This window comes from Phytomonospora endophytica (assembly GCF_014202425.1).
Classification (GTDB): Bacteria; Actinomycetota; Actinomycetes; order Mycobacteriales; family Micromonosporaceae; genus Phytomonospora; species Phytomonospora endophytica.
Window position 1 is genome coordinate 1 of record NZ_JACHGT010000001.1, and the last position, 41,062, is coordinate 41,062.

The 41,062-nt window shown below is 70.7% G+C and carries 42 protein-coding genes; 28 read left to right on the top strand and 14 right to left on the bottom strand.

Annotated elements, in window-relative coordinates:
* Positions 1–285 precede the first annotated feature (285 nt).
* From HNR73_RS00005 to prfA, 3 genes are all read left to right on the top strand, one after another.
* Entirely contained in the window at positions 286–3,639 is a 3,354-nt protein-coding gene (locus HNR73_RS00005) for a phosphodiester glycosidase family protein (RefSeq protein WP_184785098.1), read from the top strand.
* Positions 3,640–3,806: 167 nt separating this feature from the next.
* Complete coding sequence (rpmE, locus tag HNR73_RS00010) at positions 3,807–4,040, top strand: 50S ribosomal protein L31 (RefSeq protein ID WP_184785099.1); 234 nt, start codon at positions 3,807–3,809, stop codon at positions 4,038–4,040.
* Positions 4,041–4,130: 90 nt separating this feature from the next.
* A complete protein-coding gene (gene prfA / locus HNR73_RS00015) occupies positions 4,131–5,234 on the top strand; it encodes a peptide chain release factor 1 (protein ID WP_184785100.1) in 1,104 nt (367 codons plus the stop codon).
* 53 nt (positions 5,235–5,287) lie between these two features.
* On the opposite strand, the gene HNR73_RS00020 is transcribed toward prfA, so the two are convergent.
* Both HNR73_RS00020 and HNR73_RS40545 read right to left on the bottom strand, forming a co-directional pair.
* Entirely contained in the window at positions 5,288–5,671 is a 384-nt protein-coding gene (locus HNR73_RS00020) for a hypothetical protein (RefSeq protein ID WP_184785101.1), read from the bottom strand.
* 92 nt (positions 5,672–5,763) lie between these two features.
* A complete protein-coding gene (locus HNR73_RS40545) occupies positions 5,764–7,332 on the bottom strand; it encodes a GGDEF domain-containing protein (protein WP_184785102.1) in 1,569 nt (522 codons plus the stop codon).
* A gap of 268 nt (positions 7,333–7,600) precedes the next feature.
* Between HNR73_RS40545 and prmC the strand changes: the two genes are divergently transcribed.
* The 14 genes from prmC (at position 7,601) to HNR73_RS00095 (ending at position 18,726) form a co-directional block, all read left to right on the top strand.
* Positions 7,601–8,440, top strand: a complete 840-nt coding sequence (gene prmC / locus HNR73_RS00030; RefSeq protein ID WP_239122230.1) for a peptide chain release factor N(5)-glutamine methyltransferase — start codon at positions 7,601–7,603, stop codon at positions 8,438–8,440.
* A complete protein-coding gene (locus HNR73_RS00035) occupies positions 8,437–8,754 on the top strand; it encodes an RNHCP domain-containing protein (RefSeq protein WP_184785104.1) in 318 nt (105 codons plus the stop codon). Before prmC ends, HNR73_RS00035 begins: the two co-directional genes overlap by 4 nt.
* A 198-nt stretch (positions 8,755–8,952) precedes the next feature.
* Entirely contained in the window at positions 8,953–9,609 is a 657-nt protein-coding gene (locus HNR73_RS00040; protein ID WP_184785105.1) for an L-threonylcarbamoyladenylate synthase, read from the top strand.
* The gene (locus HNR73_RS00045; RefSeq protein ID WP_275414576.1) at positions 9,606–10,226 is read left to right on the top strand and encodes an arsenate reductase/protein-tyrosine-phosphatase family protein; all 621 of its coding nucleotides are present in this window, start codon (positions 9,606–9,608) and stop codon (positions 10,224–10,226) included. The genes HNR73_RS00040 and HNR73_RS00045 overlap by 4 nt, the downstream gene beginning before the upstream one ends.
* On the top strand, positions 10,223–10,633 hold the full coding sequence (locus HNR73_RS00050; protein WP_184785106.1) for a hypothetical protein: 411 nt from the start codon (positions 10,223–10,225) through the stop codon (positions 10,631–10,633). Before HNR73_RS00045 ends, HNR73_RS00050 begins: the two co-directional genes overlap by 4 nt.
* A gap of 147 nt (positions 10,634–10,780) precedes the next feature.
* On the top strand, positions 10,781–10,945 hold the full coding sequence (locus HNR73_RS00055) for a hypothetical protein (protein ID WP_184785760.1): 165 nt from the start codon (positions 10,781–10,783) through the stop codon (positions 10,943–10,945).
* Positions 10,946–10,964: 19 nt separating this feature from the next.
* A complete protein-coding gene (atpB, locus tag HNR73_RS00060; protein WP_184785107.1) occupies positions 10,965–11,753 on the top strand; it encodes a F0F1 ATP synthase subunit A in 789 nt (262 codons plus the stop codon).
* Positions 11,754–11,855: 102 nt separating this feature from the next.
* Positions 11,856–12,077 (top strand): ATP synthase F0 subunit C, encoded by a 222-nt coding sequence (gene atpE, locus HNR73_RS00065; protein ID WP_184785108.1) that lies wholly within the window; start codon positions 11,856–11,858, stop codon positions 12,075–12,077.
* Positions 12,078–12,115: 38 nt separating this feature from the next.
* Positions 12,116–12,652 carry a F0F1 ATP synthase subunit B gene (locus HNR73_RS00070; protein ID WP_184785109.1) on the top strand — a complete coding sequence of 179 codons (537 nt, stop codon included), beginning with the start codon at positions 12,116–12,118 and terminating at the stop codon, positions 12,650–12,652.
* Positions 12,652–13,476: a F0F1 ATP synthase subunit delta gene (locus HNR73_RS00075; RefSeq protein ID WP_221330621.1), complete on the top strand. Its 825-nt coding sequence runs from the start codon at positions 12,652–12,654 to the stop codon at positions 13,474–13,476. The genes HNR73_RS00070 and HNR73_RS00075 overlap by 1 nt, the downstream gene beginning before the upstream one ends.
* 70 nt (positions 13,477–13,546) lie before the next feature.
* Positions 13,547–15,187, top strand: a complete 1,641-nt coding sequence (gene atpA, locus HNR73_RS00080) for a F0F1 ATP synthase subunit alpha (protein ID WP_184785111.1) — start codon at positions 13,547–13,549, stop codon at positions 15,185–15,187.
* 3 nt (positions 15,188–15,190) lie between these two features.
* Positions 15,191–16,120, top strand: a complete 930-nt coding sequence (locus HNR73_RS00085; RefSeq protein ID WP_184785112.1) for a F0F1 ATP synthase subunit gamma — start codon at positions 15,191–15,193, stop codon at positions 16,118–16,120.
* Complete coding sequence (gene atpD, locus HNR73_RS00090; RefSeq protein ID WP_184785113.1) at positions 16,120–17,547, top strand: F0F1 ATP synthase subunit beta; 1,428 nt, start codon at positions 16,120–16,122, stop codon at positions 17,545–17,547. The genes HNR73_RS00085 and atpD overlap by 1 nt, the downstream gene beginning before the upstream one ends.
* A 129-nt stretch (positions 17,548–17,676) precedes the next feature.
* Complete coding sequence (locus tag HNR73_RS00095) at positions 17,677–18,726, top strand: S66 peptidase family protein (RefSeq protein WP_184785114.1); 1,050 nt, start codon at positions 17,677–17,679, stop codon at positions 18,724–18,726.
* A 64-nt stretch (positions 18,727–18,790) separates the two neighbouring features.
* On the opposite strand, the gene HNR73_RS00100 is transcribed toward HNR73_RS00095, so the two are convergent.
* On the bottom strand, positions 18,791–19,078 hold the full coding sequence (locus HNR73_RS00100) for a hypothetical protein (RefSeq protein WP_184785115.1): 288 nt from the start codon (positions 19,076–19,078) through the stop codon (positions 18,791–18,793).
* 251 nt (positions 19,079–19,329) lie between these two features.
* On the opposite strand from HNR73_RS00100, the gene HNR73_RS00105 reads away from it, so the two are divergent.
* The 6 genes from HNR73_RS00105 to HNR73_RS00130 all read left to right on the top strand — a co-directional run bounded on the left by HNR73_RS00105 (position 19,330) and on the right by HNR73_RS00130 (position 23,392).
* The gene (locus HNR73_RS00105) at positions 19,330–20,454 is read left to right on the top strand and encodes a S66 peptidase family protein (protein WP_203686562.1); all 1,125 of its coding nucleotides are present in this window, start codon (positions 19,330–19,332) and stop codon (positions 20,452–20,454) included.
* 26 nt (positions 20,455–20,480) lie between these two features.
* Positions 20,481–21,089: an HIT family protein gene (locus HNR73_RS00110; RefSeq protein WP_184785116.1), complete on the top strand. Its 609-nt coding sequence runs from the start codon at positions 20,481–20,483 to the stop codon at positions 21,087–21,089.
* Positions 21,090–21,124: 35 nt separating this feature from the next.
* Positions 21,125–21,412: a F0F1 ATP synthase subunit epsilon gene (locus HNR73_RS00115; RefSeq protein WP_184785117.1), complete on the top strand. Its 288-nt coding sequence runs from the start codon at positions 21,125–21,127 to the stop codon at positions 21,410–21,412.
* 21 nt (positions 21,413–21,433) lie between these two features.
* A complete protein-coding gene (locus HNR73_RS00120; protein WP_184785118.1) occupies positions 21,434–21,862 on the top strand; it encodes a DUF2550 domain-containing protein in 429 nt (142 codons plus the stop codon).
* 114 nt (positions 21,863–21,976) lie between these two features.
* The gene (locus HNR73_RS00125; protein ID WP_184785119.1) at positions 21,977–22,825 is read left to right on the top strand and encodes a siderophore-interacting protein; all 849 of its coding nucleotides are present in this window, start codon (positions 21,977–21,979) and stop codon (positions 22,823–22,825) included.
* Between the two features lie 3 nt (positions 22,826–22,828).
* Positions 22,829–23,392, top strand: a complete 564-nt coding sequence (locus tag HNR73_RS00130) for a suppressor of fused domain protein (protein ID WP_184785120.1) — start codon at positions 22,829–22,831, stop codon at positions 23,390–23,392.
* Position 23,393: 1 nt separating this feature from the next.
* Here HNR73_RS00130 and HNR73_RS00135 read toward each other — a convergent pair whose 3' ends face one another.
* Positions 23,394–25,601: a glycoside hydrolase family 95 protein gene (locus tag HNR73_RS00135; protein ID WP_203686563.1), complete on the bottom strand. Its 2,208-nt coding sequence runs from the start codon at positions 25,599–25,601 to the stop codon at positions 23,394–23,396.
* A gap of 47 nt (positions 25,602–25,648) precedes the next feature.
* Here HNR73_RS00135 and HNR73_RS00140 point away from each other — a divergent pair, with 47 nt between their 5' ends.
* Entirely contained in the window at positions 25,649–26,611 is a 963-nt protein-coding gene (locus tag HNR73_RS00140; protein ID WP_184785121.1) for an ATP-binding cassette domain-containing protein, read from the top strand.
* Positions 26,611–27,402 (top strand): ABC transporter permease, encoded by a 792-nt coding sequence (locus tag HNR73_RS00145; RefSeq protein WP_184785122.1) that lies wholly within the window; start codon positions 26,611–26,613, stop codon positions 27,400–27,402. The genes HNR73_RS00140 and HNR73_RS00145 overlap by 1 nt, the downstream gene beginning before the upstream one ends.
* 2 nt (positions 27,403–27,404) lie before the next feature.
* On the opposite strand, the gene HNR73_RS00150 is transcribed toward HNR73_RS00145, so the two are convergent.
* Positions 27,405–27,977, bottom strand: coding sequence for a cob(I)yrinic acid a,c-diamide adenosyltransferase (locus HNR73_RS00150; RefSeq protein ID WP_184785123.1), 573 nt, complete (start codon positions 27,975–27,977; stop codon positions 27,405–27,407).
* A gap of 70 nt (positions 27,978–28,047) precedes the next feature.
* Here HNR73_RS00150 and HNR73_RS00155 point away from each other — a divergent pair, with 70 nt between their 5' ends.
* On the top strand, positions 28,048–28,902 hold the full coding sequence (locus tag HNR73_RS00155; RefSeq protein WP_184785124.1) for a 3-hydroxyacyl-CoA dehydrogenase family protein: 855 nt from the start codon (positions 28,048–28,050) through the stop codon (positions 28,900–28,902).
* A gap of 60 nt (positions 28,903–28,962) precedes the next feature.
* On the opposite strand, the gene HNR73_RS00160 is transcribed toward HNR73_RS00155, so the two are convergent.
* From HNR73_RS00160 to HNR73_RS40550, 9 genes are all read right to left on the bottom strand, one after another.
* The gene (locus tag HNR73_RS00160) at positions 28,963–30,279 is read right to left on the bottom strand and encodes an MFS transporter (RefSeq protein WP_184785125.1); all 1,317 of its coding nucleotides are present in this window, start codon (positions 30,277–30,279) and stop codon (positions 28,963–28,965) included.
* Between the two features lie 151 nt (positions 30,280–30,430).
* A complete protein-coding gene (locus HNR73_RS00165; RefSeq protein WP_184785126.1) occupies positions 30,431–31,708 on the bottom strand; it encodes an MFS transporter in 1,278 nt (425 codons plus the stop codon).
* A gap of 206 nt (positions 31,709–31,914) precedes the next feature.
* A complete protein-coding gene (locus tag HNR73_RS00170; RefSeq protein WP_184785127.1) occupies positions 31,915–32,868 on the bottom strand; it encodes a lysophospholipid acyltransferase family protein in 954 nt (317 codons plus the stop codon).
* A 139-nt stretch (positions 32,869–33,007) separates the two neighbouring features.
* Positions 33,008–33,814 carry a GNAT family N-acetyltransferase gene (locus tag HNR73_RS00175; protein WP_184785128.1) on the bottom strand — a complete coding sequence of 269 codons (807 nt, stop codon included), beginning with the start codon at positions 33,812–33,814 and terminating at the stop codon, positions 33,008–33,010.
* A 146-nt stretch (positions 33,815–33,960) separates the two neighbouring features.
* Positions 33,961–34,716 carry a hypothetical protein gene (locus tag HNR73_RS00180; RefSeq protein ID WP_184785129.1) on the bottom strand — a complete coding sequence of 252 codons (756 nt, stop codon included), beginning with the start codon at positions 34,714–34,716 and terminating at the stop codon, positions 33,961–33,963.
* Entirely contained in the window at positions 34,700–37,414 is a 2,715-nt protein-coding gene (locus tag HNR73_RS00185) for an FtsK/SpoIIIE domain-containing protein (protein WP_184785130.1), read from the bottom strand. The genes HNR73_RS00180 and HNR73_RS00185 overlap by 17 nt, the downstream gene beginning before the upstream one ends.
* Positions 37,414–38,193 (bottom strand): hypothetical protein, encoded by a 780-nt coding sequence (locus HNR73_RS00190; protein ID WP_184785131.1) that lies wholly within the window; start codon positions 38,191–38,193, stop codon positions 37,414–37,416. Before HNR73_RS00190 ends, HNR73_RS00185 begins: the two co-directional genes overlap by 1 nt.
* Positions 38,194–38,197: 4 nt before the next feature.
* Positions 38,198–38,416: a hypothetical protein gene (locus tag HNR73_RS00195; RefSeq protein WP_239122231.1), complete on the bottom strand. Its 219-nt coding sequence runs from the start codon at positions 38,414–38,416 to the stop codon at positions 38,198–38,200.
* 187 nt (positions 38,417–38,603) lie between these two features.
* On the bottom strand, positions 38,604–39,050 hold the full coding sequence (locus HNR73_RS40550; RefSeq protein ID WP_184785133.1) for an Lrp/AsnC family transcriptional regulator: 447 nt from the start codon (positions 39,048–39,050) through the stop codon (positions 38,604–38,606).
* 92 nt (positions 39,051–39,142) lie between these two features.
* Here HNR73_RS40550 and HNR73_RS00205 point away from each other — a divergent pair, with 92 nt between their 5' ends.
* Together HNR73_RS00205 and HNR73_RS00210 are read left to right on the top strand one after the other, a co-directional pair.
* Entirely contained in the window at positions 39,143–39,970 is an 828-nt protein-coding gene (locus HNR73_RS00205) for an LLM class flavin-dependent oxidoreductase (protein WP_184785134.1), read from the top strand.
* Positions 39,967–40,383, top strand: coding sequence for a nucleoside deaminase (locus HNR73_RS00210; protein ID WP_203686565.1), 417 nt, complete (start codon positions 39,967–39,969; stop codon positions 40,381–40,383). Before HNR73_RS00205 ends, HNR73_RS00210 begins: the two co-directional genes overlap by 4 nt.
* Positions 40,384–41,062 lie beyond the last annotated feature (679 nt).

Below are 41,062 nucleotides of genomic sequence, written 5' to 3' on the forward strand. Positions count from 1 at the left end.
GCGGTGGCGGTGGCGGTGGCGGTGGCGGTGGCGGTGGCGGTGGCGGTGGCGGTGGCGGTGGCGGTGGCGGTGGCGGTGGCGGTGGCGGTGGCGGTGGCGGTGGCGGTGGCGGTGGCGGTGGCACGCCAGTCCCCACCCCACCTTCCCCCAAGATCACCCGAAGTTTTCCTACCGTCAACCCGATCCCCATGTAGAAAACCTTGCAACCACCCCCGCCCCAAGGTTGAATGCCTACAGTCCCACCACTCTGGCCGTTGCCGCCCCGACCCCACCCCCGGAGGGTTCGTGTCCACTCGCACGCGACCGCCCACATTGGCCGCCGCGCTCGTCCCCTTGCTCGTCGGCGGTCTTGTCGTCGGCGTGGCGCCGGCGGCGTCCGCCGATCCGGCCACCACCACCGCCACGACCACCGCCGCCACCCCCATCGAGACCTCGCGCAGCACCGACCGTCTCGCGCCCGGCGTCACGCACGACTCCTTCGACCGCTGGCAGGCCGACGGCTGGCTGCGCGCCGACTCCCTCACCGTCGACCTCACCTCGGGCGCGAAGGTCGAGTACCTGTCGGCCGATCCCGTCGCCAGTGTCCAGCCGATCTCGACGCAGGTGAAGGCGATCCCGAACGCCGTCGCCGCCGTCAACGGCGACTTCTTCGACATCAACGACACCGGCGCGTCCAACGGCGTCGGCATCTCCGACGGCGAGCTCGTCAAGTCGGCCAACGACGGCCGCGCCAACGCGATCAGTCTCGACCCCGCGGGTCTCGGCCGGATCCTCCAGATCGACTTCGACGGCACGGTGACCACTCCCGCCGGTACCGTCCTCGATCTGGCCGCCCTCAACGCCAACACCCTCGACGCCGACGAGATCGGCGAGTACACGCCGTTGTGGGGCGCGATGAGCCGCACGCGTGTCGTCGTCGGCGCGGCCCGGACGGCCGAGGTCGTCGTGACCGACGGCGTCGTCACCGCGGTCGGCGCGACGCCCGGCGAGGGCGCCATCCCGCCGGGCTCGGTCGTGCTCGTCGGCCGCGAGCAGGGCGCCGACGCGCTCCTCGCGCTGAAGGTCGGCGACCGGCTCGGCATCGAGTACGCGCCCAGGACCTCCGACGGTTCGGTCGCGCGCACGGCGATCGGCGGCAACCAGCTCCTCGTCGTCAACGGTGTCGTCCAGACCCACCCCGACGACGGTCAGGCCGCGCGTTCGGCGGTCGGCTTCTCCGCCGACGGCGCCACGATGTACGTGCTGACCGTCGACGGCAAGCAGGGCAACAGCGCCGGCATCACCGTCCCGCAGATGGCGCAGATGATGGCCGAACTCGGCGCGCACAACGCCATCAACATCGACGGTGGAGGTTCCTCGACGATGCTCGCCCGCAAGCCCGGCACCGACGACCTCGGGATCGTCAACAGCCCCTCCGACGGCAGTGAGCGCCCGGTCGCCAACGGCCTGGCCGTCACCGTGCCCGAGGGTTCGGGCAAGCTCGACGGCTACACCGTCGACACCGCCGCCGACCCGGCCCGCGCCCCCGGCGCCGCGCCCATCGCCGGTGGTACGCCGGACCGCGTCTTCCCCGGCCTGAGCCGCCAGTTGACGGCGGTCGGCCACGATGAGCGGTACGGCCCGGCGAAGGGCCGCCCGAGCTGGAGCACCGATGACCGCGGTGTCGGCTACGTCGACTCCAAGGGCGTCTTCCACGCCCGCGACAGCGGCGAGACGACCGTGACGGCCCGCTCGGGCCGCGACAAGGGCTGCCTCGACCTGGCCGTCCTCGGCGAGCTGACCCGCCTCGACGGCACCGTCGAGCGCGTCGGGCTGGCCAACGCCGACGCGACCGGCCGTTTCGGGGTCGTCGGCTTCGACGCCGGGGGCTACTCCGCGCCGATCGAGCCGCGCGACCTGGAACTGACCTACGACGAGTCGCTGCTGGACGTCACGCCCGACGCCGACGGCAATTTCACCGTGTCGGCGAAGGCCGGTGACGGCTCGACCCTGATCACCGTCTCCGTCGGCGGTTTCGAGACCGCGATCCCGGTGACGGTCGGCCTGACCGAGCAGTCGGCGGCCTCCTTCGACGACGCGGCCGCCTGGAAGTTCAGCGCGGCCCGCGCCACCGGTTCGGTCGCGCCCGCCGAGGGCCACACCGGACAGGGCCTGAAGATGAGCTATGACTTCAGCACCTCGACGGCGACCCGCGCGGCCTACGCCGACCCGCCGCAGATGATCGAGGTCCCCGGCCAGCCGCAGGCCTTCGGCATGTGGATCCACGGCAACGGCACGGGCGAGTGGCCGTCGCTGCACCTGGTCGACTCGCAGGGCACGAGCACGATCCTGCGGACCGACCTGATCACCTGGAAGGGCTGGAAGTACGTCGAGATGGCCGTCCCCGCCGGGGTCTCCTACCCGGTGAAGATCCGCCGCTTCTACGTCGCCGAGACCCGCCCGACCGCCTCGTACAAGAGCGAGGTGATCATCGACGACATCGTCGCCAAGGTGCCGCCGACGGTCGACGCGCCCGCCGAGGCCGTCCCGGTCGACCCGATCGTCACGTCCTCGGTCGACGGGAAGGAGTGGCGTTTCGCGGTCATGTCCGACGCGCAGTTCGTCGCCCGCGACCCCGACAGCGACATCGTCGCCTCGGCCCGCCGCACCCTCCGGGAGATCAAGGCCGCCGCGCCCGACTTCCTGATCATCAACGGCGACCTCGTCGACGAGGCGAGCCAGGCCGACCTCGATCTGGCCAAACGGATCCTCGACGAGGAGCTCGGCGGGACCCTGCCGTACTACTACGTGCCGGGAAACCACGAGGTCATGGGCGGTTCCATCGACCTGTGGAAGCAGAACTTCGGTGACCCGCAGCGGGTCTTCGACCACAAGGGCACGCGCTTCGTCACCCTCGACACCTCGCGCCTGGGCATCAAGGCCGGCGGTTTCGACCAGGTCGCGATGTTCCGCCGGGCCCTCGACGAGGCCGCCGCGGACCGCTCGATCAACTCCGTCGTGCTCGTCGAGCACGTCCCGCCGCGCGACCCCACCCCGCAGAAGGGCAGCCAGCTCGGTGACCGCAAGGAGGCCGCGACCGTCGAGGCGTGGCTGTCGGAGTTCGGCCGCACGACCGGCAAGGGCACCGGCTTCATCGGCTCCCACGTCGGCGTCTTCCACGCCGCGCACGTCGACGGCGTGCCCTACCTGATCAACGGCAACTCCGGCAAGGCCCCGGCCGCGCCCGCCGACCAGGGCGGCTTCGTCGGCTGGACCGAGTTCGGCGTCGACCCGGTCAGCCGCTGGGAGCAGTTCGAGCGCCGCTCGCAGCCCTACGGCGAGCCCTCCGACTGGCTGGAGGCACGGCTGCGGCCGCAGGTCGACGAGCTGACCCTCACCGCCCCCACGAGCGTCAAGGTGGGCACCAGCGCGACGATCACCGCGTCCTTCCTGCAGGGCGACCGCGCCGTTCCCGCCGCCTACCCGGTGAGCGTCGGGTGGTCGGGATCACGCGACCTGTGCGTCGGGAAGGGGCATCATTGCGTTGCCCGCTTCGACCCGGCGACCGGCACGTTCACCGCGCTCAAACGGGGTGTCGTCACCCTCACCGTCACGGTCAACGGAGTCACCAGGGAGGCGACGATCACGATCACCCGGTGACGTGCGGGAATTATCGTGCCGGGTAGGATGTTCCGGTTGCGTGCCGCTCCTGGAGACCGAAACCAGGGCGCCCCGATCCACTCGGGTAAAGCGGCCGCCACCTGCACCTACCGGTACCGGTTCACGCATCGCGATGCGACCCGGCGACCGAGATTGACGAGGATGACATGAAGGCCGAGATCCACCCGACGTACGTCGACACCGAGGTCACCTGTTCCTGCGGGAACGTGTTCAACACCCGCAGCACCGTCGCCTCCGGCAAGATCCACGTCGAGACCTGCAACGTCTGCCACCCGTTCTACACCGGTAAGCAGCGCATCCTCGACACCGGCGGCCGCGTGGCCCGCTTCCAGAAGAAGTACGCCAAGGTGCAGGCCGCCAAGGCCGAAGCCGGCAAGTAGCGACTTCCACGGCGTCCACCCGACCTCACGGTCGGGCGGGCGCCGTTTTTTCATCCTCGTAAGTCCGTTTCGTCGCCACTTGGAGAACCGATGAGCGAGTCAACCGGCGGGAACCGGCTGGCCGACCTTCTGGCCGAGCACTCCGAACTGGAGAAGCAGCTCGCCGACCCGTCGATCCACGCCGACCAGGCCCTCGCCCGTCGCGTCGGCCGCCGCTACGCCGAACTCAGCCCCATCGCGGCCACCGCCGCCGAACTCGACACCGCGCGCGACGACCTGGCCACCGCGCAGGAGTTCGCCGACGACGACCCCGACTTCGCCACCGAGGCCAAGGAGATCGCCGCGCGGATCCCGCCGCTGGAGGTCCGCCTCGGCGAACTGCTCCTCCCGCGCGACCCCGACGACGCCCGCGACGTGATCGTCGAGATCAAGGCCGGCGAGGGCGGCGACGAGTCGGCCCTGTTCGCCGGCGACCTGCTGCGCATGTACTCCCGCTACGCCGAGAAGCGCGGCTGGCAGATCGAGGTCATCGGCTCCGAGGAGACCGACCTCGGCGGCGTCAAGGACATCTCCTTCTCGGTGAAGACCAAGGGCGTGCCCGAAGGCGGCTACGGCGTCTGGTCGCGGCTGAAGTACGAAGGCGGCGTCCACCGCGTGCAGCGCGTCCCCGCGACCGAGTCGCAGGGCCGCATCCACACCTCCGCCGCGGGCGTGCTCGTCCTCCCCGAGGCCGAGGAGGTCGACGTCCACATCGACATGAACGACGTCCGCGTCGACGTGTTCCGCTCCTCGGGTCCCGGCGGCCAGTCGGTCAACACCACCGACTCCGCCGTGCGCCTCACACACGTCCCGACCGGCCTCGTCGTGTCCTGCCAGAACGAGAAGTCGCAGCTCCAGAACAAGGAGTCGGCGATGCGGATCCTGCGCTCGCGCCTGCTGGCGCTCAAGCAGGAGGAGGCCGACGCCAAGGCCGGCGACGCGCGCAAGGCGCAGGTCCGGACCGTCGACCGCTCCGAGCGGATCCGCACCTACAACTTCCCGCAGAACCGCCTGACCGACCACCGCATCGGCTTCACCGCGCACAACCTCGACAACGTGTTGCAGGGTGAGCTCGACCCCGTCCTCGACGCGCTCACCGACGCCGAGCGCAACGCCCGTATGGAGGGCGAAGAGGGCCTGTCCCGCAAGGGCTGACGCGTGCACGCGACGAGGGCCGGGTCTCCGCGGAGACCCGGCCCTCGTCGCGTCTAGCGCTGGACCCGCCGTTTCGCCGAGACCCTGCGGATCACCGGCATGCCCCATCCGACGAACGCGGCGACGCTCCCGATCGCGCCGGCGACCACGATCGTCACCGCGAGCCAGGACGGCAGCCCGGCGTCGGCGAGGCGGCCGCCGATCCAGATCAGCCCGGCGAGGACAGTCAGGACCGTCAGGGTGATCGCGCTGATGCCGAACACCGGCGCCCACGACGGCGAGGGGAGCTTCAGCGCGGTGAGCGTGTAGACCGCGATCCACCCGACGGCGGAGAGCAGCAGTGCGGGGAAGTTGCCGAGGCCGGGGGCGGCGGCCTGGAGAAGCAGCGCGACGAGCACCACGGGGATCGTGATTAAGAGCGCGGCCCATCTGTTCATGGTGGTGGGCTTTCCGGTGAGGGGAAATGACCCGGCCGAGTGTGACACGGGCCACGGACCCCATGACTCGTCCGTTCGGCGGACCGGGACCCTCAGGCCGCTAAACCGTCGTCCTCTTCGGCTCGCGCCTGGCTCTTCGCCTCGTACATGGCCCGGTCGGCGATCTCGAAGGCGCTGGCCAGCCGGGGTTTCCCGGCCTGCCGGTCGTCCATGCCGTTCAGTTCGGCCCAGCCGATGCTCGCCGACAGCGGCGTTCCCGGCACCAGCGAGGCCCAGTCCTCGGCGGCCAGCGCGCTGGTGATGCGCTCACCGATCTCGTCGGTCTTCTCCATCGTCGCCGAGGGCAGGATGAGTACGAACTCGTCGCCGCCGTAGCGGGCGACGAAGTCGCGGCGGCGCATGATGCGCACGAGCGCCCCGGCGGCGCGCTGGAGGACGGTGTCGCCGGAGAGGTGCCCGTGGACGGTGTTGACGGCCTTGAAGCCGTCGATGTCGAGGACGCCGAGGACGCCGTTCTCGCCGCGTTCGGCCATGGCCTCGACGTACTGCTGGAGGTGCCTGCGGTTGGGCAGGCCGGTCAGCGGGTCGGTGAGGGCCTCGTCGGCGTAGCGGGCGACGGTCATGCGCAGGTCCTCGTGGTCGAGGCGCGCGGCGACGCCGTCGACGAACAGCGTCTGGAGCCGGTCGAGTCCCTGGGCGGTGAGCTGGAAGGCCGCGCGTTCGGCGGCGTAGGCGGCGGCGTGGTCGCCGGCCACGAGGTGCGCCAGGGCACGCAGCCGGGAGCTCTCGCCGGGGCCGATCTTCGACAGCTGCGGGTTGTAGGTGGCGCTGTCGATGCGCTGGAGACGGTCGAGGGCGGCCTCGGAGTCGCCGGCGGCGATCGCCCGGCAGACCTCGCCGTAGGCGCGCAGGTCGGCGAGTTCGGCGTCTCCTCCGGCGGCGTAGAGGTACGGGCGCGGGTCGCGGTTGTCGCCGGCGTCGAGGGCGGCCAGGCGCGTGATCGTGTAGCCGAACCAGGGGAGGTTCATGTCGACGACGTCGGGCAGGCCGTCGGCGCGGCGGGGCGCGTGGTCGGCGTCGGACATCAGGGCGCGCAGGATCCGGACGCAGCCGTCGGTGTCTCCGCGGTGGTCGAGGTAGAGGCCGAAGCGGACCTGCACCTCCGGCAGGGACAGGCGCCAGTCGCGGTCGATGGTGGCGGCGACCTCGCGGGCGCGCCCGGCGGCGTCGGCGGCCTGGTCGTGGAAGCCGATGTTGGAGTAGCCGACGGCGAGGTTGTGCCAGGCCGAGGCGACGGTGATGTCGGGCTTGTCGACCTCGGTGAGGAAGCGGCCGCTGCGGACGAGGTGCGTCACCGCGCGTTCGAGGGAGCCGTCGGTCATCGCGACCTGCGCGGTCAGCGCGTGGAAGTAGCCGAGCACGCCCGGGTCGCCCAGGTCACGGGCCGCCGCGGCGGCGCGGTCGACCGTTCCGGCGTACTCGGCGGTGTGCTCCAGGTTGAGGATCCCGGCCAGCCTGAGCAGCAGGAACCACGTCCGCTCGGTGGCGTCGCCCGCGGTGGGGAAGCTCTCGTCGATGAGCCGGACGGCGGCCGATGAGCGGCCGGCGCGCAGGAGGGCGCGGGCCTCGCTCACCCGGGGATAGTCCTCGGCGTTGGCCACGGTGCACCTCCTCCCATCGCCTAAGCATGCCGTATCCCGGCAAACCGGTGAAGGCGGCTCGCCCCGCCTTTCGGGGGCACGGAACCGGCATGCGTCACGTATTTCGGACATCGGCCCGATGCCATGGAGGGGGCTTCGCCGACGGTTCAAGCTTCGCCGATTCCATCGCGGGGGCCGAGTCGTTCATACGACATTAGTGCGCCCGCCGGGCGATCGTCGTCCGCCCGGCGGACGGCGGACGCCCGGCCGTGCGGATAAGTTGTACCGCGTGGCGCGAACCTGGCGGGACCGAATAGTCGAGGCGGCCGGACGGCTGTCGGGAGCGGGGGTGCCCTCGCCGCTCGTCGACGCCGAGCTGATGGCCGCGCACGTCGCGGGCACCTCGCGCGGCGGGCTGATCCTGGCCGAACCTCCCGACGAGGAGGCCGCGGCCCGGTTCGCGCAGCTCGTCGGCCAGCGGACCGAGCGGGTGCCCCTGCAGTACCTCATCGGCGTCGACTTCGTCGGCATCGAGCTGGCCGTCGGGCCAGGCGTCTTCGTGCCGAGGCCGGAGACGGAGCTGCTGGTGGAGTGGGCGCTGCGGAAGCTGACCGGGATGACGGCCCCCCTGGTGGTGGACCTGTGCTCGGGTTCGGGGGCGATCGCGGTCGGTGTGGCGGCGAACCGGCCCGACGCGACGGTCTACGCCGTCGAGCAGAGCGCCGAGGCCCTCGCATGGCTCCGGCGCAACGCCGAGCACCGCGGTGTGCGTGTCGTCGCGGGCGACGCGACGGCCGCCGAGACGCTGGCCGAGCTGGACGGGACGGTCGACGTCGTCCTGTCGAACCCGCCGTACGTGCCGGAGGCGACGGCCGTCGCGCCGGAGGTGCGGCACGACCCGCACCGCGCGGTCTTCGGGGGAGAGGACGGGCTCGACGTGATCCGGCCCCTGCACAGGCGGGCCTTCGACCTGTTGTGTCCCGGGGGAGTGTTCGCGATGGAGCACGACGACACCCACGGCGTGGTCGTGCCGGTCCTGCTGCGGGAGGCGGGCTGGGCGCACGTCCGCGAACACCGCGACCTCGCCGGCCGCGCGCGCTTCGCGACCGGCGTGAAGGGGGACGCGTGAGCGAGGGGGCGGCCTTCACGCGGACCATCGAGGACTTCACCTGCGCGCACTGCGGGCGGAACGTGCGGGGGACGGGGTACACCAACCACTGCCCGCGGTGCCTGTGGTCGCGGCACGTCGACGTCAACCCCGGGGACCGGGCGGCGGACTGCGGGGGGCTGATGCCGCCGATCTCGGCGATGCTCAAGGGCGAGCAGTTCGTGATCATGCACGAGTGCGAGCGCTGCGGGCACCGCCGGCCGAACCGGGCGTCGCCGAAGGACGACCGGGATCTGCTGATCGCGTTGATGGCGCGTCCGTTCCCCGGGATCTGAGGGGACGGGACGTGCGCGGCGGTGACGGCGAGGACCGTCGAAGGCGGTCCGTGAGCCGCCGGTCAGCGCCCCATTCGCCCCACCCACCCCACCTCGTCACCTTCTCACCACCCCGTCACACCCCGCGAAACCCCGCCGTGGTGATTTAGGCCAGGGTCGCGGGAAACTCTCAGACAAGGGCTCGTAACGTTGGCGGGCGTGAGGCTATTTGACTGCTCCCGCGTGGACGAGCGCGACCGTGCCATCGAGGCCGCCATCTCGGCGGTCCGCTCGGGAGACCTCGTCGTCATGCCGACCGACACCGTCTACGGCATCGGCGCCGACGCCTTCAAGTCGTGGTCGGTGGAGGCCCTGCTGAGGGCGAAGGGGCGCGGCCGCGACATGGCCCCGCCGGTCCTCGTCGGTTCCCGCCGGACCCTTGACGGCCTCGTCCTTTCACTGCCATCCACTGCCAGGGACCTGGTGGCGGCGTTCTGGCCGGGCGCGCTGACCGTCGTCGTGGAGCACGCGCCGACGCTCGACTGGGACCTCGGCGACACCGAGGGCACCGTGGCGGTCCGCATGCCGCTGCACCCGGTCGCGCTCGAAGTCCTCGCCGAGACCGGCCCGATGGCCGTCTCCAGCGCCAACAAGTCCGGCCAGCCTCCCGCCTCGACGGCGACCGACGCGCGCGAGCAGCTCGGCTACGGCGTCAGCGTCTACCTGGAGGCCGGCCCCTCGGCCGACATCGTGCCGAGCACGATCGTCGACTGCACCGGCGACGTCCCGGTCCTGCTGCGCGCGGGCGCGCTCTCGCTGGAAAAGATCCGCGAGGTCGTCCCCTCGACGCGCGGCCCCGAGGACGAGGGCCCGTGACCCCACCGTTCACCGTTCTGTCGGTCTGCATGGGCAACATCTGCCGCTCCCCGATGTCGGAGCGGCTGCTCGTGCTGCGCCTGCGCGAGGCCCTCGGCACCGAGGGCGACCGCGTCGGCGACTTCCTGCTCAGCCACTCCTGCGGCTTGGGCTCCTGGCACGTCGGTGAGGGCATGACCGAGGCCACGGCCCGCGAGCTGCGCGAACGCGGCGGCACCGGCGAGGGCTTCCATTCGCGGCAGATCGGGGCCGACAAGGTCGACATCTCCGACCTGATCCTCACCGCGACCACCGAGCAGGTCGACTACATCCGCCACAACCATCCCGAAGCGCTGGAGCGAACGTTCCTGGTCCGCCACTTCGGGGCGCTGCTGTCCCATGTGGACGCCGACGCGCTGCCGCCTTTCGCGCCGGCCCCGGAGGCCGTGCAGGCCCGTGGCGTCGCGATCGTGAAGGCGGCCGACGGCCTCCGCGACCGTTCGGCGGAGTCCGAACTCGACGACCCCTGGGGTCTCGACACCGCGACCTACCGCCGCATCGGCGACGAGCTCGACGAGACGCTGATCCCCTTCGCCGCCCTGCTCACGGGTGAGCCGGGCGCGGGAGACCGGCCGTGAAACTGAGCCGCCGCGTACGCATGGTGCGCCCGTCGCTGATCACCTCGGCCTTCCTCGCCGTCCCGCTCGCCGTGGCCGGCGGGATCTGGAAGGGCCTCCCGGGCGTTTTCGGGGCGCTGGTCGGACTGCTGGTCGTGGCAGTGATGTTCACCGCATCCTGGTACGCCATCGCCTGGGTGGAGGTCTGGGACGTGCGACTCGTCCTTCCCGCCGGGATGATGGCCTACACCTTCAAGATCATTGTCCTGATGACGGCCCTGCTCGCCGCGAGCCGTCTGAAATGGGATGGATTGCTCCCTATGGTGGCCTCCGTCGCCGTGTCGATTGTGGCCTGGCTGACGGTTTTGATGATTTGGGGCGTTCGAGCGAGGTTCCCCTATGTAGAGGAAGAAAAACACGTGGAGTAACTTCTACGTCACGTCGTGCTGACGCGTCGTCAGAGTCGTATACCCCCATGGGGAGCGACCCGGACGGCTGATAATCTCTGCGCCAACATGACCAACGACCCGTCTCCCAAGCGTCAGCAGAACTCTGGCGCCGACCAAGGGTGGGCCGTGATCAGCTATCTCCTCGCGGGCATGCTCGTGTGGGGTGGCGCCGGCTGGCTCCTTGACTGGTGGCTGAACATTCCCCACCACCTCGCGACCTTCTTCGGTGGCGTCGGCGGAGCGGGAGCAGGCCTGTACATGGTCGTCAAGAAGATGGGCAACACCTCGTGACTGGTGAAGGGCGGAAACGGTGACTGGAAACCCCGTGGTAATCGCCTCGGAGTTCCCTCCGGGTGTCGACAGCTTCAATTTCGCCGACTGGATCCCCGGGCTGCCCAAGGGTGCGCTGACGACCGTCACCTTCATCGTCTTCCTCGGCGTCGGCCTGATCATCCTCGGCTTCATGCTGGCCTACCGCAATCCGAAGCTCGTCCCGACCCGCGGACAGTGGATCGCCGAATCCCTCTACGGATTCGTGCGCAACGGCATCGTCAAAGACATCATCGGGCCCGAAGGGCTGCGTTTCGCGCCTTACTTCGCGTCGCTGTTCAGCTTCATCCTTTTGATGAACGTGTTCGCGATCATCCCGATGTTCCAGATCTCGCCGAACTCGCACATCGCGTTCCCGGCGGTCCTGGCGATGCTGTCCTGGTTCTTCTACAACTGGGTCGGCATCCGCAAGCACGGCTTCTGGAAGTACATCAAGAACAGCTGCATCCCGACCGGAACGCCCATCGGGATGTACCCGATCATCGTGCCGATCGAGTTCCTGTCGAACCTGATCCTGCGCCCGGTCACCCTCGCGGTCCGGTTGTTCGCGAACATGTTCGCCGGCCACATGATCCTGCTGGTCTTCATCCTGGGCGGCGTGACGCTGCTGAACTCCGAGAGCATCTTCCTCAAGGCGGTCTCGCCGGTCTCGTTCCTCATGGCGATCGTCATGACCTTCTTCGAGTTCTTCGTGCAGCTGCTTCAGGCATACGTGTTCACCCTGCTCACCGCGGTATACGTCCAGGGGTCGCTCGCGGACGAGCACTAGGAACACGCGAGCGCCCAAGAGCCTCGCCAGATCGGTAACACCAAGCACAGTCACGTGCGCGTGACGGACACGCCACGCAACAAATGAGGAGAAGTACCCATCATGTTCGGCAGCCTTAGCGTCATCGGCTTCGGTCTTTCCGCCATCGGCCCGGCCATCGGTGTCGGCCTTATCTTCGCGGCCTGGATCAACTCCACCGCGCGTCAGCCGGAGTCGGCCAACATCACCCGCCCGATGATGTTCGTCGGTGCCGCCCTCGCCGAGGCGCTCGCCCTGTTCGGTCTGCTGCTCGCGTTCATCCAGAACCAGCCGCCGACCCCCTGAACCACCAGCGACCGTAACTCCAAGACGGGAGCAGCCCTATGAACATCGCAGCAGGTGACGACAGCACCGGGATCATCATCCCGGCGTGGTCCGAAGTCATCGTCGGCACCATCGCCTTCGCGCTGCTCTGCTTCGTGCTCATGAAGTTCGTCTTCCCCAAGATGGAAGAGACCTTCAAGGCGCGAGTGGACGCCATCGAAGGCGGCATCGAGCGTGCCAACAAGGCGCAGGAAGAGGCCAACGCGCTGCTGGAGCAGTACCGCCAGCAGCTCGCCGAGGCCCGCACCGCCGCCGCGCAGATCCGTGAAGAGGCACGGGCCGACGCGCACGGCATCCGTGCCGACATCCTCGCCAAGGCCGAAGAGGACCGCGACCGCATCCTCACCGCCGGACGCGACCAGCTCGCCGCCAACCGCCAGCAGCTCATCCGTGAGCTGCGCGGCGAGATCGGCGAACTGTCCGTCGAGCTGGCCGGGCGCATCGTCGGTGAGTCCCTCGCCGACCAGGCCCGCCAGAGCGGCACGGTCGAGCGCTTCCTCACCGACCTCGACGCCGAACCGGCCGGGCGGGCGTGATGCACGCGGCCAGCAGGGAGACGTACCAGGCGGGCGTTGACGCGCTCGCCTCGTACGCCAAGCGCGTCAAGTCCGACACGGTCCGCACCACGGCCGACGACCTCCTCTCGGTCGCCGGCCTCCTCGGGAGCGAACCGCGTCTTCGCCGGGCGCTGTCCGACCCGGCCCGGGACGGCAAGGACCGGGCCGGGCTCGCCGAGTCGCTGCTGAAGGGCAAGGTCTCGGCCGGTGCCCTCAAGCTCGCCACGACCCTCACCGAGGGCCGCTGGTCGAACGCGACCGAACTGCTCAACGGCACCGAGTCGCTCGGCGTCGAGGCTCTCCTCGTCGCCGCCGACAAGGACGGCAAGCTCGCCGACGTCGAAGACGAACTGTTCCGTTTCGGGCAGGTCGTCGCCGGTGACGCGGGACTGTCCAACGCCCTGTCGGACGGCAGTGTCCCCGCGGAGCAGCGCGCGACCCTGGTCGCCTCGCTCCTCAAGGACAAGGCGAACCCGATCACGCTCCGGCTGGCCGAGGTGGCGCTGTCCGGCTTCGGTGGACGCGGTTTCGGCACGGGCCTCTCCCGGCTCGTCGAACTCGCCGCCGAGAAGCGCGAGCAGCAGTTGGCCTTCGTCACGGTGGCCGGCTCGCTGAGCGAGGACCAGGAGCAGCGGCTCACCGCGAAACTGGCGCGCATGTACGGTCGAGAGGTGTCGGTGAAGGTCATCGTCGACCCGGCCATCGTGGGCGGAATGAGCGTGCGGGTCGGAGACGACCTCTACGACGGCACCGTGAGCCGCAGGCTCGCGGACGCCCGTCACGCGCTCTCCGGCGACCACTAATCCATTACGCATCCAGTCAGCCGACCGGGCTGACACACCGCTTATCAAGCAGGGACGAGGGAAACACAGGATGGCCGAGCTGACCATCTCCTCGGACGAGATCCGTAGCGCGCTTGACAGCTACGTGTCGTCCTACCGGCCGGAGATCTCCCGCACGGAGGTCGGCGTCGTCGCCGAGGCATCTGACGGTATCGCCATCGTCGAGGGACTTCCCTCGACCATGGCCAATGAGCTACTTGAGTTCGCCGACGGCACCCTCGGTGTCGCGCTGAACCTCGACCTCCGTTCGATCGGTGTCGTGGTTCTCGGTGACTTCGACGGCATCGAGGAGGGCCAGGAGGTCAAGCGGACCGGCCGTGTCCTCTCCGTCCCCGTCGGGGACAAGTTCCTGGGCCGGGTCGTCGACCCGCTGGGCAACCCGATCGACGACCTGGGCGACATCGAGAACGAGGGCTTCCGCGAGCTCGAACTCCAGGCCCCGAACGTCATGGCCCGGCAGAGCGTCTCCGAGCCGATGGAGACCGGGATCAAGGCGATCGACTCCATGACCCCCATCGGTCGTGGACAGCGCCAGCTGATCATCGGCGACCGCAAGACCGGCAAGACCCAGATCGCCATCGACACGATCCTCAACCAGCGTAAGAACTGGGAGTCGGGCGACCCGAAGAAGCAGGTTCGCTGCATCTACGTCGCCGTCGGTCAGAAGGCCTCCACGGTCGCCGGTATCAAGGGCGTGCTCGAAGAGCACGGCGCCATGGAGTACACCACCATCGTGGCCTCCCCGGCGTCCGACTCGGCCGGTTTCAAGTACCTCGCCCCGTACGCCGGTTCGGCCATCGGCCAGCACTGGATGTACGCCGGCAAGCACGTCCTCATCGTCTTCGACGACCTGTCCAAGCAGGCCGAGGCGTACCGTTCGGTTTCCCTCCTGCTGCGTCGCCCCCCGGGCCGTGAGGCCTTCCCGGGTGACGTGTTCTACCTGCACTCGCGGCTCCTTGAGCGTTGCGCGAAGCTGTCCGACGAGCTCGGCGGCGGTTCGATGACCGGTCTGCCGATCATCGAGACCAAGGCCGGCGACATCTCGCAGTTCATCCCGACCAACGTCATCTCCATCACCGACGGCCAGGTCTTCCTCGAAGAGGGCCTGTTCAACTCCGGTGTGCGTCCGGCGATCAACGTCGGTACGTCGGTGTCGCGTGTCGGTGGCGCGGCCCAGCGCAAGGGCATGCGGAAGGTGACCGGAACGCTGCGTCTCGACCTGGCGCAGTACCGCGAGCTGGAGGCCTTCTCGGCCTTCGCCTCCGACCTGGACGCCGCCTCCCGCGCGCAGCTCGACCGCGGTATGCGCATGGTCGAGCTCCTCAAGCAGGGCGCGGCCTCCCCGCTGGCCATGGAAGAGGAGATCGTCTCGCTCTGGACCGGCACCGCCGGCAAGATCGACGACATCCCCGTCGGCGAGGTGCGTCGCTTCGAGTCCGAGTTCCTCGGCTACATGCGTCACAGCAAGGCCGACACGCTCACGAACATCCGTGAGTCGGGCGAGCTGAAGGACGACTCGCTGAACGCGCTGAACGAGGCCGTCGACCACTTCAAGCAGATGTTCCTCGCGCAGGACGACCACGTCACCGTCAACGAGGCCCCGGCCGAGGCGCTCGACGAGGTCGGCCAGGAGAAGGTCACCCGGATCGTCTCCGACTCCGAGGGCGCGTAAGCCATGGGAGCGCAGCTACGAGTCCTGCGGAGGCGCATCGCGTCGACGCAGTCGATCAAGAAGATCACCAAGGCTCAGGAGCTCGTCGCGACCAGCCGCATCGGCAAGGCACAGGAACGGGTCGCGGCCGCGCTTCCGTACGCGAAGGCGATCACCGGCGTGCTCACCGCGCTGGCGTCGAACTGCGACGTGAACCACCCCCTGTTGGTGCCGCGGCCGGTCGTCCGGCGCGCGGGTGTCCTGGTGATCACCAGCGACAAGGGTCAGTGCGGCGGTTACAACAGCAATGTGCTGCGTACCGCCGAGCGGCTCGTCGCCCGGCTGGCCCGCGAGGACAAGAACCCGGTGCTGTACGTGACCGGCGGCAAGGGCGCGGCGTACTACAAGTTCCGCGGCCGTGAGCTGGCCGGGGAATGGGCCGGGTTCTCGCAGAAGCCGACGGTCGCCGACGCCCAGGAGGTTGCCAAGACCCTCATTCGTGCGTTCGTGAACGGGGCCGACGACGACCTGGAGCACCCGGGTCCCGACGGGATCCTTGGTGTCGACGAGCTGTTCATCGTCAGCACGCACTTCGTCTCGATGGTCGCGCAGACCCCGCAGGCGCACAACCTCGCGCCGATGCAGGTCGAGGACGTCGAGGGCGACCGCGGTCTGCTGCCGGCCTACGAGTTCGAGCCCGAGGCCGAGGAGCTGCTCGACGCGCTGCTGCCGAAGTATCTGGTGACCCGCGTTTACGCGGCGCTCATCGACGCGGCCGTCAGCGAGTCGGCCGCGCGACGCACGGCGATGAAGAACGCGACGGACAACGCAGAAGAAATGATCAAGACCTTGACGAGGCAGCGCAACGCCGCGCGTCAGGCCGAGATCACCCAGGAGATCAGTGAGATCGTCGGCGGCGCGAACGCGCTGGCTGCGGCAGGAAGTGATGACTAATGACCACCGCTGTTAACACCGGTGTGGGCCGCGTCATCCGGGTTATTGGCCCGGTCGTCGACGTCGAGTTCCCGCGCAACGCCATCCCGGACATCAACAACGCCCTCAAGGTCGACGTTGAGCTCTCCGGCGGTAAGAAGACGCTGACCCTTGAGGTCTCGCAGCACCTGGGCGACAACCAGGTCCGCGCGATCTGCATGGCGCCCACCGACGGCATGGTGCGCGGCACCGAGGTGCGCGACACCGGCAACCAGATCCAGGTTCCCGTCGGTGACGGCACCAAGGGCCACGTCTTCAACGCCATCGGCGAGTGCCTGAACCTCAAGCCCGGCGAGGAGATCGACGCCGACGACCACTGGGGCATTCACCGCAAGCCCCCGGCGTTCGCGACGCTGGAGCCGAAGACCGAGATGCTGCCGACCGGCATCAAGGCCCTCGACCTCCTGGCGCCCTACGTCAAGGGTGGAAAGATCGGCCTCTTCGGCGGCGCCGGCGTGGGCAAGACGGTCCTCATCCAGGAGATGATCATCCGTGTCGCCCGTAACTTCGGTGGCACCTCGGTGTTCGCCGGTGTCGGTGAGCGCACGCGTGAGGGCAACGACCTCATCGCCGAGATGACCGAGGCGGGCGTGTTCAACGACACCGCGCTGGTCTTCGGCCAGATGGACGAGCCGCCCGGCACGCGTCTGCGCGTCGCCCTGTCGGCCCTGACGATGGCCGAGTACTTCCGGGACGTCAAGAACCAGGAGGTGCTGCTCTTCGTGGACAACATCTTCCGGTTCACGCAGGCCGGTTCCGAGGTGTCCACGCTGCTCGGCCGTATGCCGTCGGCCGTGGGTTACCAGCCGACCCTGGCCGACGAGATGGGTCAGCTCCAGGAGCGGATCACCTCCGTCCAGGGCAAGGCCATCACCTCGATGCAGGCCATCTACGTGCCCGCCGACGACTACACCGACCCGGCGCCGCACACCGCGTTCACCCACTTGGACGCGACCACCAACCTTGAGCGGAAGGTGTCCGACAAGGGCATCTACCCGGCCATCGACCCGCTCGCGTCGAGCTCGCGCATCCTCGCGCCGGAGTTTGTCGGCGACGAGCACTACGCGGTGGCGACCGAGGTGAAGCGGATCCTGCAGAAGTACAACGAGCTGCAGGACATCATCGCCATCCTCGGTATGGACGAGCTGTCCGAGGAGGACAAGCTGGTCGTGGGTCGCGCCCGTCGTATCGAGCGCTTCCTGTCGCAGAACACCTACGCGGCCAAGCAGTTCACCGGCCAGGAGGGTTCGACGGTCGACGTCAAGGACACCGTCGAGGCCTTCAAGAAGATCGCCGAGGGAGAGTACGACCATTTCCCCGAGCAGGCGTTCTTCATGTGCGGTGGACTCGACGACCTTGAGCGCAAGGCCGCCGAGCTGCAGAAGTAGCCCGCCGGATCGTTGTGACACCAAGGGCCGTCCCCGTTCGGGGGCGGCCCTTTTGTCCGCCGGGGGCAACCGATCCGGTGTGAATCCGTATCTTCTCAGGGGAGCTGTCCCCTTTTGAGCGGAGCGGATATGACCGACCTGCAACTCTCCCGGCGCGGTGTACTGGCGGCCGGCGCGGCGATCGGCGGCGCTGCCGTACTGGCCGGGGCACTGCCCGGCACGGCCGCGGCCGAACCGGCCGTCGACGGCGCCTGGCGGCGCCCGCCGAAGCTCGTCTCCGGCGATCGGGTGCGGCTGGTGTCGCCGGCGGCGGGGCCCGACCACGCGCGCCTCGACATCGGCAAGAAGATGCTGGAGAGCTGGGGCCTGGTCGTCGAGATCGGCGAGCACGCGCTCGGCAGGTTCGGTTACCTGTCGGCGCCCGACGCCGACCGGGCCGCCGACGTCAACGACGCCTTCGCCGATCCGGGCGTCCGGGCGGTCTTCGCGACCCGCGGCGGGTGGGGGACCGGCCGCATCATGGACGCGATCGACTTCACCGGCATGAGCGAGCACCCGAAGTTCTTCGTCGGCTACAGCGATGTCACGTCGATGCACATGGGCATCTGGCGGCGGGCGCGCGTGGCGACGGTGCACGGGCCGATGCTGGCGTGGAACACCGACCTGCACGGCCCGACCGACGGGCCGGCGGCCCTGGAGCTCAAGTCGGCGCTGATGTCGGCGGAGCCGGTCGTCCTGCATCGCGATCCGGCGATCCCGTCGTCGGGGGTGGAGTCGCCGGGGAAGGCGACGGGGCGGCTGTTCGGCGGGAACCTGTCGATCCTGGTGACCGAGCCGAGGGACGGCAACGCGCCCCGGACCGAGGGCGGGATCCTGTTCTTCGAGGACACCAACGAGGCGCCGTACAGCGTCGACCGGATGCTGACCGAGCTGCTGCGCGACGGCTGGTTCGACGGCATCGCCGGTATCGCGCTGGGGACGTTCACGTCCTCGGTGGGCAACCCGGGGGACTGGACGATCCTCGACGTGCTCGCCGACCGGCTCCTGCCGGTCGGTGTGCCGATCCTGGGCGGGTTCAACGTCGGGCATGAGGCGCGGCCGCACACGATGCCGTTCGGTACGAAGGCGACCATCGACACGGCGGCGGGAACGCTGACGGTGACGGCGGCGGCGAGTTAGCCGCGCCGGACCGTGGGGCCGCCTTCCGGGAATCGGGGGCGGCTCCGTTCGTTCGTCCGCCCGGTCACCAGACCGTGAACTTCATGCCCGCTCCCGCGTCGGCCGCGCATCGGTAGACCTCAACGAGGGTCGTGAAGTGATCCCGGAGGTGGTCGTCGATGTCGGGGTCGTTGCAGCCCTTGCCCTGCGGTGTTTCCCGGTAGGCGTCGAAGTACCGCTCGAAGCTCACGGTCCGCAGCCGTCGCCAGTTCTCCCGGACCTCCTCGGGGTCGAGCAGCCCCTCGCATACACCTCCGCCGTCGGAGTCCTCGTCCTCGTCCGAACCAGCTCGTGTCGATGTCGACCTCCGCACCGGCGGTCTTCGTCCCGTGCACCGGCTGCAGGTATGTGTAGACGCCCACGGCCTTCGGCTCCTTCGGGTGCGGCGTCTGTGTTCGCGCGGCATTGTATCGGCGGTGTCCCGTGGCCCGTGTTCGCCGGAGCGTCGCGCGATCCGCTTGACGAACCGTGCGTGTCCCGGGCATAGTTCCGCACCCTTCGCGACGTCTTCGGGTTTGCCGCCGTTCGGTGCGGCCGAGCCACGGCGGCGATCGGAGCGGTCTCATGCACGTCGACCCACGGCAGTTCTCGACCCGCCGGAGTTTCCTGCGGGGTGGCGCCCTGTTCGGTGGTGGGCTCCTGCTCGGTGGTGCGGGCGCGGTGGCCGGGGCGCGGGCGGTTTCGGGCGGCGGTGACGGTGGCACGGGTCCGCGAGGCGACGGCTCGCCGGTCGCGGGTGACGGAGGGTCGGCGCCGGAGCCCGATGTGCGCGTCGCAGTGCGGCCGAGGCGGCTGGTCGAGGGCGACCTGGTGCGTCTGGTGTCGCCCGCCGGGCCGCCCGACCGGGGTCTGGTCGACATCGGTGTGCGGCTGCTGGAGGGCTGGGGCCTGCGGGTGGAGCTGTCGGAACACGCCCTTGAGTCGGCCGGTTACCTCTCGGCCTCCGACGCCGACCGGCTCTCCGACCTCAACACCGCCCTCGCCGACCCTGAGGTGCGCGCGGTCGTCGCCACCCGGGGCGGGTACGGCGTGCAGCGCGTCGTCGACGAGGTCGACTACGGCGCCGTCGCCGCCGACCCGAAACTCGTCGTCGGCTACAGCGACATCACCGCCCTGCACACGGCGCTGTGGCGGAACGCGTCCGTGGCGACCCTGCACGCGCCCATGGCGGCCTGGCACGGCGAGCTCAACACCGCCGGCACCGAGCGCAGCCTGCGCCGTGCGCTCATGAGCTCGGCGGACGTACGCCTGGAACGCGACCCGGACGCCCCGACGGCTCCGGTGAAGGCGAAGGGGACGGCGAGTGGGACGCTGCTGGGCGGGAACCTGTCGACGCTCGTCGCCGAACGCGGGGCCTGGCCGGACCTGACCGGCGCGATCCTGTTCCTCGAAGAGGTCCGCGAGGAGCCCTACCGGATCGACGCGATGCTGACCGAGCTGCTGCGGGCCGGTGTCCTCGACGGCGTCGTGGCCGTCGCGGTCGGGCAGTTCACCGAGTGCACGGGCGGTCAGGGGACGTGGAGTGCCGCCGACGTCCTCAAGGACCGCCTCGGCGAGCTCGGCGTGCCGATGGCGGGCGGTTTCCCGGTCGGTCACGGCTACGACCCGCGAGCGCTGCCGCTGGGCACGCGAGCGGAGCTGGACGGGAAGGCCGGAACCCTGACCGTTGAGGCGGCCGTGATCGAATAGCGATCTTCGCGTGGCAGGCTCCTGTCATGACGAGCCCGAGCCCCGGCCGTTTCGCCGGGCATTTCGAGTACGGGAAGCCCGTCGCCGCGCCCGAGGGCGGCATTCCCTATTGGGACGTCTTCCCCTACGACGGGGACGTCTCCGTCAGGGCGCTCGACGCGCCGGTCATCCCCGAGCCGCCGCGCGGCGGTGAAGGCGACCGTCCCTGCGGTGAGTGCGCCCGGGATGATGAGGGCTACGTCTGGACCGACGAGCACTGGCGCCTCGACGCCGGTGCCGGCGGCGACTCCCTCCTGAACTTCATGCTGACCCCGCGCGCCCACCACGACCTCGGGGATCTGCCGGCCGACCTCGTCGTGGGCATGGGCACGACCATCCAGCGCGTCGAGGCGGCGATCATGGGCCTCGGCGACATCGCCCGCGTCCACGTCAACCGCTGGGGCGACGGCGGTTCGCACCTCCACTGGTGGTTCTTCGCCCGGCCCGAGGGGCTGCTCCAGCTGCGCGGGACCTGCCTGCCGCTGTGGGGCGACGTACTGCCCGCGCTGCCGAAGGAGACCTGGGATGCGGCCATGACGTCGGTCGCTTCACATATGACCACCACTGGCGGCAGGCCGGGCGGGCCCGTTGTCTAGACTTACTCGATCCCCGAGGTGTGTAAGGAGCGGTAGTGGCTGAGCTGCTGAACGTTGAGATTGTCGCCGTCGAGGCGAAGGTCTGGTCCGGACAGGCCCAGATGCTGATCGCCCGCACGACCGAGGGTGAACTGGGCGTCCTGCACGGCCACGCGCCGCTGCTCGGCGAGCTCGCCGACCCGGGCGACGTCCGGATCAAGCTCCCCACCGGTGACGAGCTGGCCTACACGGTCAACGGCGGGTTCCTGTCGGTGACCGCCGACGGCGTCACCGTTCTCGCGGAGACCGCCTCGCCGGCGGAAACCGCCGCGAGCAGCCACTAGTGACGACGGCGGTGTGAGGACATGGGAACCACTCTCGCCGTCATCGGGATCGTGCTGCTGGCGCTGGTGTGCGTCATCGTGCTCCTCTACGCCCGCCGCGGGGTTCTGACCCGCGGCGGTGCCATCGTTATGGCCGTGCGGTTGACCAAGAGCGTGCCCGGCCGCGGCTGGGCACCGGGCTTCGGGCGTTTCGACGCCGGGCGTCTCCAGTGGTTCCGGATGTTCTCCTACGCCCCGCGCGCGAAGGTGACGCTGGTCCGCGACGAGACGATCGTCGAGTCCCGTCGCAGACCCGAGGGGCCGGAGACACAGGTGTTCCCACCGAGCGTGCAGGTGCTCGTATGTAAGACGCCCGCCGGTTCCGTCGAGATCGCGATGACCGAATCGGCCCTTACGGGCTTTTTGTCCTGGCTTGAGGCCGCCCCGCCCCGGGGCGGCCTTTCTGTTTGAGGGGGATCGGGTGTTCGTGCACCCCGCTCCACCCTTCCGGGTTGTCGGATGGACGACACGACACCGGACGGGTTAGGGTTGCCTAATCTACTTCCCCGTGAGAGGTCGACGTTCATGTCGGAACAGCCGGTGCGCAAGCCCCGCAATGCCAAGGTGCTCGAAGTCCAGCGGACCGAGCGGCTCTCGCCGCACATGATCCGCGTCGTCCTCGGCGGGCCGGGCCTGGCCGCGTTCACCGACAACGACTACACCGACCACTACGTCAAGCTCCAGTTCGCGCCGGAGGGCGTCACCTACCCCAAGCCCTTCGACCTCGACTGGATCCGGGAGAACCTCCCCCGCGAACAGTGGCCCGTCTCGCGCACCTACACCGTGCGGTCCTACGACCCCGACGCCGGTGAACTCACCATCGACTTCGTGCACCACGGCGACGAGGGCATCGCCGGTCCCTGGGCCGCTGCCGCCAAGCCGGGCGACGAACTCGCCTTCATGGGCCCCGGCGGCGCCTACGCGCCGAGCCCGGCCGCCGACTGGCACCTCCTCGTCGGTGACGAGAGCGCCCTCCCCGCCATCGGCGGCGCGCTGGAGCGCATCCCCGTCGGCACGCCCGTCAAGGTCGTCGTCGAGGTCTCCGGCCCCGACGACGAGCAGGAGCTGCCGACCCCCGGCGACGCCGAGTTCGTCTGGCTGCACCGCGGCGACGCCGCCCCCGGCACCACCGACCTGCTCCTCGAACACGTCGCCGCCATGGAGTTCCCCTCGGGCAAGGTCCACGCCTTCGTCCACGGCGAGGGCGCCATGGTCATGAAGAAGCTCCGCCCCCATCTGTTCAAAGAGCGCGGCATCCCGCGCGACCAGGTCTCCATCTCCGGCTACTGGCGCCACGGCCGCACCGAGGAGACCTTCCGCGAGTGGAAGTCCGAGCTCGCCGAGGCCGACCGCGCCGCCGCCGCGCCCGCCTAGGGCATGGGCGCGGCACCGATCCTGAGCGCGGTCTGGCGTGAGCGTCAGGCCCGCTGGGGTCCCGAGGACGACGCCTACACCTATGAGGGCGGCGGCTCGCCGCTCGACCGGGTGGACGTGTTCGTCTACCGGGCCGACGCGAAGACGGCCATGACGACCTTCGCCACCATCGGTATGGCCGTACGCGAGATGCCCGGTGACGGCGGCCGGGCGGAACTGCACTGCACCGTCCGGGGGCCGGTCCCGCGTGAGGTCGAGGGCTTGACGGCAACCCTGCTGGCGAATCTCGGCGGCTACCCGTGGAGCGTGGGAGCCCCGCTGGGCTGGGGTCACATGGTCTCGCTGCCGGGCGACTTCCCGGGTTTCCCGGGCTGTGCGGCGGTCTTCCTCAGCGGCCCGGTCACCCCGGACGGCTGGGCGTGGATCGACGCCGGTGAGGAGCGGGTGCGCGTCCTCAACGTCGTGCCCATCACCTCGGAGGAGCGGGCCCTGGCCCGCGAGTACCCGCCCGAGGTCTTCTTCGCCGAGCTGAGCTCGCGGACCGACGTCTTCTCGCCGCGGGCCTGAGTCAGAAGACGTGGGGCACGTAGGCGAGTCCCCTCCTGCCGTGGAAGACGAGGTCGCCGTCCTCCCACCGGTGCTCGACCATCTCCTCATCGGCGAACCCGGCCACCTCGAAGATCGTGAGGCGTTCGCCGAGGCTCGGATCGAGCCAGTCCGCGCGGACCCGGATCGGCCCGTCGTGGCCGCAGGAGATCCGCACGTCGGGCGCCCGGTCGCCGGTGAGGGTCTCGTCGAGATCCCAGTCGATGTCCACGGTGTGCCCGCCACGCACCCGTAGCCCGCGGACCTCGCCTACGGGCCACGCGTGCGGTACCGCCGGGAGCAGGTGGACGACGCCTCCGTGGCTCTGCACGAGCATCTCGGCGACACCGGCGGTCGCGCCGAGGTTCCCGTCGATCTGGAACGGCGGGTGCGTGTCGAGCAGGTTCGGCAGCGTCGACTCCGTCAACAGCCGCGACAGCACCCGGTGCGCGCCGTCCCGGTCGCGGATCCGCGCCAGGAGCGCGATCTTCCAGGCCTTGCTCCAGCCCGGGACGCCGTCCCCGCGAGTGCTCAGCGTGACCCGGGCCGCGTGGAGCAGCTCGGGTGTCGCTTCCGGCGTGATCTCCTCGCCGGGGTAAAGGGCGTACAGGTGGGACACGTGCCGGTGCTCGTCGGACTGGTCGTCGAGGTCTTCCTGCCACTCCCGCAGCTGGCCCCACGAGCCGATACGCAGGCCGCGGTCGATCCGTTCGGCGGCCGACCGCAGTCGCGTGCGGAAGGCGTCGTCGGGGTCACCGACGACTTCCGCGGCCTCCTCGGTGGACGACAGCAGCTCGGCGACGATCTGCTGGCTCATCGACGCGCCGGCGGTGAAGTCGCCATGTTCGGGTGAGTAGGAAGGCGACACCACGAGCCGCCCGGTCTCGTCGGTGACGAGGAAGTCCAGCCAGAACTCCGCCGCCTCCCGCATCGCGGGATAGGCGCGCTCGCGCAGGAAGTCCCGGTCGAGCGTGAATCGGTAGTGTTCGTGGAGATGGCGGCACAGCCAGGCGGCCGACTCGGGGAACCAGAAGGCCGTCGCCCAGCTCTGGAGTCCGGTGTGGCCGAAGACGTTCGTCGACAGCATCGTCGTCCAGCCCTCGCAGCCGAAGACCTCCCGCGCTGTGACGCGGCCGGGCGCGCGCAGGGCCTCGACGAAGTCGTGCAGGGGTTCGGCGGTCTCGGCGAGGTTGGTGACGTGCGCGGGCCAGTAGTTCATCTGCGTGTTGATGTTGACGTGGTAGTCGCAGTTCCACGGCGGTGTCGGCGACTCGTTCCACGCGCCTTGGAGGTGCGCGGGCAGCCCGCCGGGGCGCGAGGAGGCGATGAGCAGGTAGCGACCGTACTGGAAGTGCAGCGCTTCGAGCGCGCGGTCGCCGGGGGAGCCGCCGCCGGTGTAGGCGGCCAGCAGCCGGTCGGTCGGGATCTCCGGAGTGGACTGTCCTATGTGGAGCTGGACGCGGTCGAAGAGCTCCCGGTGGTCGGTGACATGGCGTTCGCGCAGGGCGTCCCAGCCGAGCGCTTCGGCGGCGTCGAGGGCCTTCCGGACGAGTTCGGCGGGGTCGGCCTCGCGACGGTAGCGCGGATGGACGGGGGCGTAGTCGGTGGCCGAGGCGTAGAGGAGCGTGACGCCGTCGCCGTCGCGGAGGACGCGATGTTCGGCGTGGCGGCGCATGCCGTTGTCGACCGCGCCGGTGTACTCGAAGGACGCGTCGACATCACCGTTGACCCGGATCGCGATCACCCCGTCGGGGAACGACGCCAGGTACTCGCGGGTGTGGACGGCACCGTCCACCGCGTACCGCACGCGCGCGATCCCCTCGGCGAGGTCCAGTTCGCGCCGGTAGCCGGACACCTCGCCGGTGTGGCCGAAGTCGAGGCGCAGCTCGCCCATCGGCTGCTGGTCGCCGAAGGCGACGGGATCCTTCCCGAGCCGGGCGGCCACCCACTCCGGGTCGGCGCTCCCCTCGGCGGCGATCCTCGCGCGGACCTCGGCGATCGCGGCGATCCGGTCGGCGTTCCCGTGGTCGTAGCCGGGCGCCCCCGGCCCACCCGTCCACAGTGTCTTGTCGGACATCTGGACGCGTTCGGTGCGCACACCCCCGAAGACCATCGCGCCGAGGTCCCCGTTGCCGATCGGGAGCGCCTCACGTTCCCAGTCCACCGCGGGCGTTCCATACCAGAGAATCACCTGCGCAAGTTAGCGGCTGCGCCTACGATCTCGCCCAGGGGGTGCACATGGCGGACGCGATCGTAGCGCGCGGGCTGGTCAAGACCTACGGATCGGTGCGGGCCGTGGACGGTCTCGACCTCAACGTCCCCGAAGGGACGGTCCTCGGCCTCCTGGGGCCGAACGGCGCCGGCAAGACAACGACCGTGCGCATGCTCACCACCCTCATCACACCGACCGCCGGGCAGATCACCGTCCGGGGCGTCGACGTGCTCGCCCACCCCAACGAGGTCCGCCGCGTCATCGGCGTCTCCGGGCAGTACGCCGCCGTCGACGAGCACCTCACCGGCCACGAGAACCTGGAAATGGTCGGGCGCCTCTACCACCTGGGCAAGAAACGCGCCCGCGCGCGAGCCAGGGAACTGCTGGAGCGCTTCGACCTCACCGACGCCGCCGACCGCCCGTCCAAGACCTACTCCGGCGGCATGCGCCGGCGCCTCGACCTGGCCGGCGCGCTCGTCGCCGCCCCGCCGATCCTGTTCCTCGACGAGCCGACGACCGGCCTCGACCCGCGCAGCCGCATCGGCATGTGGGACGTGCTCAACGAACTCGTCCGCGAAGGCACGACCCTGCTGCTCACTACGCAGTACCTCGAAGAGGCCGACGAGCTCGCCGAGGACATCATCGTCATCGACCACGGCCGCGCCATCGCGCGCGGAACACCCGACCAGCTCAAACAGCAGGTCGGCGGAGAGCGGCTGGAGATCACGCTGCACTCGAAGGCCGACGCCTCCGCGGTCGTGTCCGCCGTCGCCGCCCTCGGCCTCGCCGACTACACCATCGACGACGCGGCCCACCGCGTCGTCGTCCCCGTCGCCGACGGGACCGAAGCGCTGTTCGAAGCCGTACGGCGACTCGACGCGGCGAAGATCAAACCCGCCGACATCGGCGTGCACCGGCCCACGCTCGACGACGTGTTCCTCAAACTGACCGGCCGCCCCGCCGAAGACGAAACGGAGGAGGAGCCGTAGTGGACGCCATCATCGACGGCTGGGTCGTCGCCAAACGCAACCTCATCAAGATCAAACGCGTCCCCGACCTGCTGATCTTCAGCACCATCCAGCCCATCATGTTCGTGCTGCTCTTCGCCTACGTCTTCGGCGGCGCCATCAGCGCGCCCGGCGTGAACTACCGCGAATTCCTGATGGCCGGCATCTTCACCCAGACCGTCGCCTTCGGGTCGTCCATCACGGGCATGGGTCTCGCCGAAGACATGACCAAGGGCATCATCGACCGTTTCCGGTCGCTGCCCATGTCACGCGCCGCCGTCCTCGTCGGCCGGACCACCTCCGACCTGATCAACAACGTCCTCGTCGTCGTCATCATGGCGATCTGCGGCCTCATCGTCGGATGGCGCACCCACACCAACGCCCTCGACGTCGCCGCGGGGTTCGGACTGCTGTTCCTCTTCGGCTACGCCATGAGCTGGATCTCGGCCACCATCGGCCTGTCCGTACGCAGCGTGGAGGTGGCGCAGTCCGCCGGGTTCATCTGGATGTTCCCGCTCACGTTCCTCTCCAACGCCTTCGTACCCACCGACACGCTGCCGACGTTCCTGCAGTACGTCGCCGACTGGAACCCGATCTCGGCGATCGTCGCCGCGTTGAGGGACCTGTGGGGGAACGCGCCCACCGGGGCCGCGCGCGGGTCGGGGTGGTCGATGGAGAACCCGGGGCTGTACTCGATGATCACGATCGCGGTGATCCTCGTGGTGTTCGTGCCGCTGTCCATCCGGGCGTACCGGCGGGCCGCGAGTCGGTGAGGTCAGGCGTTCTCCGCCGGCTTCCAGAGCACGTCCTGCCCGGCGTTGGCGGCGCGGGCCAGGACGAACAGCAGATCCGACAGCCGGTTGAGGTACTTCACCGGCAGTTCGTGCGTCGTCTCCGCCTCCGCCTCCAGCAGCACCCACGTCGAACGCTCCGCCCGGCGGGCGACCGTGCACGCCTGATGCAGCAGCGCGGCGCCCGGGCTGCCGCCGCGCAGGATGAACGAGTCCAGCTTCGGCAGATGCTCGTTGAACTTGTCGATCCACTCCTCAAGGCGCGTCACATAGGCCTCGGTGATCCGCAGCGGCGGATACTTCGGCGACTCGTGCACCGGCGTCGACAAGTCGGCGCCCACGTCGAAGAGGTCGTTTTGAACCTGCCGGAGGATCCCGTTGATCTCCACGTCGAGCGCGCCGAGGGCGACCGCGACACCGATGACGGCGTTCGTCTCGTCCACGTCGGCGTAGGCGCCGATACGCGGATGCGTCTTCGGCACCCGGCTGAAATCGGACAGCCCGGTCGTACCGCTATCGCCGGTCTTGGTGTAGATGCGCGTGAGGTGAACGGCCATGCCCTTGAGCCTACGGCTACCTTAGGGATCGGTAAGGTGGGGAAGGTTACTCATCGGTAGGGAGTGCGGTATGGCAGGTTCACTGGCGGTCATCGGTTCCGGGCTCATGGGCTCGGGCATCGCGCAGGTCTCGGCGGTCGCGGGCTGGACGGTCACCGTCCACGACGTCTCCGAGGAGGCCCTGGCGCGCGGACGCGCGGGCACGAGTGCGTCCCTGGCGAAGTTCGTGTCCAAGGACAAGATCAGCCAGGCCGACGCCGACGCCGCGCTGGCCCGCATCTCCACCAGCACCGACCTGGAGAAGGCCGCGGCCGACGCCGACATCGTCGTCGAGGCCGTCTTCGAGCAGCTGGAGATCAAGCAGGACATCTTCCGCCGCCTCGACGCCGTCTGCAAGCCCGGCGCGGTCCTCGCCACCAACACCTCGGCCATCCCGATCACCCAGATCGCCGCCGTCACCGGCCGCCCCGAATCGGTCGTCGGCACCCACTTCTTCTCTCCGGTGCCGATGATGGCCCTGTGCGAACTCGTCCGCGGTCTCAAGACCACCGACGAGACCCTCGCCACCGCCCGCGCCTTCGCCGAGGAGATCGGCAAGACCTGCGTCGTCGTCAACCGCGACGTCGCCGGCTTCGCCACCACCCGCCTCATCTGCGCGCTGGTCATGGAGGCCGTCGCCCTCGTCGAGAACGGCGTCATCTCCGCCGAAGACCTCGACATCGCCTGCAAGCTCGGCTTCGGGCACGTCATGGGCCCGCTCGCCACCACCGACCTCACCGGCCTCGACGTGCTGCTGTCGGCGACCAAGAACATCCACCGCGACACCGGCGACCCGAAGTTCTTCCCGCCGGAGCTGCTCGCCCGCATGGTCGCCGCCGGCGACCACGGCCGCAAGACCGGCAAGGGCTTCTACGACTACGAGTGAGCGGGCACGCCCCACCCGACGTCGACGGCCGCCACGACCACGTGGCGGCCGTTCCCACGTCTACGCCGGCGCCGGCGCGGGCTCCGCGCTCCCCTCGGGCTCCGTGCTGACCTCGGCTTCCTCGGTCACGTCGGTCTCGGTCCGCTTGAGCAGCAGCAGCGCGCCGAGTCCGGCGAGCATGGGCGTGATGCCCTGGATGCTCAGCACGGCCACGATGGGCAGCGGGCCGGTCAGCAGGACCGCGACACCGGTGCCGAGGAGCATGCTCGCCGCCATGACCGTGCCGACCGCGGCGAAGGCCCGCCCGCGGTAGGCGTCGTCGGTGGAGCGCTGGAACAGCGTCATCGCGCCCGCGCTGGCGATCACGCCGGGGATCCCGACGAGGATCATCCCGACGATGCCCGGCGCGACGTTGACCCACAGCAGCGGGTAGGTGAAGATCGCCAGGTCGATGGCGCCGAACAGGAGCATCCCGACGCCGAGCAGCAGCCGCGGCGACCAGCGCGAGGCGAAACGGCCGCCGACGAGGCCGCCGGCGATCCCGCCGACCGCCTGCGCGGCGATCAGCCAGCTCAGCTCGGGGGCCTCACCGTGCAGCACGTCGGTGACCCACACGGCGAACAGGCTGCCCATGATCCCCTCGCCGACGGACATGACCGCGAACATCAGGAAGATGATCAGCAGCGTCCGGCTGGCCACGATGACCTTGATGCCCTCGGCGAACTCGCGGGCGAACTTCCGCACGAAGCCCGGGGGGACCTCACCGGCGGCCTCCGCGGCTGCGGCGGCCTCGGCGCGGTGGCGTCCGCGGACCAGCGCGATGAGCAGGGCGGCGGCGAGGAAGGTGACCGCGTCGGCGATCGCCACGCCCATGAGCCCGAACAGGAGAGTCGCGCCACCGCCGGCGAGCGGGCCGATGAGGCGGGCCAGGTTGTTGTTCAGCGCGTTGAGCGAGTTCGCCGTCGGCAGCTGCTCGTCGCCGACGAGGCGGGGGAGCAGTGCGTTCTCCGCGGTCGAGACGAAGGGGGCGATGGACGCCGACAGCAGGGTCACGGCGGCGCAGATCCACAGGTCGCGGGCGTGGTGCACGGCCAGCAGCGGCAACAGGGCGGCGGCCTGGCCGATGTTGGCGATGATGAGGACGCGTTTGCGGTCCCAGCGGTCGACGAGCACGCCGACCAGCGGGCCGAGCACGAGCTGCGGGACGACCGAGGCGGCCACGATGGCGGCCATCGCCGTCGGTGAGCCGGTGAGTTCGAGGACCGTGATGGGCAGGGCGACCTGGAGCATCCGGGTGCCCATCAGGGATATCAGCCCGCCCCACCACATCAGGCCGAAGTCACGTTGGCGCATCACGGTCCACGAGGACTTGTTCACGGGGCACTCCTTGGGCTTGGGTGACGTCATTATGGTGTCATGTCGTCGTCATGCGCAAGTGGTCGTGCATATATTTTGAAAGAGATGCCTCGTCGGGCAAGATCCATTCGGTTTCAGCTCGTGACGTCGTCATGACGGCAAACGGGCATCGTCAGCCCGTCGTGACCGTCTCGGGTGAGGGCGCGGTCGTTTCCTCCCGGACCGCGTCCTTCCTCGGCAGCAGCACCAGGGCAGCCACCCCGGCCAGGAGCGGGAACACGCCCTGGATGTTGAGCATCGTCACCACGTCGACCCGCCCGTCGAGCAGCACGACCATCCCCGAGCCCAGCAGCACGCAGGCCGAGGTGATCGTGCCGCGCGCGGCGAAGATCCGGCCCCGGAACTCGTCGACGCTGTTGCGCTGGAGCAGCGTCTGCGCGGCGGCGTAGGTGAACACGAAGGGCACACCGACGATGATCATCGACACGACGCCGGGCAGGACGTGCACCCACAGCTTGGGGTAGTTGAAGGTGAACAGGTCGATGGAGGCGAACAGCAGGGCCCCGACCCCGAGCAGTCGCCGCGGGGACCAGTGGGTGGCGAACCAGCCGCCGACCACCCCGCCCAGCACACCGCCGACGGCCTGCGCGGCGATCAGCCAGGCGTACTCGTCGGCGCCGCCGCCGAGGGTCCGCTCGGTGAAGACGATGAACACGGCGGCGAAGACCGCGTCGCCGAAGGAGGTCAGCGCGAAGAACCCGCACACGACCAGCAGCACCCGGTTGCGCGAGACGATGCGGACGCCGTCGGCGAACTCCCCGGCGAACTTCCGCAGCACGCCCGTGCGATGCGACTCGGCCCGTTCGGCGACGTGCCTCCCCCGGACGGCGAAGATCAGCGCCGCCGAGATCAGGTAGGTGGCCGCGTCGGCGACGGCGATCCCGCCCAGCCCGAACCACACCACGCCGAGTCCGCCGAGCATGGGCCCGACGAGCCGCGCCAGGTTGTTGTTCAGCGAGTTGAGGGAGTTCGCCGCGGGTAGCTGCTCGTCCGGGACCAGGCGAGGGAGCAGGGCGTCCTCGGCGATGTTGACGAACGGGCCGACGGCCGCCCCGGCGAACATGACGGCCGCGCAGATCCAGACGTCGCCCCCGCTGTCGACCAGCAGCAGCGGCAGCAGGACCGCGGCCTGCGCGATGTTGCCGACGACCATGACCCGGCGGCGGTCCCAGCGGTCCACCAGCACCCCGGCGAAGGTGCCGCTGATCAGGCGGGCGGTGACCCCGGAGGCGACGATGCTCGCCGAGGCCGTCGCCGAACCGGTGAGGTCGTAGACGGTCACCGGCAGGCCCACCACGAGCATCCAGTTGCCCAGGTAGGAGATCAGGCCGCCCCACCACAGGAGCGAGAAGTCGCGCTGTTTGAAGACGGCGAGGGACGCTTTGACCACGGGAGGACTCCGGTTCGGTGGTGGCGAAGGTGTGCCCACAACCGGCCGGTATCCCGTGATCGGGTGCTTCGTCCAGGCTCTGTGGCCGCCGCGAGAGCGGTCCGGCCACGGTACCCGAACGCGACCGGGGCGCCGACGGGTGGAGGTCCGTCGGCGCCCCGGTCGGGCGCGGGTCCTTCCGGCGGTGGGGCCGGGGACCCGAGGTTTCAGGGCTGTGGCGTGAGCACCCGCCTTCGGCGGGCGTCGACGGTTTCGACGCTCTCCTCGGGGACGTGGTTCCAGTCGAAGGCCCGTCGCGCGTTGGGGACCAGGACGGCGGGAACCGCCGGCGGCTCGGCCCGGGCCGCCGCGCGCTCCCGAAGTCCCGTCACGAGCCCGGCGAGCGCTTCGCCGACGACGGCGGACTCGGCGCGCACGGCGAGCCCCCGCCGGTCCCCGACGGCCGGGAAGGGTTCGGAGACGATGACGTGGAGTCGCAGTCCTTTCGCACGCAGGACCCGGCGCAGCGACGACATGAAGGTCTCCGTGCCGAGGAACGCCGCGGCGGTCGTCGGCGAGCCGTCGGCGAAGGTGAACCAGAGGGTCACCGGCGCGACCTTCGCGTCGGCGTCGATCGCGGCCTGGAAGGGCGCGCGCCGGAAACGGCCCCTGGCGGGCAGGCACCAGGTCGTCGCCTCGGGGAACACTCCGATGCTCTCGCCGCCGCGCAGGCGCTCGGCCATCGCCGCCACCGTCGACGGCAGTGTCCGCAGCGAACCGCGGTCGACGAACAGCGTCCGCGTCCGCCCCGCCAGCCACCCCAGCAGGGGCCATTCGCCGACCTCGCGCTTGGCGAGCATCCGCACCGGCGCGCGTGGACCGCCGAGCGCGGTCAGCGCGACCACGTCGATCCACGAGGAGTGGTTGGCCACGACCAGCGAACCGGCCGCGATCGGCGCCGGGCGCATCGGCACGACGACGCCCGACGCGCGCAGCACCGCCCGGGCCAGGCGCGGCCCGAGCGAGGGGAACAGCGGGAGCAGGACGGTCGCCGCCGCCAGCACGCTCGCCAGCGCGACGACCCTGGCGGCACGCCGGGGCAGTCCCACCGAGGGCAGCGCGTTCGGCTCGGGAATGCAGGACGGGGTGCAGTCCGAGTCGGGGAACCAGCCACCGCTCACACCGCACCCCCGAACCCGCGGACCGGGCGTGGCGCCCGGGTACCGCTCGTCATGCCGCACCGGCGCGTGGCGCGGGCTCCCGGCTTGGCCGGGCGAGGCGCGCGGGCGGCCGTCGCGGTCGTGCTCGTCAGGGGCGTCATCACGCCTTCCCCTCCCGGGACAGCTCGTCGAGGCCGTGCTCGCCGAGGAAGTGCCTCAGGTAGCGCGGGTTGGTCTCGTCGAGGTCGAGCAGGATGTAGAAGTCGGCCACGCCGAAGTCCGGGTCGTGGGCCGGGGGACCGCAGACCTTCGCGCCGAGCCGCAGGTAACCGCGCAGCAGCGGCGGAACGGACTTGAGGTCGGCCGGCACGTCCGACAGCGGCCACGGGTTGTGCGGGGTGACGCGCAGCCCGGGCGCCGAGAGGTTCCGCTCGGCGACATGGGCCCACACCGCGTCGGCGTCGGCGACGGGGACCGACGCGCAGCCCGCGAGCAGGCGGTTGCCGGTCAGCAGCAGGTAGCGGGCGATGCCGGCCCACATCAGGTTGATGACCGAACCGTCGCGGTGGGCCGGGTCCACGCACGAGCGGCCGGTCTCGACGAGCCCGCCGCGCAGCCCGTCGAGGGCCGAGAGGTCGAACTCGCCGTCGGAGTAGAGGCGGGTGGTGCGGCCGGGCGGAAGCATCCGGTAGGTGCCGACGACCTCACCGGACGGGTCGTCGACGACCACGAGGTGGTCGCAGTAGACGTCGAAGGGGTCGACGTCGAGGCCCTCGCTCGGCGTGTGGAGCGTCGCGCCGAGCTCCCCGGCGAAGACGCGGTGCCGGAGGCGCTGGGCGGCGCGGATCTCGGCGGCGTCGGCGACGCGGATGGAGTAGCGGGAGTTGTCGGTGGCCAGGGGTGCCGGCCGGCCGGCCGCTTCGGCGTGTGCGGACGCCGGTGCCACGGTGGCGTTGTCGGGGATCATGGCGGCCTCCTTCGCAGGCGCCTTCATGCTCAGCGCCGAAGGCGACCACCAGGTGACCGAGTCAGGACGGTTCAGTGACCGGGGCTGTGCGGGTCCGGTAACTGCGGGCCACGATTTGCCGTACGAGACCCGCCCGGCGGGCGTCCCTACAACATCAGCAGGGGAACACCGATGACCAGTGCGATCACCCCGGCGCCGATCAGCAGCCAGATGTGATGCGGGCGCGGGCGCTGCCGGTGACGCATCCCGAGGTAGATGCTGGCGATGGGCAGCCCGATGAACGGCCCCATGAACACGCACACCAGCGCCAGCGGCCGCAGGGCCAGGGCGGTGTTGTCGGTGCCCTCACCGGCCGCGCCGAGGATCAGGTGGGCGCCGAAGACGGCCAGCAGCCCGCAGGCCGCGCCGATCAGGGCCATCAGCGGCATCACGTACTTCGGCGGCGGGAACTCCAGCTGCCCGCGCCGGGCGAGGGCGAGGGTGCGCCTGGCCCGGTCGATCAGCGCGCGCGGGTCGGGCACCTTCGGTGCCTTCGGCTTGCGCGTCCGGGTGCCGCGGGCGGTGATGGCCGGGTACGGCGTCTCGTTCGCGGGGATGTCGCGCAGGCGCGGCGGGATCCGGCCCGAGCCGACGTAGCCGAGCAGGTCGCGCCACAGTCCGGCGGCGGCGCCGTCGATCTCGTCGACGGTCACGGTGGCCTGGGCGGCGGTCTTCTGGGCGGCGTCGCGGGCGGCCATCGCCTCCGACACGCGCTCTCGGATCGTGCCGACCTCGCCCCGGTGCCGCCGCTGCAGGACCTCGTGGCGGTCGCGTTGGGCCGTCATCGTCCGCGACAGGCTCGTCGCGGAGGCCTTGTAGGCGTCGCGCGGGTTCTGGTGGCTCAGGTCAGCCGCCATGGTCATCGCCCCAAACGTCCGTCACGGCGCCCGTGTCGCCCGTCGTCGCGTCCTTCCGTACTCCACTGAGCAGCATTGAAGCGCGCGGGCTCGTGGCCTCGCTCGTGTCGTAGGGGATCACCACCTCGGGGTGGCGGTGGACGGCCCTGTCGAAGAACAGGCCACGCCGCGGCCGCGGGTACCAGGGTGGTCCGCCGGGCGTCGGCGACAGCGGTGCCAGCTCGGGGCCGTGCACGTCGAGCGCGAGCCAGGCGTCGATGGAGTCGAAGCGGGCGGCGAAGCCGCCGAGGTCCTCGCGCAGTCGCGGGACCGAGCGCCACCAGCCCAGGGTGTGGATCCGGCGTTCGGGACCGGTCAGCAGCAGCTGCCGGAAACGTTCCTTGGCCGACGCGTCGAGCGTGCCGCTGGCGGCGTCGACGGCGTAGAGCAGCACCAGGTGCGGGACGGGCGAGTCGGTGCCGGTGAGCGAGCCGACCACGTCGGTCAGCCCGTTGTGGACCTCGGTCTCCATGCCCATGGCCGACAGTGTCATCGCGAGCCGGTCGGCGGCCAGGCGCGCGTCCGGATCGGGGCAGCAGAGGGTGAAGCGGGCGGCGTTCTCCTTGGCCACGGTGATCGCGGCCGCGGCGAGGACGTCGCAGGCCTCCTCGGTGCGGGTGCCGAGGACGGCCAGGTTGCGACCGACCGTGCGCGTGAGCCGGAAACGCGCCGACCGGGTCGTGACGTCGATGGTCTGGCCGAGCAGTGCGGTCGGTACGTTCCCGCCGAGGTCGACGGCGTCGGCCAGGCGCGGCACGTGGTCGCCGTCGAAGAGGCGCGGCTCGTCGTTGTCGGCGGGCCGGGCGTTCCACAGGCGCTGCTGGAGCGGATCCCAGGCGGTGCGGTTGCTGGCGTCGGGGACGCGTACGACCTTGTTGGCACTGGTCACGCCGGAGTCGGAGTTGACGACGGCGTGGTAGCGCGGGATCTCGTCGGCGGCGGTGTTCGTCTCGGCGAGGATCCGGCGGGCCTTGGGCAGCGCGACCCGCAGCGTGAACTGCGCGACCAGCGCCGGCCTGCCCCACAGCGCCTCGATCCCGGCGACGTCCTGGCTGGCCAGGACCAGGTGGATGCCCTGCGAGCGGCCCCGGCGGGCGAGGTCTTCGAGGAGTCCGACGGCCTCGTTGCTGACGGTGTCGCGGCCGTCGAGGAGGACCTGGAACTCGTCGATGATCGCCACGATCCGCGGCCAGCGGCCGCCCGGGTCCTGGTGGCGCAGCTCTTCCAGCTTCGTCGCCTCGTGCTGCTTGGCCGCCTCGGCGCGGCGGCGCAGCTCGTCGCGCAGGTGCCGCAGCAGGGCGAGACCGAACTCGCGGTCGTCGTTGATGTTGACGCCGACCAGCCGCACGTGCGGCAGCCAGCTCGGGTCGCGGCGGCCTTTGGCGAAGCGCGCGAAGGACACGCCCTCCTTGAAGTCGAGGAGGTACATCGCGAGCTCTTCCGGCCCGTAGCGAGCCGTCAGCGCGCCGATCCAGGCGTAGAGGAGGTTCGTCTTACCGGCGCCGGACGGGCCGCCGATGAGCGCGTGCGGCGGGTTGTCACCGAGGGTCACGTCGATGAGGCGCCCCTCGGCCCCTTCGCCGATGGGCGCGGTGAGCCCGGCGGCCGAGGAGAAGGTCCACAGGTCGGCGTCGTCGTCGGGGAGCAGGTCGGCGAACACGGCCGGTTCGGGGCCCTGGGCGACGCGTTCGGCGATGGCCCGGCACGTCGCGGTGACCAGTGTGGACGGCGGCGGCGGGTCGAGCCGCACGTCGAAGTCGGCGGTCATGGTCGTGCGGGTGTCCTCGACGATCTCGATGTCGGGCCCGGTCAGGGCCATCGGGTTCGCCGGGGAGTCCTGGACGATGACGTGCACGCCGCAGGCCACGCCGGTGCGCAGGATCCGGGCGAGCTGCGCGCGCTGCTTGCCGGTCCAGTCCTCCTGGCCGTTGTCGTCGAGGAGGACCGCGACCCGCCACGGTTCCGGACGCCGGCCGGTGGCGCGCGCCAGCTCGCGCAGCGAGTCGTACTCGCCGGCCAGGACGGTCTCGTTGATGCGCCGGACCTGCTCGACCAGCTCGTCGAGCATGTCGGACAGGCCGTTGGGACCGACGAAGCCGAGCATCCCGGCCGGTGCCAGGGGCGCGAGCCCGGCGAGGCTGCCGCCGAGGCGCTCGGGGTCGTAGACGGTCAGGTGGACCGCGCCCGGCTGGGTCGTGCCGAGGGTGCGCAGGAGCAGGCCCGGCAGGATGCGGCCGGGATCGGTGCGGCACACCAGGTGCGCGTGGTCGAGCAGCGGGACCAGCGCGGGCGGTTCGCCGGGAGCGTCGACGGACCCGATCCGCAGCAGACCCGGGATCGTGCCGCGCGCCGGCGGGGTCGGGTGCCAGTCGGCCCAGGGATCCCCGGCGGCGCCGGAGGCGAACTCCGCGGCCAGGCCGGACATCCGGGCCAGGGTCGCCGACATCGCCTGGGCGGCACGGTCGTCGAGGTCGGCGCCGCGCTCGCGGTGGGCGGCGGCCAGTCGCGCCTGTTCGTCGCGGCCCGCCTCCAGGATGTTGCGGGCGTTCTCGGTGGCGTAGGCGGCTTCGGCCACGGCGTGCTCGCGGAGCGCGCGGGCGGCGTCCCTGGCGGTGGCCAGGTCGCGGCTGACCGTGTCGGCGAGAACCGTGCGCCAGCCGCCCATCAGTCCTGCTTCCCGCGTGCCCTGATCAGGGCCGCGACGAGCACCGGTCCCATGGCGGCGATGTCGACCGGGTGCCGCTCGGGCGGCTGGGCGACATGGCAGGCGGCGGCCAGCTCGATCTCGCCGGCCTTGTCGTCGAGCCCGGGCAGGAACTGCCGGATCCGGTCACCGGTCTTGGCGCGCAGGCGGTCCAGGTTCTTCGCGGTCGGCGTCTCGCCGAGGAACTCGGTGGCGAGGACGCGGATCTGCGGCCAGGTCAGCGCGGGAAGGCGGATGCCGACGGCCGGGTCGGTGGCCTGGAGTTCACGGCGGAAGAGGTCGCGGTCGCCGCCCGCGGCGATCTTGACGAGCTTCTCGAACAGCGGCGTCAGCTCGGTGTGCCTGATCTCCTCGGCGGCCTTGGCCTGTCCCTCGTCGGCCTTGGTGATCTCGGCGATTCGGGTGAGCCACCAGGAGCGCCTGCCGTCGGGCGCGGGCGCGGCGGGGGCGGAGGCCGGGACGTCGATCTCGCCCTTGTCGCCGCCGGGCGCGAGCCCGATGGAGACGAGGTAGTCGTCGAGGTGTTCGGCGGCGGCGATGAGCTGGGTGATCGCGCGGTCGAGGTGGGTCTGCGCGCGGGAGATCTCCGGGAGCCCGGCGGGCTCGACCGACTCGGTGAGCGCCTGGGCCAGGATTCCCCTGGCCTCGTCCAGCCGGGCCGCGGCCTGGGCCGTCCCGCCGAGCGGCAGTTCGGCGGTGGCGGTGCGTACCGCCTGTCCGAGCTCGGTGATCGTCCCCATCGCGCTACAGGGTCGCCGCGTAGGACTGGGCCTGCTCGGCCGCGGCGAGCGTCGCCGCCATGCACTGTTCGAGTTCGGCGCCCGCCTGGGCGAGCGCGGCCTGCGCCGATTCCACCGACTGGTGCTGGCTGCCCTGGAGGATGGCACCGAGGACCTGCTGCGCGCCCTGCAGCTTCTCGCCGGCGATCTTGATGGCCTCCTGGCCGTCGGAGACCTGCTGCATCGCGGCGGCGATAGCCGCCTTGAGTTCGGCCACGCTGATACTGGTCACGCGCTCATTGTCACCGATCATGCGCCGAAACCGTGTATCCATTCCGACAGCGCGTCCAACTGTCACATCTCTGACATAGGACTTGTGTGCACAGGTACGCGGGCCGTGGACAGTGCACAGTGGACCGTCCAGGCGGGAGTCACGCCTGGCTCGGGCCCCGGTAGGGGAGCGTCTGGCGGTAGACGACGTTGGTCGTGGTGCCGCCGAAACCCGCGAGTTCGTCCATCAGATCCTCAAGGTGTGGCATGGAGGTTGCGGCCACCTTGAGGACGTAGCAGTCGTCGCCGGTCGTGCGCAGGCACTCCAGGATCTCGCGGCGCTCGGTGAGCAGCCGGTGCAGCGCGTCGTGCCGGTTGCCGGGGAACTTCAGGCGGACGACGGCCAGGACCGGGTAGCCGGACTTCGACAGGTCGATCTCGGCGCGGTAGCCGGTGATCACGCCGGACTCCTCAAGGCGCCGGACGCGTTCGGTGGCGGCCGAGGCGCTTAGGTTGACCCGCTTGCCGAGTTCGGTCAGGGCCATGCGGCCGTTCTCCTGGAGGGCGTCGAGGATGGCCCAGTCGGTCGCGTCGAGATTCACGGTCACGGGCCGAATCTACGCCGGAATCCATGGCCGCCGCCGCTTCGCGCCGGGAGAAGTCCCTTCCCGGTCGGGATCCGCGCGGATAGCCTTGACCAGTGCAAATAGGTGTGAACGTGCCGAACTTCGGGCCGGGGACCGACCCGGGGGTCCTGCGGGACTGGGCGCAGACGGTCGAGGGACTCGGCTTCGACCTGCTCATGGTGTCCGACCACGTGGCGATCACGCCCGACGTCGCCGAGCAGTACCCCGAGCCCTTCTACGAACCCTTCACGCTGCTGTCCTGGCTGGCCGGGATGACCCGGCGCGTCCGGCTTGGCACGACCGTGCTGATCATGCCGTACCGGCATCCGCTGCTGGTCGCGCGCATGGCGGCCAACCTCGACCGGCTCAGCGGCGGGCGGCTCGTCCTCGGGGTGGGCGTCGGCTGGGCGAGGGATGAGTTCGCCGCCCTCGGCGTGCCATTCGAGCGGCGGGGAGCCCTGACCGACGAGTACCTGACGACGGTCCGCGAGATCTGGCGCGACGATCCCATCCCCGTCTGGATCGGTGGGAACAGCGACGCCGGGATCCGCCGGGCCGTTCGCCTCGGCGACGCCTGGCATCCGCTGCGCAACACGGTCGGCTGGCTCACCGAGGCCGTCGGCCGCCTCGCCGCGACCGCGCGGGCCGAGGGCCGCGCCGCCCCGGCCTTCGCGCCCAGGATCGTCCTGCGGCTCACCGAGCGGCCGCTCGGACCCGAGCGCCTGGCGGGTGAGGGCACCGTCGACCAGATCCGCGCCGACCTGGCGAGCCTGGCGGCGCTCGGCGCCGAGACGGTCGTCCTCGACCCGTTCGGCGGCGACCCCGAAGAGACCCTGCGGCCTACTGTCGCGTGGAAGGCCCTGGCGGCCGTGGCCGCCCTGCGAAACGAGGGAGAGACGTGAACGACGAACTGCTCCGCCGCGCCATCGCGCTGGCCGCCGAGGCGAGGAAGGCGGGTGACCCGCCGTTCGGGTCGCTGCTCGCCGCCGCCGACGGGACGATCCTCGCCGAGGAGCGCAACGCCACCGTCAGCGAACGCGACATCAGCCTGCACCCCGAGCTCAAGCTCGCCGTGTGGGCCGCGCGCGAACTCACGCCCGAAGTCGCCGCGACGACGACGATGTACACCAGCTGCGAACCCTGCGGGATGTGCACGGGAGCCCTCGCGCGTTCGGGACTGGGGCGGGTCGTCTACGCCCTGTCCGGCGAGCAGCTGGGCACGCTGAAGCCGACGGGCTCGTTCCCGGAGGTCCCGACGGAGGGGCCGGCGCTGTTCGACGAGGCGCGGATTCCGGTGGAGGGGTACTACGGGTGAGGGGTGGGGGCGTGGGGGTGCGCGGGAGCCCGCTCCGGCCCACCCGCCCGCCGCGCCGCGCCCCGCCCCGCCCCGCCGCGCCCCGCCGCGCTCGCGACGTGACGCGGCCGTGGCCGTGCGCGCGCGAAAGCCTGCGGGTTGCTGCCCGGAGGTCCCACGGAGGGGCGGCGTCGCTCGGCGAGGTGTGGGTTCCGGTGGAGGTTTCTCACGTGAGTCGCGCTGGGGCCCGCTCCGCTCCGTCCCGCCGCACTCGTGACCTGACGCGGCCGGGCGCGCGGGAGCCTGCGGGTTTCTGCCCGGAGCCTCAGCGAGGGGTGGCGTTGCTCGGCGAGGCGTGGGTTCCGGTGAAGGTCTTTCGCGCGAGTCACGGTGGGGTCGTCAAGGGTGCGCTGGAGCCCGCTCCGCCGCACTCGTGACCTGACGCGGCCGGGCGCGCGGGAGCCTGCGGGCTTCTGCCCGGAGCCTCAGCGAGGGGTGGCGTTGCTCGGCGAGGCGTGGGTTCCGGTGAACGTCTTTCGCGCGAGTCACGGTGGGGTCGTCAAGGGTGCGCTGGAGCCCGCTCCGCCCCACCCCGCCCCGCCGTGCTCGTGACGTGACGTGGCCGTGGTCGGGCGCGCTGGATCCCGCTCCGCCCCGCCTCGCTGCGCTCGTGACGTGACGCGGCCGCGGCAGGGTGCGC

Bases quoted from the DNA above. Each gene is read 5' to 3' on its own strand.
- rpmE (WP_184785099.1), top strand. From the start codon at position 3,807: ATGAAGGCCGAGATCCACCCGACGTACGTCGACACCGAGGTCACCTGT.
- prfA (WP_184785100.1), top strand. From the start codon at position 4,131: ATGAGCGAGTCAACCGGCGGGAACCGGCTGGCCGACCTTCTGGCCGAG.
- HNR73_RS00020 (WP_184785101.1), bottom strand. From the start codon at position 5,671: ATGAACAGATGGGCCGCGCTCTTAATCACGATCCCCGTGGTGCTCGTC.
- atpE (WP_184785108.1), top strand. From the start codon at position 11,856: ATGTTCGGCAGCCTTAGCGTCATCGGCTTCGGTCTTTCCGCCATCGGC.
- HNR73_RS00070 (WP_184785109.1), top strand. From the start codon at position 12,116: ATGAACATCGCAGCAGGTGACGACAGCACCGGGATCATCATCCCGGCG.
- HNR73_RS00075 (WP_221330621.1), top strand. From the start codon at position 12,652: ATGCACGCGGCCAGCAGGGAGACGTACCAGGCGGGCGTTGACGCGCTC.
- atpA (WP_184785111.1), top strand. From the start codon at position 13,547: ATGGCCGAGCTGACCATCTCCTCGGACGAGATCCGTAGCGCGCTTGAC.
- HNR73_RS00085 (WP_184785112.1), top strand. From the start codon at position 15,191: ATGGGAGCGCAGCTACGAGTCCTGCGGAGGCGCATCGCGTCGACGCAG.
- atpD (WP_184785113.1), top strand. From the start codon at position 16,120: ATGACCACCGCTGTTAACACCGGTGTGGGCCGCGTCATCCGGGTTATT.
- HNR73_RS00095 (WP_184785114.1), top strand. From the start codon at position 17,677: ATGACCGACCTGCAACTCTCCCGGCGCGGTGTACTGGCGGCCGGCGCG.
- HNR73_RS00105 (WP_203686562.1), top strand. From the start codon at position 19,330: ATGCACGTCGACCCACGGCAGTTCTCGACCCGCCGGAGTTTCCTGCGG.
- HNR73_RS00110 (WP_184785116.1), top strand. From the start codon at position 20,481: ATGACGAGCCCGAGCCCCGGCCGTTTCGCCGGGCATTTCGAGTACGGG.
- HNR73_RS00120 (WP_184785118.1), top strand. From the start codon at position 21,434: ATGGGAACCACTCTCGCCGTCATCGGGATCGTGCTGCTGGCGCTGGTG.
- HNR73_RS00125 (WP_184785119.1), top strand. From the start codon at position 21,977: ATGTCGGAACAGCCGGTGCGCAAGCCCCGCAATGCCAAGGTGCTCGAA.
- HNR73_RS00130 (WP_184785120.1), top strand. From the start codon at position 22,829: ATGGGCGCGGCACCGATCCTGAGCGCGGTCTGGCGTGAGCGTCAGGCC.
- HNR73_RS00140 (WP_184785121.1), top strand. From the start codon at position 25,649: ATGGCGGACGCGATCGTAGCGCGCGGGCTGGTCAAGACCTACGGATCG.
- HNR73_RS00150 (WP_184785123.1), bottom strand. From the start codon at position 27,977: ATGGCCGTTCACCTCACGCGCATCTACACCAAGACCGGCGATAGCGGT.
- HNR73_RS00155 (WP_184785124.1), top strand. From the start codon at position 28,048: ATGGCAGGTTCACTGGCGGTCATCGGTTCCGGGCTCATGGGCTCGGGC.
- HNR73_RS00175 (WP_184785128.1), bottom strand. From the start codon at position 33,814: ATGATCCCCGACAACGCCACCGTGGCACCGGCGTCCGCACACGCCGAA.
- HNR73_RS00180 (WP_184785129.1), bottom strand. From the start codon at position 34,716: ATGACCATGGCGGCTGACCTGAGCCACCAGAACCCGCGCGACGCCTAC.
- HNR73_RS00185 (WP_184785130.1), bottom strand. From the start codon at position 37,414: ATGGGCGGCTGGCGCACGGTTCTCGCCGACACGGTCAGCCGCGACCTG.
- HNR73_RS00190 (WP_184785131.1), bottom strand. From the start codon at position 38,193: ATGGGGACGATCACCGAGCTCGGACAGGCGGTACGCACCGCCACCGCC.
- HNR73_RS00195 (WP_239122231.1), bottom strand. From the start codon at position 38,416: ATGCAGCAGGTCTCCGACGGCCAGGAGGCCATCAAGATCGCCGGCGAG.